Genomic DNA, 56,382 nt, shown 5'->3' with positions numbered 1-56,382 from the left:
CCCGCTCCAGGTGGCGTTGAAACCCACTCCGCCGAGGGTCTGTCCGGCATTCAGGGTGCCGTTCCAGGTGGCGTTCGTGACGGGTACCCGGGCCCCGTCCTGAGCGACGACTCCGTTCCAGAGCTGGGTGATCTGCTGCCCGTTGGGGAAGACGAAGCGCAGCGTCCAGCCGTCCGGGATCGGCGTGGAGCCGGTGTTCGTGATGGACATCGTCACCTGGAACCCGGTGCTCCACTGGCTCTCCACCCGGTACGTGACCCGGCAGCTCGCCGGTGGCACGTCACCCTCGGCGAAGAACACGTTGCGCGGCAGCTCGGCGCGGGGTACGTCGCTGTTGAGCGCGATGAGGTCGCCGAGGTTGCGCCGGAAGTCGATGCCGTACGTGTTCTGGATGTACGACAGCGCCGGGTCGTTGGCGTAGAAGAACCGGTCGCCGTCGCGCAGCCGCTGGAACTCGCGGGTCCAGATGGCCCGCTGTAGCTCTCCGAACTCGGTGCCCGGCACGTGCGGCTCGGCGAGCGCGCCGGTAAACGCGTCGACGTTGTTCACGTTGCCGTAGACGCCCTGAAGCCGGGCGGCGAGCGGGCTGGCCCGGTTGAACCGGGTCGGCGTGCCCTCCACCGCGTCCTCGTCGGCTTGGTCGACCTCGGCGTCGAAGACGTCGAAGAGCCGCGGGAAGTTCAGGCTCGCCGGGTTGTCGAGGCCGGTGCCGGGCGGGAACGCGGCGCTGGACTCGCCGGTGATCTGGGCGAACGACGTCCGGGCCGGCAGCCCGTACGCCTGGCGCATCTGGTTGTACGTCGGCATGCCGTGGTCGCGACCCCGCTCGACGTCGATCGCGCCGAGGTCGAGGACCGCGTCGAAGCACTCCGGCAGCCCTTCGCCGTCCAGGCACTCCGGGTTGCCGGAGACCGGGATCTGGAAGAGCACGCTGCGCAGCTGGTTGTCGATCATTTCCTCGTTGTTGTACTGCGGCTCGCCGCCGATCGCGTGCAGCAGCGGCCCGAGCCCGATCGACGGGACCAGGTTGGGGTTGAAGAACCCGCGGTTGAGCGGGATAACCAGCTCGACCTCGCCGTCCTCCTGGACGATCTCGATGCCCTGCGCCTCGAACGCGGCCAGCTGGGCGGGCGTGTACCGGTCCGCGTCCGCGGCCACCTCCATCTCACCGTGGATCTGGCTGTGCACCCGGTACCCCACGGTCGCGAACTCGTTGCTCAGCGCGGTGTTGATGCCCGGGTTGTAGCCGCCGTACGCGGGCAGCCTGATGCCCATCGCCGGCAGCCACTCGGTGTAGGTGATGTACTGCTGCTCGGCCATGACCACGCGCCGGGCGATCTGGAACTTGTCCTCTTCGGACAGTGACGCCGGCAGCAGGCCGACGATCCGGTTGTGCTCCCGCGCCATGAGGGTGTGCGTCGCGGTGAGGAAGAGGTTTTCGTTGGCCCGCACGTCACCGGCGACCATCGCGTTGGCCGGGTTGGCGCGCAGGATGCCGTCGATCTCCATCGGCGGCGCGGTCGACGCGTTGCCCCGCGCGTTGGCCCGCGGCAGGTAGTCGCTCTGGAGCAGCAGGCGGGCGTTGTTGTTGGCCGGGTTTCCGTCGGTCGAGCCTTCCCGGAGCCAGTCCAGGCGGGTGTTGGTGCCGCCGTAGACCGGGAAGCCGTTGATGTACGACGGGTTCGTGTTCACCTGCTGGCGCGGGTTGGTCACGCCGGTACCGGGAGCCGGATCGGAGCGCGCGAACGGAATGAACCCGAGTGTGTTCTCGAACTCCTCCATCGGGTCATCGGCATTGAAGGGAATGTTCGCGGTCTCGCCGGCCGGATCACCCGGTGCTCGACCCAACCGGAGCCCAAACGTGTGGTCGAGGAACTGACCCCAGGTCCACCCCCACGCCGTTACCTGGCGCTCGGAAAAGATGTTCTGGGCCACGTCGTTGAATATCCGATTGCTGATGTAACGGGAGTTGGGACCGCTCACGGGCTGGCTCCGCCCGTCGGCGTAGCGGGCGGCGGCGACCCGGGAGTAGGGCTGGTTCGCCTGGCCCCAGGCGGGGTTGGCCGCGTTGTTTCCGGTGCCGTCCAGGCTTTGCACCGCGAACGGAACAGCCAATGTGGACACATCAGCGGCGGCGAACGAGGTCGCGGACGAGCCCGCGACGGTGGCGAGGACGACGAGCCCGACGAGAATGTGCTTTCTTTTCCGCATCGTTCCTCCCGAGCAAGTGGTTGGATAAACAAGGGCGCGCGATTTGGCGCCCCGCATGAAACCGCTCGCCTGGTTCGGAAGAGTGATCCCCTTCAATTTCGAAGTCAATAGCTTCAAATAAACGCGAAACCCTTGGGGGTGCTGGTTGTCGAAAATGATTCGACAGGCCGGAAACGGAGACGGGTGGGCGGCGGTAGGGTTGACCGGCGTGACTGCCACGACGCCCCGCGCCCTGCTCGGCGCGGCGATCCCCGCACCGTCGGCCGCCCGCTTCCGCCCCGACGAGCTGGCCGCACTGGCCGCTCTGGACGACCTGCTCGACCACGACATCGCGCCCGCGGCGGCGGAGGCCGATGCCGCCGGCCGCTACCCGACCGCCTCGGTCGCGGCGCTCAAGCGCAGCGGCATCCTCCAGAGTGGACTCCCGGCGGAGTGGGGCGGGCTCGGCGCCTCCCACCGGGTGTCGCTGGAGGCGCAGGTGCGCATCGCGGCCGCCGACTCGTCCGTCGCACAGATATTCAAGGTGCACGACGAGCTGACCCGGGAGATCTTCGTGTATTGCCCAGACGAGCTGCGTCCCCTTCTCTCGGCCCGGATCCTGGACGGGGCGATCCTCGGGCTGGCCGTCGCCGAGCGCGGCCGCAAGGTGGACGACCCGTGGCGTACGGTCGCGACGCCGCACCCCGATGGCGGGTTCACCGTGGACGGCGAAAAGATCTACACCACCGGTGCGGCCGAGGCCGACCTGATCGCCGTGTGGGCGTTCAATCCGGCGGCCGAGGGGGCGGCGGACAACTTCCTCCTCGGTCTCCAGCTCAACCTCGTGCCCCGCGACGCCGAGGGGGTCACGGTCCACCGCGACTGGGACATGCTCGGCCAGCGCGCCACCGACTCGGGCACGGTGACGTTTCGGCAGGTGCGCACCGACCCGGCGCTGCGGGCGAGCGTGCCCGGCCGCGCCCCGCTGCCGCAAAACTCGCTGCGCTACCAGGCCGGCTTCGCGGCGGTACTCGTCGGGATCGGGATCGGCGCGCTGAGTGCGGCGGCGCCGTTCGTGTCGTCGCGGGCGCGGCCGTGGCCGTCTGCCGGCGTCGACAGCGCGGCCGACGACCCGGTCGTGAAGCGGCTGGCCGGCGAGCTCGCGTCCGGCCTCGCGGCGGCGTACGCGCTGACGATGCAGACCGGCGACCTGCTGGACGCGTTCGAGCGGGGCCTGCTGAGCCGCACCGAGCTGGCGGTGCCGATCTTCGCCGCGAAGTCGGCGGCCACCAAGGCCGCGCTGGCGGCGACGACGGACGTGTTCGCCCTGATGGGGGCCAGTGCCACCCGCACCGGCACCGGGTTCGACAGGTACTGGCGGGACGCCCGGACCCTGGCCCTGCACGACCCGGTCGACTGGAAGCACATCGAGGTGGGCGCAAACGTTTTGTCCGGCTGGGATCCCCCTCCCGGGATCTATACCTGACGAGGATTGATCCGATATTGTCCTCGCCGCGTATTGGACCTGTGGGGGACCAGACGAGGTGCGATGACTGCGGATCGCGAACGTGAGGGTATCGACCGGCTGCGGGTCGGTGGGTGGTTGTCGCCTGCCCGTAGCCGGTTCGAGCGTGGGGACGCGCCGGACGGGCCGGCGCACGCCGCGCCGGACGACGACGAGCCGGACCGGCAGGGACCGGAGTGGCGGCAACTGCCCGCGGCGTACGAGGCGCCGCCGGTCGACTTCGACGCGCCGGTGTCAGCGGTGCCGCACCGCCGGGCCGCACCGGAGCGGAGCCGCACCTTCGACGCCCGCCCCGGCGTGGCACAGAGCGTCGGGCGGTACGTCTACCAGGGCCGACGCCACCTCAGCGAGATGATGGCGAACACTCCGCGCCGGCAGCGGGCCCGGTTCGCGCTGGCCGGCGTCGCGCTCGTCGTGGTGGCGATCGCGGCGGTGGCGATGCTCTCCCCGGACCGCGGCACGGGCCCGGGCCCGGGGCTCGCCCTGCCCACCGGCCCGCCGCAGCTCCCGCCACCTAGCGCCGACCAGGGCATCGGCTCGGCCAGCCCGGAGCCGCCGTCGCCCAGCCCGTCGCGTACCACCCCGCCGTCCAAGTCACCGCCCGCGCGGCCGCCGTCCTCCCGGCCCGGGCCGCTGACCATCTCGTACGAGGCGGAGGGCGCGACACTCGTCGGGGGCGCCCAGGTGGCCCCGCTCTCCGACGCCTCCGGCGGCCGGATCGTGCACAACATCGGCAGTGCGCCGGGCCGGCAGGGCGGGCTGGTCTCGTTCACCGACGTGGTCGTGCCGACGACGAACCGGTACGCGCTGACGGTCGACTACGTGACGGCCGAGGAGCGCACCGCGGTCCTGATCATCAACGGTGACACGAGCCTGCGGCTGAGGTTTCCGTCCAGCGGGGGCTGGGAGAAGGTCGCCTCGCGGACCTTCACGATCCAGCTGGTCGGCGGCCGCAACAACCTGACCTTCGGCAACCCCGACGGCTGGGCGCCGAGGATGGACCGGATAAGCCTGCTCGGCTGAGGTTTAGCAGTGGTACCACCCGGGTATAGACTGCCATCGTGGCGATGAAAGCGCTTTCAAAGCGGCGCACTGGAGTCACCATTTACGAGGTCGCGCGGAGGGCCGGTGTGTCCATCGCGACCGTTTCGCGCACTATGCGCGACCCCGATCTCGTCACGCCCGAGACCCGGGCGCGGGTGCTCGCCGCCGTCGACGAGCTCGGTTTCACGCCGAGCCGGCTGGGGCGTTCGCTGGCCGAGGGCCAGCACGCCGCCAACGGCATCGTGTTCCCCGATCTCATCGGGCCGTACTACGCCGAGGTGGTCCTCGGCTACGAGGAGGTCGCCGCCGACCTGGGCCGCAGCGTGCTGATCCTGGCCACGCACGGCCGGCGCGACGCGGCGGCGCAGGTGCTGGAGCTCGCCAACCGGGTCGACGGCATGGTCGTCATGGGCCGCACCGTCGGCGACGACATCGTGGAGCGGATCGCCGCGAGCGGGCCGCCACTCGTGCTGGTCGCCCGCGACCCCGTCTCCACAGTGGACACCATTCGCACCGACAACGAGCGCAGCGCGCGCGAGTTGGCCGAGCACCTGCTGGCGCACGGCCACCGGCGGTTCGCCTTCGTCGGCGACCCGGACGACTCCCCCGACGTCGCCGGGCGCTACGCGGGCTTCGCCGCCGGGCTGCGCGCCGCGGGCATACCCGTGCCGGCCCCGGTGCGCTGCTCCTTCGACATCGAGGCCGGCCGGGCGGCGGCAGAGGCCCTGCTGCGGCGGCGCACCCGGCCCCAGGCGGTGGTGTGCGCCAACGACGAGGTGGCCCTCGGCGTGCACACGGCGGCGACCGACGCCGGCCTCTCCGTGCCGGACGACCTCGCGGTCACCGGCTGGGACGACGTGATGGCGGCCCGGTTCGCCGGGCTGACCACCGTCCGCCAACCGATGCGGGAGCTGGGCGCCACCGCGGCGCACTGGCTGCACGACCGCATCACCGAACGAAGCTCCGACCGGTCGCGCCAGCGGGTCGCGCGGCGCAGCCAGGTCCTTCCCACGCAGCTCACGGTCCGGCGCAGCTGCGGCACCCACCACCCCCGGGAGGTAATTAGATGAGAACGCACAGGCGGTTGGGCACCGCCGCGGTGCTCGTCGCGGCCCTGGCGCTCGGCGCCTGCGGCCGCGACTCCGGCGGCGGTGACGACGCCGCGCAGCCGGTCGCCGAGGGCAAGGCCAGCGGCGACATCACGGTGTGGGCGATGGGGACCGAGGGTGAAAAGCTCGGCGCGTTCGCCCAGGAGTTCATGGCGGAAAACCCGGACGCGAAGGTCAACGTGACCGCCGTGCCGTGGGACGCCGCGCACCAGAAGATCGCGAGCGCGATCGCCGGCAAGCAGACACCGGACGTGTCGATGCTGGGCACGACGTGGATGGGCGAGTTCGCCAAGACCGGCGCGCTCGACCCGACGCCGGACGGCAGCGTCGAGAAGGGCGCGTTCTTCCCCGGCGCCTGGGACACCACCGTCGTCGACGGCACCTCGTACGGCGTTCCGTGGTACGTCGAGACCCGGCTCATCTACTACCGCAAGGACCTGGCCGCGAAGGCGGGCGTCGGCGCGCCGACGACCTGGGACGAGCTGAAGTCCTTCGCCATCGCCATGCGCGACAAGGGCGGCGCCAAGTGGGGCATGAACCTCCAGCCCGGCGGCACCGGCAGCTGGCAGAGCCTCATGCCGTTCGCCTGGTCCAACGGCGCCAACCTCGCGGACGGCGGCACGTTCACTCTGGACAGTCCACAGATGACCGAGGCGCTGGCGTACTACCAGTCCTTCTTCACGGAGAAGCTGTCACCGCCGACCGATCTGTCGCTCCAGGGCGCGCTGGAGCAGAACTTCATCAACGGCACGTTGGCCGCGTTCATCTCCGGGCCGTGGCACGTCGGCCTGCTGACCGAGCAGGGCGGTGCCGGTTTCAAGGACAAGTTCGCGGTGGCGCAGATGCCGCGCAAGCAGTCCGCCACGTCGTTCGTCGGCGGCAGCAACCTCGCCGTCTTCAAGGACGCCAAGAACCGCGACGGCGCCTGGAAGTTCGTGCAGTGGCTGAGCCGGCCCGAGGTGCAGATCAAGTGGTACAAGGCGGTCGCCGACCTGCCGGCCGTGCAGGGCGCGTGGAGCGACCAGAGCCTCTCCGGCGACCCGTTCCTGTCCACGTTCGGCGAGCAGCTCAAGGACGCCAAGTCGCCGCCGGCGATTCCCACCTGGGAGCAGGTGGCCGCGGTGATCGACGGCGAGGTGGAGAAGGTGGCCAAGTCCGGTGAGGACCCGGCCGCGGCCGCGAAGGCGATGCAACAGCGCGCCAGCGGCATCGGGACCGGGACCTGACAATGGCCACCGTCACGGCCACGCCACCGGCCGAGGCGACCGCCTCGGCCGGTGACCGCCGGCCCTACCGGATCCGCCAAGGTCTGGCCGGTTGGATTTTCGCCACCCCGTTCACGGTCCTCTTCCTGCTCTTCATGGCGGTGCCGGTGCTGGCGTCGCTGGTGATGAGCGTGACCGACCTGCGCTCGACCGACCTGCGGACCCCGTTGGCGGTGGAGTTCGTCGGGTTGGACAACTACACCCGGCTGCTCGAAGACGCGCAGTTTCGCCGGGCCGCCCTCAACACCGCCGTCTTCGTGGTCATCGGTGTGCCGCTGACCATGGCGGTCGGGCTAGCCGCGGCGAGCGCGCTCAACTCCGGCCTGGTCAAGTTCCGCACGCTCTTCCGGGTCGGCTTCTACCTGCCCGTCGTGACAAGCATCGTGGCGCTCGCCGTGGTGTGGCGCTTTCTGCTCGACCCGGAGGCCGGGCTCGTCAACAACGCGCTGCGCCTGGTCGGCGTCGAAGGGCCCAACTGGTTGGGCGACTCGCAGCTCGCCCTGCCGTCGATCATCGCGATGGCGGTCTGGCGCAACTTCGGCTTCCTGATGGTGATTTTCCTGGCCGGGCTCCAGGCGATCCCGGCCGAGCTCTACGAGTCGTCCAAGCTGGACGGTGCCGGGCGGTGGGCCCAGTTTCGGCACATCACGGTGCCGCTGCTGCGCCCCACGCTCCTCTTCGGCGGCGTGGTCACCAGCGTCGGATACCTCCAGCTCTTCGAGGAGCCGCTGGTGATGACCCGGGGCGGCCCGCTCGACTCGACGCTGTCCGTCTCGTACCACATCTACAACCAGTTCGGCTTCGGCAACTACGGATACGCGGCGGCGGTCAGCTACGTGCTCTTCGCCGCGATCGTCGGCCTGTCGATTTTGCAGTTCCGCCTCCTCGGATCGAGGGACTGAGATGCGCCGCCGGGATCTCGTCGCGCGCGCCGTGCTGTACACCATCCTCGGCGCCGGTCTGCTGGTGGTCGTCGGCCCGTTTCTGTGGGCCGCGCTGTCGTCGCTCAAGCCGGAGGCGGAGATCCGCCGCATCCCGGGCACGTGGTGGCCGCAGACGATCACGCTCGACAACTACGACGAGCTGCTGTCCAGGTTGGACTTTCCGCAGGCGTTCGCCAACTCGGCGATCGTCGCGGTGCTCACCACCGTGGGCAACCTCGTCTTCTGCTCGCTGCTCGGATACGCGCTCGCCAAGCTGCGCTTTCCGGGCCGGCGGGCGCTCTTCCTCGTCGTGCTCGGCACGCTGATGGTGCCGAGCATGGTGACGTTCGTGCCGCAGTTCGTGATGGTCAGCAACCTCGGGCTGGTCAACTCGTACGGCGGCCTGATCCTACCGTTTCTCGCCACGCCGTTCGGCGTCTTCCTGATGCGGCAGTACCTGCTGTCGATCCCGGACGAGCTGATCGAGGCGGCCAGAGTGGACGGTGCCGGCGAGCTGCGCATCTTCGCGCGGATCGTGCTGCCGCTGTGTGGCCCGGCGCTCGCCACGCTCACCATCCTCACGTTTCTCGCCTCGTGGAACAACTTTCTGTGGCCGCTCGTGGTGGCCACCACCGAGGACAAGTACACGCTGCCCGTCGCGCTCGCGCTCTACAGCGTGGGCCAGAACCGCATCGACTTCGGTCTCGTGCTCGCCGGTGCGGTCGCCGTCCTGTTGCCCGTGGTCATCGTGTTCGTCCTGCTCCAGCGGCATTTCCTGCGGGGCATCGCGACGACCGGACTCAAGTGAGGGTTTCCATGCGACGTCTCCTCTCGGTTGTCCTGGCTATCGTTCTCCTACCCGCCGCCCCCGCTTCCGCCTCAGGCGATCCCCTGCGCACCTACGCGAAAGACACGTGGCGGTCGATGGTCGCCATGGTGGATCCGGCCACCGGCCTACCGGCCGACAACATCGGTGGCGACCTCGCGCCGGGCAGCCGCTCGGCGTACACGTCACCGACCAACATCGGCGGTCTCATGTGGTCGGCCGTCGCCGCCCGTGACATCGGCACCGTCTCCCGCCGCGAGGCGTCGCGCGTGGTCGGTGCGGCGCTCGACGGGCTCGCCGGGCTCGACCGGCACGACGACTCGGGCATGTTCTACAACTGGTACGACCCGCACACCGGCACGGTGATCACCACGTGGCCGGAGGACGGCACGCCGCGCACCCCGTTCCTGTCCAGCGTGGACAACGGCTGGCTGGCGGCCGCGCTCGTGGTGGTGCGCAACACGTTCCCCGAGCACCGGGCCCAGGCACAGGCGCTGCTCGCACCGATGGACTTCGGCTTCTACTACAACCCCGAGGCGCGCGGGCCCGACTTCCCGGCCGGCCTTATCCGCGGCGGTTTCTGGGACACCCAGCCGAACGAGTGCTTCGTCATCGGCAACTACCGCGACCGCGGGCCGGACGTCTGGTACACCTGCAACCACTACGACATCGCGGTGACCGAGCCGCGGATCGCCAGCTACCTCGGCATCGCGTTCGGCCAGATCCCGCCGGCGCACTACTTCGCCACCCAGCGCACCTTCCCGGCGACCTGTGACTGGGACTGGCTCGAGCAGCAGCCGACCGGCTTCACGGCCACGCACATGGGCATCCAGGTCTTCGAGGGCTCGTACACGTACCGGGGCATCCAGTTCGTGCCGAGCTGGGGCGGCGACATGTTCGAGGCGCTGATGCCGGACCTGTTCGTGCCCGAGGCGAAGTGGGGTCCGCGCAGCTGGGGCCGCAACCACCCGGCCACCGTGGCGGGGCAGATCGAGCACGGGCTGCGCGACGCGAAGTACGGCTACTGGGGCTTCTCCCCCGCCTCCGACCCGTTCGGCGGCTACCGGGTGTGGGGCGTCGACGCGATGGGCATGGACCCGCTCGGCTATCCCTCAGATGTGGAGTCGACGAACTACGACGGTGGCTTCGGCGACTGCCGCCCCGCCGCTCCGGCACCGACCTATGGGGACGGTGTGGTGACACCGCACGCCGCGTTCCTCGCGCTGCCGTACGCCAAGCGCGCGGTCGTCGACAACCTCGCCAAGATGAAGGCCAACCTCGGCGCCTACGGGCCGGGCGGCTTCTACGACGCGATCGCGGTGCGCAGCGGCACGGTGGCCAAGCGCTACCTGGCGCTCGACCAGGCGATGATCCTTGGCGCGCTCGGCAACGAGCTGGGCAACGGCTCGATCCACCGGGCGTTCGTGACGCCCCAGATCGAGCGCGCGCTGCGCCCGCTGATGGCGCAGGAGACGTTCAACGTGAGGGCTCTATGACTGTGGAAGACGTCGCCCGCGAGCGGTGGGCGGAGCTGATGGGGGCGGGCGGTGCCCAGGACCGGGCGCCCGGCGAGATCGTGCCGGCCGACCTGCCCGCCCCGGAGCGGCTCACCGCGACGGGCGGCCGCGGCCACGTCACGCTCAGCTGGGAGCCGGTGCCGGGCGCGATCGGGTACGCCGTGCACCGCGCGGCCGCGCCGTCCGGCCCGTACGAGCCGGTGGACCACGGCGGCGGTGACGTGCTCGCGGTGCCGCACGGCCCGTACGCGGACACCACCGGCGAGCCGTTCCGCGAGTACTGGTACGCGGTGGCGCCGCTCGGCACGGTCACGTCGATGGGCCCGCTGAGCGTGCCCGCGGCGGCGTCCGCGCACACCGGAGGCCCCGCCACGGTGCGGCTGGAGGTGGCCGCCGGCGGCGACGCCGGTCCACTGCACCGGCCGTGGCGGGCCGTGGTCGGCTCCGAGCACCTGAGCCACATGCTGTGCGCGGACACGAGCGGCGGCCGGCCGATCGGCGCGGAGCTGACCGAGGCGCTGCGCCGCACCCACGACGAGCTCGGCGTCGAGCAGGTGCGGGCACACGCGATCCTCTGCGACGACCTCGGGGTGTACAAGCTCGTCGACGGGGAGCCCCGGCTCGACTTCAGCGGCGTCGACCGGGTCTACGACACCGTGCTGGAGCTGGGCATGCGCCCGGTGGTCGAGCTCTCGTTCATGCCCCGCGACCTGGCCAGCGACCCTTCGCGGACCGTGTTCGCGTACCAGGCCGGCATCTCGCCGCCGCGCGACTGGGAGCGGTGGGCGTGGCTGGTCCGCGAGCTGACCGCGCACCTCGTCGAGCGGTACGGGCGGGACGAGGTGCGCGACAACTGGTGGTTCGAGGTGTGGAACGAGGCGAACCTGTCGGTCTTCTGGTCCGGCACGCCCGACGAGTTCTGGCGCCTGTACGACGAGACCGCCCGCGCCGTGAAGTCCGTCGACCCGGGGCTGCGCGTCGGCGGCCCCGCGTCGGCGGCGGTCGGGTGGATCGAAGACCAGCTGGCCCGCGAGTCCCCTGTGGACTTCGTCTCCACGCACACCTACGGCAGCCCGCCGCTCGACCTCCGCCCGCTGGCCGGCGACCGGCCTCTACTGTGGACGGAGTGGGGGGTGACCGCCACGCACGGCGGCGAGGTGAACGACACGGTGTTCGCGGCGGCGTTCCTGCTCCGCGGCATGCGGTCGGCGTCCCGGCGGGTCGAGGGGCTGGCGCCGTGGGTGGCCTCCGACCACTTCGAGGAGCTGGGGCGCCCGCCCCGGCTGACGCACGGCGGGTTCGGGCTGCTGACGGTTGGCAACCTGGCCAAGCCGAAGTACTGGGCGCTTACCCTCGCCCAGCGCCTCGGTGACACCGAGCTGCCGGTCACGCTCTCCGGCGACGGCGCGGGCGGGCTGGTCGAGGCGTGGGCGGCGCGCGCGGCCGACGGCACGGTCACGGTGCTGCTCTGGAACACCACCCTCGACCACGCCAAGGCCGGCGGCGACCCCGAGCTCGACCGGACGGTGACGGTCGACGTCACCGGCCTGCCCGCGGCGGCGTACCGGATGACGCATTGGCGCGTCGACGCCACCCACTCGAACATCGCCGCCGTGTGGCACACGATCGGCGAGGGCCGCGACTGGCCGGACGAACGGCAGTGGGCGGCCCTGCGCGAGGCCGACAAGCTCACCGAAGCCGAACCGTCGCGGGTGCTGGCGGCGGAGGCCGGCGCGGCGACGGTCACCTTCGACCTCCCGATGCCCGCGATCTCCTGCGTGGAGCTGACGCCCATCCCGTGAAAGGGCAGGGCTTCTGACTCTCACATTCGAAACAGAGATATGGGCTACCGCGGTGTCCGCTGTGGTCCAGACCGTCGCTCCCGCGGCCTCGCCCGTCCGCCGTTGGTCGCGCTCACCCCGGACGGCCCTGCCGGGCCGTGCGGACTCCCGGCTGGAAACGGGGTGCGCGCTGACCACATTTGCTCTGCTCCCTTATAGGGGGCACCCATGCCTAGGCAGGCCAACCGCCGACCGCCTCCTATACGGGTGCAGAGCAAATGCGGTCAGCGGACGCCTACTCATCCCCCGGGCCGCCGGCCCGGGGATGGCTGTCGACCTGGACGCACAGACGGGGCAGCTCCACAGCAAGCCGTGAGCGTGACCAGCGGCGGACGGGCGAGGCCGCGGGAGCAGCGGTCTGGACCACGACGGACGTCGCGGTAGCTCGAATTTTTGGAAAGGTCCTGCTACGGCTCGCGGTCGTAGTCGTGGAGGATGCGCTCGAGCAGCGCCAGTGTGCGGTCGGGCGGCAGGGCCTCGACGCAGAGCCGCTCCATGGCCGCCGCGTAGGAGTCGACGTCGTCGCGCTTGTCGAGGTAGAGCGCGGTGGTGAGCTGCTCCATATAGATCACGTCGGGCAGCTCGGCGTCGGGGAAGCGGAGGATCGAGAAGGCGCCGCCGGCCGCCGCGTGGCCGCCGGCGCTGAACGGGACGATCTGGATCGTCACGTTGGGCAGCTTGGTGGCGTCGATCAGGGCGGCGATCTGGGTGCGCATCACGGTGGCGCCGCCGATCGGGCGGCGCAGCACGGCCTCGTCGAGCACGGCCCACAGGTGGGGCGCGCCCGGACGGGTCAGCAGCTGCTGGCGGGCCATGCGGACGTCGACGCGGCGGTCGATCTCGTCGAGGCCGGCGGCGCCGTGGCCGATCATCACGACGGCCCGTGCGTACTCGCGGCTCTGGAGCAGGCCGGGGACGAACTGCACCTCGTAGGTGCGGATCATGCCGGCGCTGGACTCGAGGCCCAGGTAAGCCTGGAACCAGGATGGGAGCACGTCGCTGAAGCGCTGCCACCACCCCTGTGTATTGGCCTGCCGGGCAAGGGCCAGGAGGGCTTCGCGCTCGGTCTTGTCATGCACCCCGTAAAGCGTCAGGAGGTCGGCCACATCCCGCTCCTTGAACCCGACCCGGCCGAGCTCCATCCGGCTGATCTTGGACTCGGATGCCCGGATTTCCCACCCGGCGGCTTCGCGGGTGACCCCATTGGCCTCGCGGAGCTTGCGGAGCTGTGAGCCGAGCAGAATCCGCAGCACGGTCGGCCCGCCGGCCCCGGCCTCCGGCCCTGTCGTCACACTGCCCTCCAGGCTGGTCGCAAGCCGCCGAGGCTGACGCCCACTGTGCTCGCTCACTAGCTGCCAGGGGTAAGCATGCCATGACCGTCTGGCGAGGAGGATCCCCGTTTCGTTCATGATTGGCGCGGCTGTGCCAGGGGGTTGGCCGTGGCGCCGGCCACCCCGATGGTCATGGAAACGCTCCCGCCTCAGGTCAAGAGGTGATCGAAGTCTCCGTCCCTGGCCCCCAAGATGAACGCGGCGATTTCTTCCGTGGTGTAGATCAGTGCGGGGCCTTCGGGATCGCGCGAGTTGCGGATCGCGATCCCGGCCCCGCCGGGCAGCTCGGCGACCTCCACACAGTTTCCGCTGGGGTTGCTGCGGCGACTTTTCCGCCACGCGACCGCCGGAAGCTTGCCGGCGGGCGTGCCGTTGACAATCTGGCTCATCGACGTCTTTCTCATCGGCCTGCGTACGGGCTTGGTACCCGGCCGCCAGGGTTCGATCAGATCATCTGCACGTGCATCAGCCCTTGCGTCTGCAAGGGCCAGCTAGCATGATAACTCTGTGCTACTAGTGCAAGGTCGTTCACGTTTTGTGACGGAAGCGCGGGCCGCGACCGGCCCGCGGGGCACACCCCTCTGTCCCAATCCTCATCACGAAGCCAAAACCACCTGCTGGGAGTAGATCATGCCTGCGCCGACCATCGATCCGACCCAGCGCGACCCCCAGGCCGTAGCCCCTACGGACAGTTACCGCCCGGCGGACCGCGTGTGGGTCTACCGCGGCGGCACGTGGCGCGCGGGCGTCGTCGAGACGGTCTCCCCCCGGGCCGCCACGGTGACGTACCGGCCGAACAGCGCCCGCGGCACCGGGGTCGACACGCTGACCGCCCTGTACATGTGTCCCCGTGCGGACGTCGACCCACTGCTCGACCGCGTCCCGCAACGGCTGTAGGTGCCGCCAGTCGTTACCGGACACTAACGCCACCGAAATAGAGTGTTGCGAATGTTTCCTTGCTGATCTTGAGGCCTTCGGTCCGAGGGCCTCCGATCGAGAGGAGACATGGTGGCGATACCACAAACCCGCCGGCGGTTCCTCCAGGCGGTCGGGATGACCGGTGGAGCGGGCGTCCTCTACAGCACGATGGGGGCGCTCGGTCTGGCGCCGGCCGCGCAGGCGGCACCGCCGTTCCGCGCGCCGCGCGAGTCCGACTTCACGCTGACCGGCCGCTCACACAAGTCGGTGCTAATCCTCGGCGCCGGCATCGCGGGCCTCGCGACCGCGTACGAGCTGCGCAAGGCTGGCTACCGGGTACGCATCCTGGAGGCGCGCGACCGGCCCGGCGGTCGCAACTGGACGGTGCGCGGCGGCACCGTCGAGACCGACCTGGACGGCCACACCCAGCGTGCCCGGTACGCCAAGGGGCAGTACCTCAACGCCGGCCCGGCCCGCATCGCCCAGCACATGGTCACGCTCGACTATTGCCGCGAGCTGGGCGTGCCGATCGAGATGTTCGGCAACCAGAACGCCGACGGCTACTACTACAACGAGGGCGCGGGCGCGCTCTCCGGCACACCGGTCCGCCACCGCACCGCCAAGTCCGACGTCTACGGCTACGTCTCCGAGCTGCTCGCGAAGGCCACCGACCAGGGCGCGCTGGACGGCCAGCTCACCGCCGACGACAAGGAACGTCTGCTCGCGTTCCTGCGCAACTTCGGCTCGATCGGCGGGCGGGCGGACGGCTGGAAGTACACCGGCAGCAGCCGCCGCGGGTACCTCGTGGACCCGGGTGCCGGCTTCGAGGCGGGCACGCCAAACCTGCCACCGTACGCCCTCTCCGACGTGCTCGCGAGCGGCGTGGGGCAGTACTTCTCCTTCGAATTCGGCTGGGATCAGGCGATGCTCATGTTCCAGCCGGTCGGTGGCATGGACCGCATCGCGTACGCGCTGGAGGAGGCGGTCGGCGGCCACCGCGTCACGTACGGGGCGGAGGTCCGCTCCATCACCAACAAGGGCTCGGGCGTCGAGGTCGTCTACACCGGAGCGGGCGGGCGGACCAGCGTCGCCTCGGCCGACTTCTGCGTCTGCACGATCCCGCCGCAGGTGCTCACGAAGATCCCCTCCAACCTCACCCCGGCGGTCAAGGAGGCGCTCGCCTACGCGCAGCCGGTGAGCACCGGGAAGATCGGTCTCCAGTACGGGCGGCGGTGGTGGGAGGAGGACGACAAGATCTACTCCGGCATCACCAACACCAACCTCGACCTCTCCACCATCTGGTACCCCTCGTACGGCTACCACGGGGCGAAGGGCATCGTCGTCGGCTACTACAACTTCGGCGCCAACGCGGACCTCTACGCCTCGCTCACACCGGCCGAGCGGCAGGCGCGGGCCGTCGAGCAGGGCGTGAAAATCCACGGCGAGAAGTACCGCACCGAGCTGGAGGCGGCGTTTTCGGTGGCGTGGCAGCGCACCCGGTACAGCGAGGGCGGTTGGGTCTCCTGGCCGTCCCGCACCAGTGGCCACTATGGACGGTTGCTGGAGCCGGACGGCAGGGTCTACTTCGCCGGCGACCACCTCAGCTATTACATCGCCTGGCAGGCAGGCGCGTTCGAGTCCGCCCGCAAGGTCGTCACCGATCTGCACGCCCGCGTGCTGTCCAGTTAGGAGGCTTACCATGCGCCTGTCCCGCCGGCTCCTCGCCCTGGCCCTGCCGACCGCCGCGGTCTCGGCCACGATGGCGACACCCGCCGCCGCGCACTCGCGGCTGCGCCCGACCGAGGTCAAACCCAACCTGCCCGCCGGCCAAAGCAACCCCCTCATCGCGAACGGGGTGAGCGTCGGCGGCCTGGTGGCGCTGTACCGCAGCAGCGGCACCGGTCCGGCGGCCCGCAACACGAGCGCGCCGGCGGGCACGCCGGAGGCGTACGTCGACCCGGCCCAGTTTCCCGGCGCCGCCCTGCCCGCGGGCGTCACGCTGACCGAGGCGCAGAGCTGGAACGCGTTGGCCCGCATCGGGGAAAACCTGGCCGCGGTCAAGCTCCGCTACGCCGACGTCATCTCGATGCGCGTCTTCCTCGACAACCCGCCCGGCGCGGCGACCGCGGACTACGCGGGGTGGAACCGCGCGTACCGCCAGTTCTTCGCCAACGTCGACCTGGTCAGCGGAGCGGTGGTGCCGGTGCCGCTGGGCAGCGCGCCGCCCGCCCCGCCCCAGGTGGCAAACCGCGCCAGACCGTCGCGCACGACCATCGAGGTAGCCAGCCTGCCGGTCCCGGGCTGGCTCGTGGAAGTGGAGGTGGAGGCGGTTCTCCGCTAGGCGTCTCGCACCCCCGCGGAGAGAGCGTGAGGCTTCGGAGCCGCGCTGGTTACTCTACGCCACCAGATCTTGGTATTTAGTGGCCCCTATAGGGGCCAATCCGTACCACGATCTGCTCGCGTCCCAAACAGCGGACGGGACAGACCGCGAAAGCTAGATCCGACCGCGGGCACCCGTTCCGCCCCGCGGGCTTGCACCGCGGATTTGGCAGCGCGGGTCGGGGATCTCGGCTGCGTCACCCTGACCCCGAAGGCTTTCTAGATCAGGTCGGTCAGCTGAGCGGCAAGGTCGGCGGGGGCGGGGAGCTCGGCCATCCGCGTGGCCGCCGCCCGCGCGGCCGCCGTGACAGCGGTGTCGGTCAGGAGCTTCGACACCGTGGCGGCGTCCACATCGGCCGGCGGGCACCAGGCGCCGACGCCCAGGCCGGCGACCGCGGTCGCGTTGATGAACTGGTCGGCGCCGTGCGGCAGGATCAGCTGCGGCACGGCGGCGGCCAGGGCGGCCATGGTCGTGCCGGAGCCGCCATGGTGAGCCACCGCCGCGCTGCCGTCCAGCAGGTGGTGCAGCGGCACCCAGCCGACCGGGCGCACGTTGGGCGGGAGGGGCCCGAGCGGGGCCAGGTCGGCGTCGCCGCCCAGCGCGAGCACGAAGTCGGCGTCGACGTCGCGGGCGGCGGCGAGCATCCGGGCCAGGCCGCCCACGCCCTGTAGGCGCGGCACGACCGTGCCCATCGTGATGAGCACGCGCGGACGCTCCGGTGGCCGCCACAGCCACTCCGGCAGCTCGCCGCCCGCGTTGTACGGCACGTAACGCATCGACAGGGCGGCGTCGCTCGGGCCCAGCATCATCTCCGGCGGGGCCACGTGGATGACCACCCGGCGTCGTGGCAGGGCCGGTGGGGCGCCGGCCCGCTCGTAGGCCTCCGCCAGGTGGGGCAGGAAGCGGGCGGCCAGGTCGTCTTCGCTCTGGAGGTTGAAGCCGTGCTCGACGGCGGGCACGCCCAGCGCGCTCGCCGCCGCCAGGCCCGCGCCCTGAAGCCGGGAGTGCACCACGAGGTCGGGCCGCCAGCGCCGGGCCACCTCGGCGGTGGCCGCCGCGGTGACCGCCGAGATCTGGCCGAACGTGCGCAGCAGCAGCTCGTGCACCTCGTGGCCGGCCTCGGCGATCCGCTTGCCGCGCTCGCTCATCCGCCGGGCGCGCTCGTCGGGCGGGCCGGTGGCGGTGCCGAAGATGGCGGCGATCGCGCTGGCCGGGGCCGTCTCGACGGCCGGCAGCCCGGCGTGGACCGCCGCCTCGACGCTCTCGGCCGCCGTGGCCACCAGCACCTCGTGGCCGGCCGCGCGGAGCGCCCAGGCCAGCGGCACGGTCGGGAAGAGGTGGCCGATCCCTGGGGACACCGCGAAGAGCACGCGCACCGGCCCAACGGTAGCATTGATCGAGGTGCCTGATTATCCACTATGGAGGATCCAGTGTCCGACATCCCGTTCACCGTCGACCTCCACATGCGACTGCTGCTCAGCCTCGACCGCGGCCACGCCGTGCAGCGGGCGGTGGCCGCCGCGGTGCGGCCGGGTGCGCGGGTGCTCGACGCCGGCACGGGCAGCGGGCTGCTCTCCTTTGTGGCGCTGGCCGCGGGCGCCGGTGAGGCCGTCGCGGTCGACCGCCACCACGTGGAGATGGCGCGCACGCTGGCCGCGCACAACGGGTTGGCCGACCGGATGACGGTGGTCCAGGGCGACCTCTCCCAGCTCCACCTGTCCGGCGTCGACCTGGGGCGCCGCTTCGACCTGCTGCTCGCGTTCATCCACGTCAACAACCCGCTGGTCGACGAGGAACGCGCCCGGATGGTCCACGAGGTGCGCGACCGCTTCTGCGCCGACGACTGCGTGGTGCTGCCGGAGGCCGTGCGCTACCGGGCGGTGGGCTGCGACCGCCTCGACTGGGACCTCCCCACCGAGCTCGCCGACCTCGACGACGCGGCCGGCATGCTGCGCGGTGCGTACGGGCTCGACTTCCAGCCGCTGGTCGACGCGGCCAAGCGGGGCGTCGCGCGGTCGGCCAGCCGGCCGGAGAGCGCGGTGCGTCCACAGTGGCGCTCCCCCACGACGATGGGCTCGCTCCGCTTTCCCCGCGAAGACGTGCGGGTGCTGACGGCGAGCCACGACTTCGCCACGTTCGACTACACCGGGCCGGCGTTCACCGGCTTTCCGCCCGAGGTGCGGCTGACGATCGCCACGCCCGGGCGGCTGAGCGGCGTCATCTGGACACAGGAGCTGCTCTGCGGCGGTCAGTCGGTGTGGACCACCGAGGCGTACAGTCCACTCGCGACACCGTGGGCGGTCTCGGCGGGCGACGAGGTCACGCTGGCGACCGGCGACGAGTGGCGGGCCACCAACGTGCTACGCACGGCGTGAGCTTTCACCAGTAGCCGATGTAGTCCTCCAGGAAGGCCGCGCCGTACGACGGGGAGGCGATGATCCGCTCCAGCCGGGCCATCTGCACCTGGTGCAGAAACGGCGCGGTCGGCGTGCCCAAGCCGGGCGTGTTGACCAGGTCCATCATCCAGTGCACGAACTCCTGGACGCGCCAGATGCGGGCGAGCCGCGTCGCCGAGTACGCGTCGAGCCGTTCGTGGTCGTGGCGGACGAAGCGGTCGACCAGGCCGAGCGCCAGCTCCTCGGCGTCGGCCAACGCGAGGTTGAAGCCCTTGCCTCCCACCGGCGGCACGACGTGCGCCGCGTCGCCGGCCAGGAAGAGCGAGCCGTGCCGCATCGGCGTACAGACCAGGCTGCGCATGCGCACCATGCCGGTGGAGAGGATCGGTCCTTCGTGGAGGGTCCACGGCTCGTCGAGCGCCAGGCGCAGCCGGATCTCCTTCCAGATGCGCTCCTCCGGCCAGTCGTCCGTGGTGTCGTCGCGCGCGCACTGGAGGTAGAAGCGGCTCACCTCGGGGGTACGCCGCACGTGCACGCACGAGCCCGACTCGTGGATGGAGTTGATGACGCAGTCGCTGGAGGGCGGGGCCTGGGCGAGCACGGCCAGCCACGCGTATTCGTACTGGTGCTCGTAGCTGCGCAGGGCGCCCGGCGGCACGGTGCGACGGGACACGCCGTACTCGCCGTCGGCGCCGACCACCACGTCGCACTCGATCACCTCGGCGCCGCCGTCCGGGCTCTCCACCTCGATCCGCGGGTGGTCGCCCTCGATGCCGGTGATCACCCGGGCCGGCGTCTCGAAGCGCAGGTCGCCGCCGTCGCCCAGGTAGGCCTCGACAAGGTCGCGCACGAGGAACTGCTGCGGGTAGATGTAGTGGCTGCGCCCCTGCGCGATCGGGTCGTACCGGAGCGGGTAGCGCCGGCCGCCCATCCGAAACTCGATCTTGTTTTCCACCTGGCCGGTGCCGAGCAGCCCGCCGGCCAGGTCGTGGCGGCGCAGCAGGTCGACCACGCGGTGCTCGACGGTGCCGCCGCGGGAGCGCTGCTCCACGTACGCCCGGTCGCGGTGCTCGACCACCACGCACTCGACGCCGGCCCGGCGCAGCAGGGTGGCGGCGAGCATCCCGGCGGGGCCGGCTCCGACGATCCCGACCTGGGTGGTGGTCATCAGCATTCACTCCGCTCGCTGGTGAGGGTCGACGTCGGGACCGCGGCTCGCGCCAGGGTGCCCTCGGGGGTCAGCGCGAAAAGCCGCGCCCGCATGAGCTGGCGGAGCGCGGTAAGGCCGGCCTGCGTGCTGCGCCCGCGGGAGGCGGCGGCCATCCGCAGGCTGGGCAGCACGTCGCCGCCGAAGCGGGCGCAGATGAACTTGTGCGCCTCGTACGCCGTGACCGTCGCCTCGACGAACTGCTCGAACGCCTCACCCGCCGGGCCCCGCCCGTGCGCCGCCGCGGTGGCCCGCAGCCGCCCGAAGAGGCCGACCAGGTAGGAGTGGTCGCGGGTCTGAAGCCCACTGAAGCCCTCGCGCACGGCGGGCGGGCTCATCGCCGGCCGGATGCGCTCCTCGTAGTCGACCGGGCCGAAGTCGGAGGTGAACTTGATGGCCGCCGCCGAGCTGCGCATGAACGCGGCCGCGACCCGCACGGCGGCGTCCGCGTCGGCGGCCGCTTCGCCGTCCCGATCCTCCGCGCTCGCCTCGAGGTAGCAGTTGATACCGACGATCACGCCTTGCAGCAGCGCGAAGAAGAGCTGGTGGCCGATCAGCCAGCGCCGCTCCGGGTCGTAGCCGGCCGGAGTGTGCCGCGGGGCGGGGCGCAGGACGACGGGGACGCCCTCCTTGAGCCCGTCGCCCGCCGCGTATCGCAGGAGCGCGTCGAGCCCGGCGAACAGTTCCTGCCACTCCACCGGGTCGACAATCGAAAGGCCCATGGCCAGGCCGTTTTCGTGTACCGAGGAATGGCTTTGAAGGAGGCCGCGCACAAACGCGAATGCAGGCCTATGTTTCGCACGGGTGACCTGGAAATAACGGTCATGTTCGACGTGCTCGGGGTCGTCGTCATCAACGGGCACAATGTCCGACCACTGCTCATCCCATAGACCGGGATCGAAGACCGTTTCAATTACCCCGGAGTAAGACAGGTCGCGCGTCACGCCCGCGACCTGCTCTCTTGTTTTGGGCAATAGTGCAGGATACGGCAAGCACAATAAGCCACTATGCACGGCGTCCCCGCCCTTCGGAGAAGGTTTCAGGCGACGAGAAATTGACGACTCAGGCCAAACTCGAATCGCATTTCGGCCGCGGCGCTGCAGTCCCCCAAGATTCTCGGCGAGGTCCTTAACCCTGTCAATCCCTCGATCCGATCTTCTACGTATTCCCAGCTAGCGGCCGTGCAGAATCATTTATCAAGTGTGGGGTGTACGAAATCGGGGTATCCGCAATGACATGAGCACACAACCCGGACAGCCGCGTGGCCGGCGCGGGACGGTTGGACACGCGTACAGCGCCCTCAACCTGCGGCTCCTGCTCGCCTCGATCGGTCTCGTGTTCATGGTGGTGTTGGCGGTGCTGCTCGCCGTCGCCGACCAGCCGGTGCTGGCGATCATCGCGAGCGCGCTGGCGGCCGTGGCCGCGATCGACATCGCGGTCGTCGTCCGGCGCATCCGCACCCGCCACCGCGCGGACCCCAACCGCCACTACTCCCTCTTCGAGTGAAGCCGCGCCCCGCCTTCACCGGCTCGCGATGAAGGCAGGCAGCGGAGATCGGGGTTTCGGCGAGCCCAAGCCAGCCGCCGGAGCGTGCGAATCCGCTTGAGGAGCGACGTAGTGTTTCTCTCGTGCGGATGCGCCCCTACCGTGACGCCGACATGCCGGCCCTCCAGGAGACGTTTTCGGGGTGGATCGCGGAGGCGGGCCGGTGCGGATACGACCACATCGGCGAGCTGCCGCACCGGGTCTACGAAAACCTGCGCGGCCGCCGGCCGGTCGGTGAGCTGGTCCAGGTGTGGGAAGACGGGCCGGAGCTGGTGGGGCTGGGCATCAACCTGCGGTTCGGCGAGGCGTTCGACGTCTTCACCGCGCCGGCGTTGCGGGGCTCGTCCGCCGAGGAGGAGATGTTACGCGTCGCGGCCGCGACGACCGGCGGGCTGATCACCGGGGCGTACGTGGGCACCGACGTCTTCGACTGTGACACCGCGCGGATCGACCTGCTTACCCGGCTCGGGTTCGCGCGCTTTCGCACCTGGGACGACGTGCGTGAGCGGCCGCTCGGTGAGCTGCCGGCGGAGGAGCCGCCGGCAGGGTTCACGATCCGGGCCGCCACGTTCGACGACGCGGACGGGCTTGCCGAGGCGCGCAACACGTCGTTCGCGGACGACTGGACCGGCGGGCAGTACCGCGACGAGGTGATGGCGAAGCCCGGCTACGACCCGGCGCGCGAGATCGTGGCGGTGGCGGACGACGGGCGGATCGCGGCGTTCACGGTGTGCTGGATGGACAGTCGCAATAGGACCGGTCACTTCGAGCCGGTGGGCACGCACTCCGCGTTTCAGCGCCGGGGGCTGGCCCGCGCGGTGATGGTGGCCGGCATGGCCCGCATGGCGGAGGCCGGCATGGCGACCGCGACCGTCAACCACAACGCGGAAAACGTGGCGGCGCGGCGGTTGTACGAGTCGCTGGGCTTCGCGAAGGGGCACGAGACGTACGGCTACCGCCGAGCGGTGTGAGGCGGGGCGGTCAGAGGCCGAGGTGGGCGTTGGCCGCCCGCGCCAGATGGGCGAACTCGGGCAGCTCCACCACCGCCACGCCGGCCGCCATCAGCATCGCCACGCCCTCGCACGCGGCGAAGAGGGCCGGCTCGCGCCAGGCGAACACCACCTCGGGGATGCCGGCGGCGATGATCAGACTGGTGCAGGTGGCGTGCGGCCGGCTACGCCGCGTGGTGCACGGTTCCAGCGTGCTGTAGAGGGTCGCCGTGGTGAGCCGGCGGTCGCCGGCGGCCTTGAGCAGGGCGGATTCCTCGGCGTGAACGTGGGGATCGTCGTCCCGGGAGTAGCCGTAGGCGATCTCCCGCCCGCTGTCGGACACGATCACCGCACCGACCGCGAAGGCGGCGGCGGAGTGCGGCGAGCGGCGGGCCAGGTCGACCGCGCGGCTCATCCACCGGTGGTGGTGGTCCACGCGGCTGCCGTCCGTCACGCTCACATCCTCAACCTCCGGGCGGCACTGCTGGCTCGTCAACCCGTGGAAACAGGGGACGTGGCTCGGGAAGGCGGCCGTCGACCGGGGCGCACTGGGCCGTGACGCGCGCGGCCGCCTCCGGCAGAAACGGCGCCAGCAGCTCGCCCACCGCCTGGCACGCGGCCAGCAACACGCCGAGCGCCTGGTCCAGCGCCGCCGCGTCGCTCCGCGCGAGCTGCCACGGGCGGGCCTCCTCCACGTACCGGTTGGCCTCCTCCACCACCTGCCACACGGCCGCCGTCGCCAGGCGAAAATCGAAATCCGCCAGCGCCGCGTCCACCCGCCCGGGCGCCGCGCGCCACGCGGCCACCAGTGGGTCACCCTCATTCATCTGGTACCGGCGGGGAGTCCCGCCCCGGTAACGGTGGACCATGCTGACCACTCGGTGCACGAGGTTGCCCAGGTCGTTGGCCAGGTCCCGTTCGTAGCGGGCGGTCAGCCGCGCCACCGTGAAGTCGGCGTCGCCGACGCGGGGCACCTCGCGCAGCAGCCACCACCGCACCGCGTCCACGCCGAAGCGGTCGACGAGCGCGACCGGGTCGACCACCGCCCCCGACGACTTGCTGATCTTCTGGCCCTCGGCGGTGAGGTAGTCGTGCACCAGCACGTCCGTGGGCAGCGGCGCACCGGCCGACAGCAGCATCGCCGGCCAGTACACGGCGTGGAAGCGCAACACTCCCTTGCCGACCAGGTGGACCCGGCGGTCGCCGCGCACCCACCAGCGGTCGTACGCCGCGCCGCCGGTGCCGTAGTCGAGCGACGTGACGTAGTTGCCGAGCGCGTCCCACCAGACGTAGATGACCTGGCCCTCGTCGCCCGGCACGGGGATGCCCCAGCCCCGCGCGCGGGTGTGCGAGCGGGAGATGCTGAAGTCTTCCAACCCGGCCGCGACGAACGCGAGCACCTCGTTGCGCCGCGCGGCCGGCTCGATCCGCAGCCGTCCACTGTGGATCACGTCGAGGAGGCGGTCCTGGTAGCGGGAGAGGCGGAAGAACCAGTTTTCCTCGGCGACCCGCTGCGGCTCGGTGCCGTGCTCGGGACAGCGCCCACCGGCCAGCTCCGCCGGCGTGTAGAACTGCTCGCAGCCGACGCAGTACAAGCCTTCGTAGTGCTTGCGGTAGAGGTCGCCGGACTCGGCGCAGGCCCGCCACAGCCGCTCCACGCCGGGGCGATGCCGAGGGTCGCGGCTGGTCCGGATGAAGTCGTCGAACGAGAGGCCGAGCGGCCCGCGCAGCGCTTCGAACGCGCCCGCGTTGCGGTCGACGAGCTCCTGTGTGGACACTCCTTCGGCCGCGGCGGCGAGCACGTTCTTGAGCGAGTTGTCGTCGGTGCCGGAGAGGAAGCGCACCGCGTCGCCGCGCTGCCTCCGGTGCCGCGCGAGCACGTCGGCCTGCACCAGCTCCAGCGCGAAGCCGAGGTGCGGGCTGGCGTTGACGTACGGGATCGTGGTGGTCACGTAGTAGGTCATCGTTAGCGATCCTCGCGGGTAGGAGCGGGGCCCCGCGGACATGAAGAGAGGCCCCGTCTCGGGGGCCTCGTGCGTGCAGCTCGGAGTGTCCCCGCTAGCGGGGCATCATCACCTGGGCTGTCGACGCGTTCACCCGGCCAGGATATCACCGGGGGTACGGGCCGGCCGCGTACCGCTTGGGGACGGCCGCCGCCACCGACCGGGTGAACGCCGTGAACGGGGTCGCCGCCACCTCGCGCCGCCCCGCCTTGCCGGCCGCCCGCCAGGTGCCGACGACCTGGCCGGCGCTCACCACGGTGGGCTGGAAGACGCCGTTGCCGCCGGGGACGATGCGGTCGGCGTGCTCGGCGGGGAGGGCCGCGGAGCGGTCGGCGTAGCCCAGCATGTACTCGTCGAAGCCGGGCAGCAGCAGCACCTCGCGGGCCGCCTTGCGGTGGGCGGCGAGCAGGTCGGGGGTGGCCGGGTCCATCAGGTACTCGACGCCGCCTGCCTGGATCGTGGCCAGTAGGGGCCGCGCGACCGCCAGGCCGGCCTTGACCTCGGTGGCGGTGAGGCCGGCCCAGCGCGTGTAGTCCTTGACCGTGGCCGGACCGTGACCGCGGAAGTAGCGCAGCGCCAGCTCGCCCAGCGCCTCGTCCCGCTCGGGCCGGCGTGGCTGGGGGATCCACTCCTCGACGAGCACGACGAGCTGCTCGCCGGCGCGTACCGGGCCGAAGCACACCACGCCGGTCATCGCCAAGTGCCGCAGGATGTGGTAGCCGCGCTGCCCGGCCGGGGTGACACCGGCCTCGTCCCACACGCCGATGAGCTCGTCGCGGCGCATCGAACGACCGCCGCCCAACGCCTCCTGGGTGAGTTGCCGCGCGTACTCGAGGGTCTTGTCGTCGAGCGCGAGCTCGGCCTGGCGCACGACCGCCTTGGCCATCACCCGCGGCACCCCGAGGGTGAGGATCCACGGCAGGTCTTCGGCCGCGACGAGGTGGAGCGTGCCGCGCATCGGCCACGACTTGACGATCTCGCCCGCGTCGAAGGCCGCCTCGACCGCGGCGCGCGTGCCCCCGGCGGTGCGGAGCGCGACGGACGTGACCGCGCCGGCGTGGTCCTGCGCCTGGGCGGCGGTCAGCCACCGTACGGCGCCCGCCGCGGTGTCATGGCCCGGACCGGCGAGCCGCTGCGCGACGAGGCGCAGCAAGGCGATGTCCCCCATGGTGGTCATCCGCGCATCATCGCCGCCGGTGCCGGGTGGGAGCAACCGAGAGCCGTCGCACGCCGTAGATACGTCGGGTCGGCATCGCGACTGGAGCACGGGCGACCGGCGCGTCGACGCCGATAGTGTGTGCGTGGCGCCTTCTCGCTGTCTCCTGCTCGTCGCCGCCGCCGGATACGGCAAGACGACGGCGCTGGAGAGTGCGTGCGCGGTGGTGCCCGCCTTCGCGGAGCCGCCGCTCGCGCTCGACGCCGGCGTCGACGACGTGTGCCGCCTCGGCGACGCGGACCAGGTGCGGCTGGCCCACTGGGCGGCAGGCCTGCACGACGTACGCCTGTCCCTGGCGGCGCGCCGCCCGCTCCACCCGGATGCGCTGGCCGTGCTGGCCGGGCTGCCCGCACCGCCCGTCACCCGCGGCCCCGCCGACCTCGCGCTCACCCCCGACCAGGTGATCCGTACGCTCCGCGACGAGCACGGCGTGGGCGACACCGATCTGGCCTACCTGACGTACGAGCTGACCGCCGGCTGGCCCGCGCTGGTGCAGCTGGCCGGCGCGGCCCTGGACCGGCAGGGCGTGGGCCGGCGAGACCTGCTGGCCGCGCTCGCCGAGCCGGGCACGGCGGGCGCGTGCTGGGTGCGCGACCAGGTGCTCGCCGACCTGCCCGCCCCGGCGGCGCGGCTGCTGGAGGCGGTCACCGACCTGGACCCCGTCTCGAAGGCCCTCTGCACGACGCTCACACCGTCCACCGGTGACAGTCCGGATGGGACGGTGGAGGCGCTGCGCTGGTTGGCCGCGACCGGCCTGATGGTGGCCGCCCCCGTCCGCCGGCCGGGAACGCTGCGGCTGGTCCCGATGCTCCGGGCGGTGCTGACCCGCCGCGCGGGCCGGGCAACGCGGTCCGCGGACACCCGGATCGCGGCCGCCGAGTGGTACGCGGACAACGGCTACCCGCTGGCGGCGGCCCGTACCCTCGCGGCGGCCGGCGCGGCCTCGCGGGCGGCGGCGCTGCTGGCGGCGCACGGCGACGAGATGCTGGCGGCCGGCGGGGCGGTCGAGGTGGCCCGGCTGGTGGAGTCGCTCCCGGCGGGCGCGCGCACCGCGCCGCTGCGCCTGGTGCGGGCCGACGCGCTGCGGATGGCCGGCGACGTGGCGGGCGCGGCGACGGCGTTCGCGCCGCTGCTCGCGGAGGCCGAGCGGACCGGGCGGTGGCCGGCCGCGCTGGCCTGGCGGGCGGCGATGCTGCACTACATGCGCGGCGACTACCGCGGCGCACTCGACCTGCTGGACCGGAGCGACAGCGCCACCGACCGCGACGGCGTACAGGTGCTGGCCTCCCGGGCCACGGTGCTCGTCGTGCTCGGTGAGACCGAGCGGGCCTGTGCGGCCGCCGCCGAGGCGCTCGCCGCGGCCGCCGTCGCGGGCGACGACCAGGGCTGGGCGGCCGCACACCTGGCCGCGGCGCACATCGCCGTGGGGGTGCGGCGGGACGAACACCTCGCGCGCGCGTTGGCCGCGGCCGAGCGGGCGGGCGACCTGGTGCGGCAGGCGCGGATCCTGGCCAACCAGGCGGACTGCCTGCTCCGCGACGCGCGCTACCCGCAGGCGTTGCGGGTCGCCGCGCGCGCCGTGCGGGCGGCCGAGGTCGGCGGCCCGCCGGGGGTGCTGGTGACCGCCCTGCACAACGCGGGTGAGGCGCTGACCCGGCTGGGCCGCTACGACGAGGCAACCCTCCACTTCGAACGGTCCATCCAGGTCTCGCACCGGGCGGGGTTGAGCCGCACCGCACCGGGCGTGTACGGCATCGGCGAGGTCAACCGGATCCTCGGGCGGCGGCAGCAGGCGCGGATCGCGTTCGAGGAGGCCGCGGAGCTGGCGCGGGCGCACGCGGAGCTCCAGATCCTGGTACCGGCGCTGGTCGGGCTGGCCCGGCTGCTGGTGGAGAGCGGCGAGCCGGACGCCGCCGTCGCCGCGGCCACGGCGGCCGCGGACGCCGCCGAGAGCGGCGCGCTTTGCTTCGCCGCGCAGGCGCACATGGCACGCGGCTGGGTGGCCCTCGCGGCAGGCGAACCGGTACGCGCACAGGCGTGTGCGGAGCAAGCCGTCGCGACGGCCCGCGCCTGCCGCCAGGCCGACGTACTCGCCGAGGCGCTCGAGCTCGCCGCCGCCGTCACAGGTGAGGCGAGCCTCGCTCGCGCGGCGCTCGCCGAGGCGGAGGCGATCTGGTGCCGTGCGGGCGCGGAGCCGGCGGCCGACCGCGTGCGGGTACTCCTCGGAAGGCTGCCCGGGGCGGACGGCCCGCAGCGGTGGGCGGCGCGGGAGGCGACGCGGCGCCTCGTGGCCCTCGGTGTGCCGGCCGTGGAGGGTGCGTCGCTGCCGCCGGTGGAGGCGGCGCCGGTGCGGGTCCGCGTGCTGGGGCGCTTCGACGTGGTAGTCGGCGGGCAGGCCGTGCCGCTGCCGGCGTGGCGTTCCCGGCAGGCGCGCACGCTGCTGAAGATCCTCATCGCCCGCCGTGGACGGCCGGTGCCGCGCGGCGAGCTGTGCGAGCTGCTGTGGCCCGACGACGAGCCGTCCCGGACGGCGCACCGGCTGTCGGTACTCCTGTCGGCGGTCCGGAATGTGCTGGACCCGAGCCGGCAGCGGCCGGCGGACCACTACCTGCGCGCGGATCCCGCCGGGGTCTGCTTCGACATCGGCCGGGTGGCGCTGGACGTGGAAGACCTGCTCCGCGACGCCGCGCACGGGCTGCGCCTGGCCCGCGAAGGCCACCCCGAACGGGCCCGGGAGATCCTCGCCGAGGTCGACGCGGCGTACCGGGGCGACGCGTTCGACGACGAGCCGTACGAGGAGTGGGCCGACGGGCTGCGCGAAGAGGCGCGCGCGGTGTGGCTGCGCGCACTGCGCGAGCTGGCCGAGCTGTGCCGGCGGGCGGGCGACCTCGACCAGGCGGCGACCACGCTGGTGCGGCTGCTGGTCACCGACGCCTACGACGAGCCGGCGCACCGGGCGCTGGTCGAGGTGTTGCGGGTGGCGGGGCGGCACGGCGAGGCGCAGCGGGCGTTCGAGCGGTGGGCCGGCGCCATGCGTTCGATCGACGCGCCGGTGCCTACGGTCGCGGCGCTGCACGCTCCGCGCGCCGGCGGCTATTGATCACGCCGCGCCGTGGTAGAAGAGGTCGCCGAATCCGATCGTGAAGGCCAGGACGCCGTAGAGGGCGTGCTCGACCGAGACCGTCAGCAGCGAGCGGGTCTTCTGGTACCGCCGGGCGAAGATCCAGCCGCCGGCGAGCGTGAGCACCACCGACAGCACGTTTCCGAAGATCACGTGGGCGAAGCCGAACGCGGCGGCGCTCGCGGCGGCCGCCCCGGCGCCGGTGCCGAGGAGCGGCGCGTACCGGTGCAGGAGGAACGCGCGGTAGATCAGCTCCTGCGGGTACACCGAGAGCAGCGGGTAGAAGACCACCACGATCGCCCAGATCAGCGGCTCCTCGCGGGGCAGTTCGAAGAGCTGCTCCGGCTGGGCCAGCGCCAGCACCACCACGCCCACGACGGCCGCCACCGCCCACCCGGCCAGGATCGCGGGCAGCGCCGCGGGCACGGCGGCAGCCCGGGTCAGGTCGCGCCGCTCGAAACCCCGCTGGCGGCGCAGGTAGACGTACGCGGCGATCGCACCGACCACCAGAAACGGGATCGGGCTGCCGGGGCTGCCGGCCAGCGTGTACACGCCCACGACGCCGAAGAACAGGGCCAGGAACTCCACGGCCAGCCACACCCCGGTGGCCGGCCGTGGAGGCGCGGTCGCGGTCTCGTCCACGACCGCAACGGTACGGCGGTCAGCGTGCCGCCAAACGGGACGCCGGATGAACGTCAGGGGTGATGTTGTGGCCCGCCCGGAACACGTTGTCCGGGTCGTAGGCGGCCTTCACACCCCGCAGGCGGCGCAGGTTCTCCGCGGTGTACGCGCTCGCGGTGCGCCCCGGGTCGGCGAGGAAGTTGAGGAACGAGCCGCCGCTGCCGTACGGGCGCAGGGCCGCGTTGAGCGCCGGCACCGAGGCGTCGACGATCACCGAGAACGGCATGTCGCGGTGCCCGACCGGGCCGGCGTCGGTGCCGGGGGCCGCCATCGCGCCACCCCAGTGGCGGATCTCCACGGTGGACGCGAGGCCGTCTTCGTGCGCGCCGGCCAGCACGCGGAGCACCGGGTCCGGCAGCGACGGGAACAGGTCGAGGTAGCGGGCCGGGGTGCCGCCCATCGCCGCGTCGGCGTAGCGCATCGAGCGCATGTCGTCGTGCAGCACCGGGCCGGCCGCGTTCCACAGTGGACGCAGCAGGCACCGGGCCTGGTCGGCGCCGCCCGCGTACATCGCCTTGATCATGACCACCCGCCGGCCGCGGACCGCCTCGGGCACCTCGGGCGAGTCCGGCATGCGGCGCAGCAGCGCGGCGGTGCTCAGCTCGTCGGGCGCGGTGGCGGCCCAGTCGCGGTACCAGGCGAGGGTCTCGGCGGCGTTGTCGGCGGCGAAGTACGCGGCGCCGGCGAACACCTCGGCGACCGGGTAAAGGCGGAACTCCAGCGCGGTCACCACGCCGAAGTTGCCACCGCCGCCGCGCAACGCCCAGAAGAGGTCGGCGTTGCGGTCGGCGCTGGCGGTCACCACGCGGCCGTCCGCGGTCACGACCTCGGCGCGGACCACGCTGTCGGCCGCGAAGCCGTACCGGCGGCCGAGCCAGCCCACGCCGCCGCCGAGCGTGTACCCGGTGACGCCCACGTCGGGCGACGAGCCGGAGAGCGGGGCGAGGCCGAACGGCGCGGCCGCGGCGAGCACCGCGCCCCACCGGGTGCCGGCGCCGACCCGGGCGATCCGCCGGTCCGGGTCGACCAGCGCGGTGGCCAGGCCGGAGGTGCGGAGCAGGATCCCGCCGTCGTTGGCGGTGTGGGTGCCGTGGCCGGTCGCCTGCACCGAGAACGGCACGTCGAGGGCGCGGGCCGTGACGACCGCGGTGCGCACGTCGGCGGCGCTCGCGGCCTCGACGACGGCGACCGGGTGGGCGTCGACGGTGGGGTTCAGGGAGCGGCGGTTCTCGTCGTATCCGGGCTCGCCAGGCAGGTGCACCTGACCGGCGAACCGCTGCCGAAGGGCCTGCGGGTTCATGGCGTTCCCCCTTGATCGTGATCGCTCTTGTCGAGGGTTCAGACGCCTGGAGCCGCTCGAACTAATCGCACGCAGCGCGATGACTTTCCGCTCGCCGGGTGGTCTCATTCCGTGTACCCGCAACCCGGCGAGTGGAGGTCGGCATGAGCGCGCCCGTGTTTGTGGTGGGCCCGTCGGCCCGCCGCGCGGACGTACCGGTGCTGTCCGAGCACCTCGCCGCGATCGTGCGGGACTCTCCCGCGGACGTCGTGATCTGCGACGTCCGGGCGATCACCAGCCCGGACGCGCACACGATCGACGTACTCGCCCGCCTACAGCTGATGGCGCGGCGGCTCGGGTGCGGCATCCGCCTCTACGGCGCGCACCCGCGGCTGCGCGACCTGCTCCTGCTCACCGGCCTGAGCGACGCGCTGCCGCTGGTGGGCTCAGCTGAAGTCGTCGAGCCGGCTGGGGAGCCCGAAGAGCGGGAAGACCGCCTCGACGTCGAGGAACGAGTTGATCCCCGCGATCTTGCCTCCTGAGATCTCCAGGACGATCAGCGCCCACGGCTCGTGACGGCCGTTGGGGCCGCTCGGCCGGTACTGACCGAAGGCGGGCAGCCCGTTGGCCACCGTGGGGACGAGCCGCGAACCCGCGCACGGCGCACCGGGGCCGACCATGAAGTCGCGGATGTCCTCGTGGCCGCGGAACCAGAACTTGAGCGGCGGCATCGAGAGCGTGGCGTCTTCGTGCAAAAGCGAGGCGAGCGAGGCCATGTCATACGCCTCGAAGGCCTTCACGTAGCGGGCGAGCAGGTCGCTCTGCTCCTTGTCGAGCGGCTCGAGCCGGTCGCCGGTCAGGTCGACCGAGGAGATCGTGGCCCGGGCCCGCTGGAGCGCGCTATTGACCGAGGCGACGGTGAGGCCGAGCAGCTCGGCGGTCTCCTGAGCCGACCAGGCCAGCACCTCGCGCAGGATCAGCACCGCGCGCTGCTTGGGCGGCAGGTGCTGGAGGGCGGCGACGAACGCCAGCCGGATCGAGTCGCGGGCCACCGCCACGTCAGCCGGGTCGCTGCGGTCGGGCACCACGCGGCTGTCCGGCACCGGCCCCACCCACACCTGCTCGGGCAGCGGCACCACCTCGGTGACCTCGCGCGCCTTCCACGCCGGGCCGAGCTCCATCGGCCGGGCCCGGCGCTGGGCGCTGCCGAGCATGTCCATGCAGACATTCGTCGCGATCCGGTACAACCAGGAGCGGAGCGCCGAACGCCCCTCGAACCGGTCGTACGCCTTCCAGGCGCGCACCATCGTCTCCTGCACCGCGTCTTCGGCCTCGAAGGCCGAGCCGAGCATCCGGTAGCAGTAGCCATTGAGCTCAGTGCGGTATTCGTCCAGGCGCAACTCCACGCCCACCACGCTCGTGGCCTCACCCATGGTGAACCCCCCATCGGCCCTAGATGCCCCACAACCTACCCGAGACCTCTGACAAGCGGCTTCTCCAAAATCGACGTCCGCCGGGCGATGAGTCCGGCCCGCGCCACCCGTCTGAGCCTGCATCCGACCTCCTGAAGGGAACGAACGATGGCTCAGATCGCCGCCACCCCCACCGCCGTGGCCCGCCCCAGCCGCACGACCGCCCTGCTCACCGCCGGTGTGCTGGCCGGGCCCATCTTCGTCGTCAGCGTGCTCGCGCAGGCGTTCACCCGCGACGGCTTCGACCCCAGACGGCACCCGCTCAGCCTGCTCGCCCTCGGCGACCTGGGCTGGATCCAGACCACGAACTTCGTCGCCTGCGGCGTGCTGGCCTTCGCCTCCGCGTTCGGCCTCCGGCGCGTGCTGCGCGGCGGCCGGGCCGGCACGTGGGGCCCGATCCTGATCGGCACGTACGGCGTGGGCCTGGTCTGGGGCGGCGTCTTCAGCGCCGACCCGGCGTACGGCTTTCCGGTCGGCACCCCCGACGGCGCGCCCGAGCAGCTGAGCTGGCACGGCATCCTGCACGGCATCGCACCGGCCGTGGCCGCGGTCGCGCTCGTCGCCGCCGCGTTCGTGTTCGCCCGCCGGTTCGCCGCCGAGGGCCGGCGCGGCTGGGTGGCGTACTCGGTCGCCGCCGTCGTCGCGGACCTCGGCCTGACCAGCGTCACCTTCGCCACCGACGACTACCGCTGGATGCTGGCCGGCGGCATCGTGATCTGGACCTGGGCCGCGGCGGTCACCGCCCAGGTGGCGCGCACCCGCGCCTGAGCGGCGGCCCGCCGACGTCCACCGTTGTTCACGGTGGACGTCGGCGTGTGTTGAGCCGGGATTCATCGAGCGACCTTAACGTCACGCTCCGTGCGTGCCCTATTTCTCGTCGCGTTGCTCCTGGCCCCGGCCCAGCCGGCCGTGGCCGCCGAACCCACCGCCTACGCCTCCTTCCGGGTGGTCCGGGCCGCGCCCGGCGAGCCGGCCGCCCCCGAGATCACGCTGCCATCCGGGTACACGCCGGTGGCCGGCACGAACTACCAGGTGGCCAGCCGCGCCGAGTACTACACGTTCGTGAGCGGGCCGCGCAGCACGGGCATCGAGGTCGCGGTGCGGTGGCCCGGCGAGCGCGTGGCGGCCGTCGTCACCGGCGACACCCGGCTCGCGCTCACCCAGGACCCGGCCGACCCGGAGCGGGTCACGTTCACGCTGCCGGTGACCGCCGCCTCGGCGAACGCCGCGCAACCCACGCTCCAGGTGTTCAGCTACCCGAGCGGCGCCACGTCCAGCGGCGTGTACTGGCGCATCGAGCACAACGACCCGGACCGCGCCGCCGGCTACTGGGCCGGCGTGCCCTGGCCCGCCGGAGAGGCGAAAGCCGCGATCAACTACCTGGTGGCGACCGAGGCGATCCTGCGGGACTCGGGGCTGGCCGCCGAGGCGCGCCGGCGCGGGCACTTCTTCGCGCTGATGGGCTTCGAGACCAACAACCTGCTGCACCTCGACAACCCGCCGCACTGGCACCTGTCGTACTACCCGGGGCTGACGTTCGGGGCACCCAAGGCGCACGTGCCACACCTGTGGATGGACGCGCAGGGGCGCACGTTCTACAACGGCATGGACATCCAGGGCCAGGGGCGCAGCAAGTTCTACGTCGGCGACCCGGCGCGGATCCACGACGCCCAGGGCAACCTGATCGTCACACTGACCATCCGTGCCGACGGCGGCCTCGACATCGACCCGCCGGCCGGCCCGCGCTACTCGATCACCGCGGACGGCGGCCGGTTCGACCGGTCGGTGCGCATACTCCGCGACGGCCAGCGGTGGCGCTGGCTGACCAGCTACGACGACGTACACCAGGGGGCGCTGGTGACGACCGTCCTGGCCGAGACGTGGCAGGCGACGGTGTACCGCTACGACCGCCTGACCGGCGTCATCACTGCTGTCGACCGCCAGCCCACCTAGCAAGGATCAGGAGGGCTACCGCAGCGTCCGTCGTGCGAGCCGCCTTTAGACGCTTTGTCGCCTTTCCCTTATTTGAACAGAGATTTGAGCTACCGCGACGTCCGTCGTGGTCCAGACCGCTGCTCCCGCGGCCTCACCCGTCCGCCGTTGGTCGCGCTCACCCCCTACGCGCAACCGGCGGGGGATTGAGGTCGCGCCAGGCGGTGGTCGACGAAGTCTCGACCCATGAGCTGGTGACGCTGCGTCAGGATGGCGCAGGTGGGGCCGCGTAGAGAACTACGACGGAGGCGATCCCAGCTCCTTGACTTGTGGGGCGAGCTTCGTGCCGAGTAGGTCGTCCGCCCGACCCAGCTCGCGCCTGAGGGCGGTGTACTGCTCGTCGCCGTCGAACGGGATGCGCGTCGTGTAGCCGAACGACGGCCCGGCCACGGTGACCTCCACCGTGCCGGCGTAACGGCGTTCGAGCGCGAACAGCAGGTACAGCAGGTTGAGCGGAAACATGCACATGAAGGCCAGCACCAGGACGATCATCGCCGAGTCCAGGCGGGGGCGGACGGCGCCGGTGTGGCTCACGTTCCAGCGCGCCTGCGACCGGCGCAGCGTGCCCGCGGGGGTGACCACCTCGCCGCCGAAGACGGCGATGCCGCCCAGGCGGAGGTCCGGGTGCCGCTCGGGCGGCGGGATGGGTGGGCTGTCGAGGGCCGCCGCCGCGGCGGCGTGCGCGGCCGGCGCCGCTTGGCCGGTCCAGATCGCGGCGAGCGTGCGGGTCGCGACGGGTGCGCTGCCCAGCGCGGCGGCGTAGGCGAGGTATCTGCCCCAGAGGGTGACGGCGGCCGGCGGCAGCGCCTGGAGCTGCGGCGTGGCGTCGAGGTAGGCCTTGACGCCGAGCCAGCGCGACAGTGAGCCGCGCCCGTCCGGGGTGCTCCAGTCGCGCAGGGCGATCGGCGCGCCCGTCGGCACGATCAGCAGGATGAACAGCGCGAAGAACGCGATCGGCGCGACGAGCCACCACCGCCAGTCGGGCAGCAGCAGATAGGTGCCGGGCAGCACGATCGTGGCGGCCGAGACCATCGCGAAGAGGAAGAGGGAAAACTCCACCATCTCGCGGGGCTTGCGGGTCGACAGGCCACGCTCCTCGGCTTCCGCGCGGACCATCCGGGCGTACCGGCGGCGGAAAGCCCTCGCCTCGGCGGCGTTCGCCGGCCGCAGCGCGGCCATCCCGACGCCCCGGTTGGCCACGGTGCGGGAGGTGAACCAGCTCAGCACCGCACGCTCCGATGTGGTCAGCTGCCCGGATGCGGCGTCGCGCGGCCGGAAGACCGTCTCGCCGCCCACCTGGTCCAGCTCCACGAAGCGGCGCGCCGCGAGGTCGAGCAGCGTCGCCACGATGGCGGTGTCGCCGACCCGCCAGCGGTTGTACATCATCGCGACGAGGGCGGGCGGCTCCGGTCCGAGCTCCGGTGTCGCGGCGGACGGGCGAGGCAGCCACGGCCGGCCGGCGACGAACCAACCGAGCATGACCAGGTATCCGAGCGGGGCGACGCCGAGCAGCGCCAGCTTGAGCTGCCCGACCCAGGCGAGGTCTTCCATCAGGTTTGTCAGTGTGCTGGGCACACGCAAACACCGGCCCGCTCGACGTTGAGCGGGCCGGTGTCCACCTGGGAGGGGTCAGCCGCGCGTCTCGACCCAGACGTTCTCGATGGTGTGCGGCGGGTAGCCGGTGATCGAGATGCCGCCCACCGGCGCCCAGTTGCCCTCGACCGGGATGCGGCCTACCTCGGGCAGGAAGTGGCGCAGCACCATGCGGATGCGGTGCTCGCCGGTGCCGCTCGCGCAGTAGCTCTGCACGGTGCGGTTGGGACCGAACGAGATCGTGCAGTCGGTGGGTGCGGCCAACGCGCTGGTCGGCGTGACCGCGACGAGGCCGGTGGTGGTCAGGACGGTGGCGATGAGCATCGGGCCGAGCTTGCGCATTTTCATAAACGCTCCAAGAGGGCAGGCCGCATCACAACTAAAAGGAAACTTTACTAAGAAAGGAAGTGAGACGCCAGCAGTTCCTCGGTAAAGCGCCACAACAGCGACGAGTCGTGCGTGTGGAACGCGGCTCCGGTGTAGAAGGTGCCGTTTCGGCCTTGCAACCCGTACAGCCGTCGGTAGAAACCGCCCGCGATGTCGCCGGGCCGCACCACCATCTCGAACGGGACGTGCGCTTTGAAGATCTCCAAGCCGTCGAGCTCCACCGGGTACGAGCCCGCCGTGCGCAGCCGCCGGATGTCGGCGACGATGGCCGCCCGCACCGCGCCGTCGCTCAGCGGGCCGGTGCTGCCGTACTTGACGCCCCACAGGTTGGGCACGCCGGTGACGGTGAGGCCGTAGAGCCCGGGCAGCGGCGCCAGGTGGTACGGGGTGTCCGCGCCGACGTTGACGAGCGAGACGCCGGCGGGCATACCGGTGAGGCGGGCCACGGCCGTCCAGTACCGGTGGTGGCGGAAGCGGCCGAAGACCGCCCGCTCGGTCCCGTCGAGGTCGAAACCGTCGAAAGTGGACAGCAGCGGCGGCGCGGTGACGAGCAGCCTGCGGCAGTGGATCACGCGCGGCCCGTGCGGGGTGGCCACCAGCACCTGGATGCCCTGCGGGCCGCGGTGCACCCTGGTCACGTGGGCGCCGAGCAACGCGTCCGCGCCGAGAAACGCGGTGGCTTTCTCGTAGAGCTCGCTGTTGTTCCGCCGTTCGGTGATCAGGAGCGAGCCGGTGAGCACGCTGTTCAGCACGCTGAGGCCGACGTTCTTCAGCACGTAGATGGCCGGGATCCGGAGGATGTCGCCGAGGCCCTGCGCGTACCCGAAGATCAGCGGCAGGATCGACTCGAGCCCGTGCCGCACCGCGAACTCGCCGAACGGCAGCAGCAGGTCGGCCGGCACCGGGTCGGGCAGCTCGAAGCCCTGGTCGAGGTACGGGTACCGCTGGAGCAGCGCGATGTACGCGGGCAACGCGGCGGGCGCCGGCGGCGTGTACCCGGGCACCACCAGCCCGGTGCGGAAGTCGACGTAGTGGTTGGTCGTGCCGCCCTGGCCGGTGTACCGCACCAGCGGCACGTCGAAGCGGCCGAAGAAGTCCCTCACCAGCGGCATGTCGTGGTAGATGAGCACACCGACGTCGGTGGTGCCGCCCGTCACCGGGTCGTGGAACGTCTCGGTGTGCCCGCCCAGCCGCCCGGCCCGCTCCACCACCGCGACGCTGTGGCCGAGGTCGCGCAGGCGCACCGCGGCGTACGTGCCGGTGGCCCCGCCGCCGATCACGCACACGTCGCGGCGGATGACCCCGCTGGCCGAGGCGGCGGCGCCAGGGGCCAGCGCACCGGCGGCCGCGGCCACCCCCGTGCCGGCGAGAATTCGCAACGCATCCTTGCGGGTGACACCCATCGGGGTTCCTCTCTACAGTGGACGGTTCGCGATCAAGATCCGGGACATGATATTTCCTCGCACTCCCGGTGGGGATCGGCGTTAAGGTGGCGGCGTGGGTGATCTCCGGGTGCTCTTCGTCGGCGGCAGCGGCATCATCAGCTCCGCCTCCTCCCGCCTCGCCGTGGCGAGCGGCATCGACCTGTACGTCCTGAATCGCGGCACCACCACCCACCGGCCGCTGCCGCCGGAGGCCACCGTGCTCCGCGCGGACGTGCGCGACCCCGAGTCGGTGGCCGCCGCGCTGGGCGACCTCGAGTTCGACGCGGTGGTCAACTGGGTGGCGTTCACGCCCGCGCACGTCCAGGCCGACCTCGACGTGTTCGCCGGCCGCACCCGGCAGTACGTCTTCATCAGCTCGGCCTCGGCCTACCAGACCCCGCCGGCCCGCGTGCCGGTGGTGGAGTCGACGCCGCTGCGCAACCCGTTCTGGCGCTACTCCCGCGACAAGATCGCCTGTGAGGACCTGCTCGTCGCGGCGTACCGGGACAGCGGCTTCCCGGCCACGATCGTGCGCCCCTCGCACACGTACGACCGCACTCTCGTCCCGTTCGACGGCGGCTGGACCGTCGTGGAACGGATGCGGCAGGGCAAGCCCGTCGTCGTGCACGGCGACGGCACCTCACTGTGGACACTCACACACACGCGCGACTTCGCGCGCGGCTTCGTGCCGCTGCTCGGCCACCCGCGCGCGATCGGCGAGGCCGTGCACATCACCTCGGACGACGTGCTCACCTGGGACCAGATCGCGCTGGCGCTGGGCGCCGCCGCGGGCGCAGAGCCGCGGATCGTGCACGTGCCCTCGGACGCGATCGCCGCGGCCGACCCCGAGTGGGGCGCCGGGCTGCTCGGCGACAAGGCCCACTCGATGGTGTTCGACAACGCGAAGCTCCGCTCGCTCGTGCCGGGCTTCGTGGCCACGATCCCCTTCCACCAGGGCGCCCGCGAGATCGTCGCCTGGTACGACGAAGACCCGGCCCGCCGCAAGGTCGACCCCCGCTTCGACGCCACGATGGACAAGCTCGCCGCGGCCTACTCGCCGTGAAGCTTCGCGAGTACGCCGCGCTCGACGGGGTCGGCCTGCGCGCGCTGATCCGGTCCGGCGAGGTGAGCGCCGCCGAGGTCGAGGAGGTGGCACGCGAGGCCCTGGAGACCGCCGGCGCCGAGCTCAACGCGCTCACCCTCCCGCTCTTCGCGCCCGCGCTGGAGCACGAGGCGGACGGCCCGTTCGGCGGCGTGCCGTTCGTCGTCAAGGACAGCGGCCCGTTCGCGCGCGGGGTGCCGTTCGCGCTGGGCAGCCGGAGCATCCGCGGCGCCACCGCACTGGTCGACCACGACCTGATGGCCCGATTCCGCGCCGCCGGGCTCGCCACGCTCGGCCAGACCACCGCGCCCGAGCTGGGACTCAGCTTCGCCACCGAGTCGGCACTGCACGGCGCCACCCGCAACCCGTGGGACCTCGCGCGCGGCGTGGGAGGCTCGAGCGGCGGCGCGGCCGCACTCGTCGCCGCCGGCGCGGTGCCACTGGCACACGGCAACGACGGCGGCGGCTCGATCCGCATCCCGGCCGCCTGCTGCGGGCTCGTCGGCCTCAAACCCAGCCGCGGCCGCACCCCCTCGGGACCGTACGCCGGCGAGGTCGGCTTCGGCCTGATCGTCGAGTTCGGCCTGGCCCGCACCGTGCGCGACGCCGCCCACCTGCTCGACGCGGTGAGCGCGCCGCCGATCGCCGACAAGTACTTCGCTCCCCCGCCGGCCCGCCCGTACGCCGAGGAGGTGGGCGCCGACCCGGGCCGCCTGCGGGTGGCGCTGACGACCGCCGCCTGGTCCGGCGTGGCGGTGGACCCACAGGTCGCCGAGGTCACCGAGACGGCCGCCAAGGTGCTGGAGCTGCTCGGACACCAGGTCACCCCGTCGAGCCCGCCCCTCGACGCGGACGACCTGGTCGAGGCCGCGATGCTCGGCGTGTACGGCACCGGCGGCGCCATCCTGCGCGCGCCCCGACGCCCCGACGCCTCGCTGATGGAGGCGGTGGCCCGGCGGGTGGTGGCCGAGACCGAGGCGGCGAGCGCGCTCGACCTGCTGGCCGCGGTCGACGCCCAGCACCGGGTGACCCGCCCGGTCGGCCTCTTCCTCGGCCGGTACGACCTGCTCGTCACGCCCACGCTCGCCCAGCTGCCCGCACCGCACGGCACGCTCGACTACAACAACCCGGACCACACCGCCCGCTCGTGGCTGCGGCGGATCTTCGAGTACGGGCCGTTCACCGCCGCGTTCAACATCTCCGGCCACCCCGCGATCAGCCTGCCGATCGGTCAGAGCCGGGAGGGCCTGCCGATCGGCGTCCAGTTGGTGGCCGGCTACGGCCGCGAGGACCTGCTCATCCGCGTCGCGGCGGCACTGGAGGAAGCGGCGCCCTGGCAGACCCGCGTGCCGTCCTTCTTCGTCGGTCGCTAGAAAGAGATTCGAGCTACCGCGACGTCCGTCGTGGTCCCGACCGCTGCTCCCGCGGCCTCACCCGTCCGCCGCTGGTCACGGGTTACCCCTTTGAGTACTCCGACCATGCCGTGCGCGGCGCGCGCTCTCTTCCTCTTCCGCCGCGCTCGACGTTTTGTCCGCAATGCCGCTTGCAGGGATCGCCGGCTCGGTCTTTCGTCGCGTGCGCGGCGAGGCGGCGCGTGCGCGGTGAGCGCGCGGTGACCGTTGCCAGACGCGGAGGGTGAGGCCGCGGGAGCAGCGGTCCGGACCACCGCGGACATCGCGGTAGCCCAAATCTTTCTCTAGGTGTCGAAAACCGTGCGGCGGCTTCTACGTCCCGGGTGGAAGGCAACCTGAGAGGAGAGAAACCATGAACACGTTGCTGAGCGGTCTCGTGATGGGTGAGTCGCCGCGCTGGCACGACGGGCGGCTGTGGCTGTCCGACATGGGCGGCAACGAGGTGGTGCGGGCCGACCTCGACGGCAAGAGCGAGATCGTCACGAGCGTCCCGGGCATGCCGATGGGGCTTGGCTGGCTGCCGGACGGGCGCTTCCTCGTCGTCTCGTCGCGGGATGGCAAGCTGCTGCGCCGGGAGCCGGACGGGTCGTGGGTGACGCACGCCGACCTGGCGCCGCTGTCTGCTTACCCGTGGAGCGACATGGTCGTCGACGGGCGGGGCAACGCGTACGTCGGCAACATCGGCTTCGACTTCGGTGTCGGCGATCCGGCGCCGGGGACGGTCGCGCTGGTCACCGCCGACGGGGTCGTGCGGGAGGTGGCCGGCGACTTCGGGTTTCCCAACGGGATGGCCGTGACGCCGGACAACCGCACGCTGATCGTCGCCGAGTCGTACGGCAACCGGCTGACCGCGTTCGACATCGAGGAGGACGGGAGCCTCGCCAACCGGCGGGTGTGGGCCGATCTGCCCGGCGCGTTTCCGGACGGGATCTGCCTCGACGCCGAGGGCGCGGTCTGGTTCGCGGAGGTGCCCGGCCAGCGGTGCGTGCGGGTGCGCGAGGGCGGCGAGGTGCTCCAGACGGTGGGCTTCGACCAGGGTGCCTTCGCCTGTGTGCTCGGCGGGCCGGAGGGGACCACGCTGTTCGTCACCACGGCACCCTGGCCGCCGGACGGTTCGCGCGGCGGCGAGGTGGTCACGGTCGAGGCGCCGGCACGCGCTGTCGGATATCCGTAAGTCGCGTCACACGGCTCGTCACACGGTCGGCCGGTCTCCTGTGGTGGATAGATCACACGAGGAGGAGCATCGTGACGAGCACGACCATCGACTTCGAGACGATCAAGAAGAACCAGCGGGCGGGCTGGGAGACCGGCGACTACCCGCGGGTTGGCAACACCCTCCAGATCATCGCCGAGCTGCTGGTGGAGGCGGCCGACGTGCGCGCCGGCCAGAAGGTCCTGGACGTCGCCTGCGGCCAGGGCAACGCGGCGATGGCCGCCGCCCGCCGGTTCGCCGAGGCCACCGGCGTCGACTACGCGGCCAACCTGCTGGAGCAGGGGCGGGAGCGGGCGGCGGCCGAGCATTTGGACGTGACGTTCCGGGAGGGCGACGCCGAGGCGCTGCCCGTGCCGGACCGCGCGTTCGACCTGGTGGTGAGCACGGTCGGCGTGATGTTCGCGCCGGACCACCAGCGGGCGGCCGACGAGCTGGTACGGGTTACCAAGCCGGGCGGCCGGATCGCACTGGCCTGCTGGACGCCGACCGGCATGATCGGCGACCTCTTCAAGACCGTCGCGAAGTGGGCACCGCCGCCGGCCGGCGTCCGCCCGCCCACTCTGTGGGGCACCGCCGAGCACCTCGCCGCCCTCTTCGGCGACCGGGTGGAGTGGACGGCGCTCACCGGCCGCACCTACACCTTCCGTTACCACTCCCCCGTGCACTTCTCGGAGTGGTTCAGGCAGTTCTACGGCCCGATCACCCGGCTGGCCGGCGCGCTGCCGGAGGCGGACCGCGAGCGGTTCGCGATCGATCTGGCCGAGGTGGCCGTCCGCTTCAACCGGGCCAGCGACGGCACGGTGGCGGCTCCGGCCGACTACCTCGAATCCGTCGGCGTGGTGCGCGGATAATCCGGTCGTGTACACCATCCGGCTGCTCGGACCGCCAGCCATCGAGCTGGACGGCCAGCCGGTGCGCTCGCCGCGCGGCCGGAAAGCCTGGGCGCTCCTGACCTACCTGCTGCTCGCCGAGCGGCCGCCGAGCCGGCGGCACCTGGCCGAGCTGCTCTTCGCCGACGCCGACGACCCGCTGGGCGCCCTGCGATGGACGCTCGCCGAGCTGCGCCGCGCGTTGGGGGGCGCCGGCGCGTTCAGCGGCGATCCGGTGGCCACCGCGCTGGGCGACGGGATCGCGGTGGACGTACGCCTGCTGGACGACCCGGACGGCGACCCGGCACCGCTGCTCGCCCTCGGCGGCGACCTGCTCGACGGGGTGAGCCTGCCGGCCTGCCTGGAGTTCGAGTCGTGGCTGCTGGTGGCGCGGCACCGGGTGTCGGCGGCGGTCGAGGCGCGGCTGCGGCAGGCGGCCGTCGCGCTGCTGGCGAGCGGGTCGGCGGGCGAGGCGGTCGGATACGCGGCCCGCGCCGTCGCCCGCAACCCGCTCGAAGAGGGCAACCACGAGCTGCTGGTACGCAGCCTCGCGGTGGCCGGCGACCGGGCGGCAGCCCTGCGGCAGATCGCGGTCGGTGAGGACCTGCTGCGGCGCGAGCTGGGACACGAGGCGTCGGCGGCGCTCCGCGAGGCGGCCGACGTGGGCCCGGAGTCGGCGATGGTCTCACCGCTGAGCGGCCGGGCCGCCGCACTCAGCCAGCTGGAGGCCGGCCGGGCCGCGATCGCCGCCGGTGCCGTCGACGCGGGCCTCCAGTGCCTGCGCCGCGCGGTCACCGAGGCGGCGCGGGCCGGCGACGACGCGGTGCAGGGGCAGGCGCTGTGCGCGCTGGGGGGCGCACTGGTGCACGCCGTACGGGGGCGGGACAACGAGGGGGCCGTCGTCCTGGAGGAGGCCATCCAGCTGGCGAGCCGGGCCGGTGACCGCGCCACCGCGGTCACCGCACACCGGCAGCTCGGCTTCGTCGAGGTGCAGGCCGGCCGGCGGGGCACCGGCGAGGCGTGGCTGGCCAAGGCGGCGGCGCTCGCCGAGACCGACGCCGAGCTGGCCGCGATCCTCGGCGTACGCGGCATGAACGCCTCCGACCGCGGCGACTACCCCACCGCGCTCGCCCAGCTCGGCGAGTCGGCGGAACGGGCGGCGAGCGGCGGCGACCCGCGGCAGCAGGCCTGGTCGCTGTCCGTGCTGGCCCGCGCCCACCTCCTGCGCGGCGAACGCAGCCAGGCGGGCGCCGCCCTCGACACGTCACTGGCGCTGATCCACGAGCAGCGGTGGATGGCGTTCTTGCCGTGGCCGCAGTCGCTCCGCGCCGAGCTCGACCTGTCCGCCGGCGACACCGACACCGCCGCCGACACCCTTGAACGCGCCTGGACGCTGGCCCTCCAGCTCGACGACCCGTGCTGGGAGGGCATGGCCGCCCGCGGCCTGGGCCGCCTGCACGCCGCCCGCGGCGACCGCGCCGGTGCCACGCGGTGGCTTGTCGAGGCCCGGCGCCGCTGCTCCGTCGCACCGGACCGCTACCAGTGGGTGCACGGCTACGTGCTGGACGCCGCCGCCAGCACCGCCATCGAACACGGCGACCACGAACGGGCCGCCGCCCTCGCCGGCACGCTGGCGTCGCTGGCCGCGCGGTGCGACCTCGGCGAGCTCGTGGTGCGCGCACACCTGCACCGCCACCGCCTCGGCGACCCGACCGCGCTCGGCGCCGCCCGCCTGCTGGCCGCCGGCATCGACAACCCCGCCCTGGCAGCGTTGCTGTGAGACGTCGGCTCAGGCGGCGGGGAAAGCCGAACAAAGAGATTTGAGCTACCGCGATGTCCGCGGTGGTCCAGACCGCTGCTCCCGCGGCCTCACCCTCCGCGTCTGGCAGCGGTCACCGCGCGCTCACCGCGCACGCGCCGCCTCACCGCGCACGCGCCGCCTCACCGCGGACGCGGGCACCGCGCGGATCCGCGGGCACGGCGCGATGCGCGGGCACGGCGCGGATGCGCAGGCACGGCGCGGAGGTAACGCAGGGTAGGCGGCCGGGGCGGGCACTTTCCAGATCTAGGACAGTTAGGGTTGAAATAGCGCCCTAACTCTCCAAGATCTCGAAAACCGGGGCCGGTCACATCATCGCGCCGACTACCCACGGCAACAAAGCTCACCGCTGCCGGGCCCAGTGCGGACATTGCGGACAAAGGCCAAGCCGCCGCATCGAAAGAGTGCGGCACCGCGCAGAGAGCGACCCGCGCACACCACCCGCTGTGCCATCCCGACGGGCATCGACCCGTCCGCTTTGGCGCATGCCAAGGTCCGGGGCGCCGCGCCCCAGGCGACCGCACCGATCAGCACTCAACGATGGCGCCCCGGGCGTTGGCATGCTCAGCTCTTGACGGTTTGTGGGTGTCGGGATGGCACTTCCCCCCATCCTGATGGTCGGAGCGCTCCTGGCGGAGGCAAAGGGGTGAGCGCGACCAACAGCGAATGGGTGAGGCGCGGGAGCAACGGACAGCGACCACGACGGGCGCCGCGGTAGCTCAAATCTCGTAGGGTTGGCGCATGCGCCAGCCGCTGACCATCGCCGTCGCCCAGCCGCCCGTCGTGTCGCACGATCTGGGCGCCAACGTCGCCACCCACACCGAGGTGGTCCGGGCGGCGGGCACGCGGGTGGTGGTCTTCCCGGAGATGTCCCTCACCGGCTACGAGCTTGAAGCCTCCACTGTGGACATCGATGACCCGCGGCTCGCCCCGCTCGTCGAGGCGTGTGCCGCGCGGGGATCCGTGGCGCTGGTGGGCGCGCCGATCGAGGGCCCGCACATCGCGATGCTGGCCGTGGACGGCGGCGGGGTGACGGTCGCCTACCGCAAGCTCAACCTGGCCGGCGGGGAGCCGGCCCGCTTCGTGCCCGGCGCCAAGCCGGAAGTGTACGAAGTGGACGGTTGGCGCCTGGGCCTGGCGATCTGCAAGGACACGGGGGTGCCCCAGCACGCGGCGGACACGGTGGCGCTGGGCATCGACGCGTACGTGGCGGGCGTGGCCGAGGACCGCCCCGACGTGCTGGAGGAGCGCGCCCGCCGCATCGCCACCACGCATGGCGTGTGGGTGGCGGTGGCCAGCTTCGCCGGACCGACCGGCGGCGACTTCGCCACGACGGCGGGCCGGTCGAGCGTCCGCACTCCGACCGGCGAGGTCGTCGCCCAGGCCGGGGCGGCGCCGGGCGAGCTCGTCCGCGCGACCCTCAGCTGAGCTCGCGCGCCAGCCGGGCCAACGCCGCCGCCAAACTCCTCGTGCGCGCGACCCTCAGCTGAGCTCGCGCGCCAGCCGGGCCAGCGCCGCCGCCAGCTCCTCGTCCACCGCCGGCGTCGGCGTGACCTCGGGGGCCAGGGCGACGATCCAGACCAGCGTGCCGGCGCCGGGCTGGCGGCGGGCCGCGACGCGCGCCGGGTGGCCGCCGATCGGGACGCGGGTAGTGAGCAGCGTGGTCCAGGCGATCCGCTCGCGGGCCAGTGCCAGCAGCGGCGTGGCGGGCTCGGCGGCGACGACCGTGCGGGGCGGCAGGTCGGGGGCCCAGGCGGTGAGGAGCAGGCCGCGCTCGTGCCGCTCGACGCGGGTGACCTGCTCCCAGCCGAGCCGCGTCCAGTCCGGCCCGTCGCAGAAGATGGCACGGTCGGTGGCGACCACGCCGTGGAGAGTGAGGAGCACGCGCTCGCCGCGTGCCAGGAAGAGGGCGGGCAGGGCCGGAAAGGCCCGGGCGCGAGCCGTGCGGCGGCGTGGCCGGGTCGCCGGCCACCCCGACAGCCAGGGCATGGTGGTGGCCATCCCAGACCCTAGCATTGACATAGCTCGATGTATAGGTGTGCCGGGCGCTACGCCCGCATCCGCTGAAGGTCTTCGATGATGCCGATCGCCACCAGCGCGTCACGCGGGTCGACCGGCACCGGGGCGGAGGACCGGAGCGCGGCCGCGAGCTGGGCGTAGAACTCGCGATATCCGCCCCGCTCGGTCGCCACCGGCACGGCGTCTCCCTCGCGCCCGAGCTTGCCCCACGCCTCCACCGGCTCCACGCCGAACCCGTCGTCCAGCGGCGACATCCCGCCGGCCAGCTGCGACTCCTGCGGGTCGAGCCCCCACTTCGTGAAGCCGGACTCCGATCCCAGCACCCGGAAACGGAAACCGCGCTGCGCCACCATGCTGCTCATCGCCAGGTGCGAGCGCACGCCCGAGGTGTGGGTGAGCGCGATGAAGCTGTCGTCGTCGTTGACCGCGCCGTCGCGGTGGCGGTCGAGCTCGCCGTAGTACGAGGCGATCGGCCCGAAGAGGCGCACCGCCTGGTCGATGAGGTGCGCGCCCAGGTCGTACGCCACGCCGCCGCCCTCGACACCGGGAGTCTCCTGCTTCCACTGTGGACGAGGGCGGGTGCTGTGCCACTCGAACCGGGACTCGAAGCGCCACACGTCGCCGAGCGCACCCGCCTCGACGAGCTTGCGCACGGTCAGGAAGTCGCCGTCCCACCGCCGGTTTTGGAAAACGGTCAGCGGGACGCCGCGAAGCGAGGCCAGCTCGATGAGCTCGGCCGCCTCCACACTCCGCACCGCCAAAGGCTTGTCGACGACGGTGGCGAGCCCGCGCTCCACCGTCCGGGTCGCGATGGCCGCGTGGTCCGGCGTCGGCGCACCGACCACGACCAGCTCGATGTCGCCGGCCGCGAGCAGATCGTCCACAGTGGAGAATATGCGCGCGGAAGGGTAGAGCGAGGCCGCCGCGGCCGATCGGTCGGGATTGGCGGTCACGATGCCGGCCAGCTCGAATGCCGGATCGGCGCTGATCAGGGGCGCGTGGAAGACACGGCCCGCGAGCCCGTAACCGATGATGGCGGTGCGGATGGGATCACTCACCCGCCCAGCTTACGAGTCGACCGGCCGCCCCGCGGGCGCGGCGTCGGGATCCGGCCGGGCCAGCGGATCGTTGGCGCCGTCGTTGTGCACACCCTCGTCTTCGTCGTCGATCGCGTCCTGCACCGCGGCGGAGATGGCCGGCAGCCGCTCGTCGATGGCCGCCCGCACCGCCTCCTTGAGGGCCTCCGGGTTGGTACCCGTGCCGGCGGCGACCACCTCGGCGAGGTGCTGCACGGCCGCGGTGAGGCCGACGATCTCGGTCCGGGCGGCCTGGATCTCGTTGAGCGCGCGCTGCGGGAAGGCCAGGTGGGGCTGGATGAAGATGCCGCCGCCCGCGGTCACCGCCTTGCCCTCGCCACGGAAGCCCGCGAGCACCTTGATCATTTCTTCGAGCGTCACGTCGTCTTCGTCCTCTCCGGTCAGCAGCATCCGCAGCTCCGCGAACGTGCCGCGAAACGCGTTGATGTCCGTGCCGCGATCGATGTCCTTGCCGTTGGCGTCGTGCTTGCGGTGCGGATAGTCGTTGACACCCGGTACGAGCGCCCGGGAGCCGAACTGCCACAGCGCCGGAGTCTTGCCGCCGTATGCTTTCCAGCCGTTGCCGTCGTCGCCGCCGCGGTGGTCGTAGAGGCGCGCCGTCGGGAGCGTCTGGTTGTCTCCGTAGTTCGAGGAGACCAGTGGGCCGCGCAGCTGGGTCAGCGAAGGGGCGCCGAGGTGCCCGTCCCAGACCCAGTGCGGGAGGTAAATCGCCAGCACCCGGCTCTCCACGGCGGCCCACCGGTCGTCGAACCGGCGGACGTCGTCGAATCTGGGCTCGGTGTGGTGGGCGAGGAGCTCCTCGTAGCGCTCGACGTCGAGCATGGCCCAGTTGGCGTCGTGCCGGTCGAGCTCCGACCGGAAGAAGTCGACCTGCCGGTTGATCGAGCTCTGGTCGCCGCGCACGAGGTTGTGGTAGCCCCCGCGAAGCGCGAAGCCGGCACTCTTGGCGCCCTGCGCGAAGTCGCCGAAGTGCCGGGTGTCGTAGAACGTACCCTGCGCGCCGCTGCCCTGCGGATCGCCGTACGTCGCGCGGGCACACATCGCCTGGATGCCGGCGGCGCTTGCCTTCGCCCAGCCGATCTGGCCGGGAAGGCCGTGCTCGACCCGGCCGGCCCAGTCGTGATGGGAAACATCGATGGTGAACACGGGCATGGCGACCTCCCGCTTCAGCGTTGCCCCGGCGACCACGCCGGGCAATCAGGTAACCGACACGCGCGGGTTACGCGGACCGCACGATGATCACGCGAAAGTCGGTGATGGTGAGTCCGATGCTTTCGTCGATCGCCCGGCGGCGGGCCTGCATGGTCATCGTGATCGGAAACGGCGGCAGCGGCGGGAAGGGCGGCTCTCCCACCATCGCCGGGTTGAAGTCACTGGTGAAGCATTCGAGCCGGAAGTCGGCGTCGCTTATGGACACCTCGCGGCTGTCTCCGCTCGGCGCCCCGGCGATGGATTCGAGCGGCCACTCGACGCCCCGGGCACCGTGACCGATCGCGCAGGAGACGACGGCTTGGGTGCCCGGCGTCCGCTCGACGTGACCGCTGACCACCAGCAGGAAGCCGATCAGGTCCAGCTCCTCCGGAAGGCTCACCGCCAGCTGGCCCGCCATCCCGAGCGCGGCGGCGAACGGGCGGTCCTGGTCGCCCTGGAGCAGCATCGTGAGCCGGTCGAGCGTGAAGTTGACGCTCGAACCGTCTTCGGCGACGCTCCGCGTCATGCTCGCCGCCTGGCCCGCCGGGTCGTAGTCGGCCGCGAACGCGCTCCAGGTCGAAACATCCGTCGCCATCGCCGGCCTCCAGGTGGTCTCCGCTCCCCGCTCTGGGCTCAAGCTAGACCGGCCACCGCGGACCGGCGCCGTACCGTCGGGAAGCCGCCACACCACGCACGGGTGAAACGCGGCGGGCACCGGGCGGGGCGCCCACCGCGCGTTCTGCCAGGACAGTTAACTAATCTGGTCTCAGCCCGTCAATAGGCATCCAGAAACTGGCACGCCTTCTACATTCCTGTCGCGATCATCCACATACATGGAACCTATCTTTGGATGCGGATCGACACTATGCTATGGCTTCTGTGACGTGGGGGTGGCCGGGCGCCCGGCCGCTCGACTGGGCAGCCATTCATGGGGAGGCACGATGGCGCACGACCGCATCCTGATCACCGGTGGGGCGGGCAAGGTCGCCACGCTCCTCCGCCCGCGCCTGGCCCGGCCGGGCCGCGTGCTGCGCCTGCTGGACGTGCGCGAGCCGGCCCCGGTCGAGGGCGCCGGCGACGAGGAGGTGCTGATCTCCTCGATCGACGACCTCGACGCGGTGGTCGGCGCCACCACCGGGGTCGACGCGGTCGTGCACATGGGCGGACAGTCTCGCGAGTCCGACGCCGAGGAGGTGTTGCGGCTCAACGCCTACGGCACGTACTGCGTGCTCGAGGCCGCCCGCCGGGCCGGCGTGCGCCGGGTGATCCTGGCGTCCTCCAACCACGCGGCCGGCTTCCACACCCGCGACGAGATGCCTCTTCCGGCCGGCGTGTCCGGACGACCCGACACGCTGTACGGCTGGAGCAAGGTCGCCGCCGAGGCGGCCGGCCGGCTCTACGCGGACCGGTTCGGCATGGACGTGATCTGCCTGCGGATCGGCCTGTGGTTTCCGACGCCGCCGGGGCCGCGCGGGCTGGCGATGTGGCTCTCCCCCGACGACGGCGCGCGGCTTGTCGAGGCCGCGCTGAGCGTGGAGAGCCCCGGCTACCGGCTCGTCTGGGGCATCAGCCGCAACACGCGCCGCTGGTGGTCGCTGGCCGAAGGCGAGGCGATCGGCTACCACCCCAAGGACGACGCCGAGGTGTACGCGGAGCAGCTGGTCGCCGAGCACGGCGAGCCCGACTTCGCGGCCGACCCGGTGCTGACGCGGGTCGGCGGCCAGTGGTGCGACGTCCCCCTGGGCCGCCACTACTAGCCGACGACGGATTGGATCGCGAGGCTGCTCCTCAGGTCGCGGCGATGACCTCGATCTCGACGAGCCAGTCGTCGGCGAGCGTCTGCGTGACGATCGCAGTGGTGGGCACCGCGCGGCCGAGGGCGGCCACCCGCGCCCGCGCGTTCTCCTCCGCGTACGCGACGTCGCGCAGGTAGCTCGTCACGCGTACCACGTCGTCGAGCGTCATGCCCGCGGCCGCGAGGATCGCCCGGATGTTGTCCCAGACGAGCGTCAGCTGCTCCTCCAGCGACGCGCCGGCGGCGCCCGCCCGGTCGAGGCCCATCGTGCCCGCGACGAAGACGAGCCGCCGCGGATCGCGAATCTCCACAGCGTGCGCGTAGTCGTCGGTCGCCGGGTAGACGCCGCTGTCCGGGCGCAGCAGGCGGATCTCCGCGCCCGGCGGTGCCGAGTCGAGCCGCGCGAGGTCGAACGTGGACAGCGCGATCGCGCTCACGCTCGCGAACGCGGTCGCCAGCGCGAGGAACGCGGCCAGCGTGAGGTCTTCCCGGCCCGGCCGCAGGCCGCCGAGGATCCACGGCAACGCGACGATCGCGACCACGCCAACGGTCCCGGCGATCTCGTTGAGCAGCAACGTCCGCGACTGGGTGACGCGCGTGGCCCGCACCTTGACGGCGGTCTCCACATTGGCCACCACGAGCACCACGCTCAGCCCGACGAAGAGCGCCCGCGCCCAGGCCAGCTCGAACGCGACGAGCGCGAGCGACAGCAGCAGCGCCATCGCGAAAAGCAGCATGACGATGCGGGTGCCCGAGCGCATGTAGCGCCACAGCTCCACCCGGCTCTCCCGCGCCGGCCCGCGCATGCCGCCCTCGACGAAGAACAGCACGCCGACCAGGAAGAGGCCGATCACCGTCGCGGACACACCGGCGATACCGAGAAGCAGCTCGTCGCTCACCTGTCGCACGACCGATGATCGTAATCGGGATGCGCGGCATCGGCCGCCCGATTACGGTGGCGCGGTGCTGATCAGACGCGAAACCCCCGAGGACGCCGCCGACCTCTGACGCATAGATCGCCCTCAAGTGGGTAGCCAAAGGCAATGACGACGTCAGAAGAGACCGGCCAAGTCACCGGCACCAAGGACAAGAACTACAACATCATCTGGTTTACCGAGTCGTGCCTGAGCAACGCTCTGCGCCTGGAGACCTACATCCAGGACGCCCAGCGCGACGGCGACACCGAGCTCGCCGACTTCTTCCGGCGGGCGCAGGGCGAGAGCCGCAAGGGCGCCGAGCAGGGCAAGCAGCTGCTCCGCTCGCGCCTGGGCTGACCACAGCCCCGCGGGGGCGGGCCCGCCGACTCAGGACGGCGGCGGGCCCACGCTCGCCGCGATCGCGGTGACCAACAGCGCGGACACCGTGCGGGTCATCGCGCGCCGCGCCGCCTCCGCGTCCAGCTCGAGCCCGTCGCGGAGCATCGACCACGCCGGCCACATGCTCGCCGCGACGAGCGCGTCGACGAGCTCGCCCGCCGCCGGCCCGGCCAGCTCCAGCTCCGGCGCGAAGAGTTCCTCCACCTCCTGGCGTACCCGCACGATGTGCTTGACCCTGTTGCGGTGCAGCTGCGGGGAGGTCGGCTCGCGCATCGCCGCGGCCCGGAAGATCGGCGCGAACATTTGCATCAGGTCGGCCCGCTGCCGGCAGAAGGCGTCGACCCGCTGGCGCAGCGGCAGGTCGCGCGGCACCGGCCGGTAAGCCGAGTCCTGACGCTCCAGCACGGTGGACCCGCTCGCCTCGAAGAGCGTCTCCATGTCCTTGAAGTTGATCCACAGGGTGCGCAGCGAGATGCCAGCCCGCTCGGCGATCTTCTCGCCGGTCGGCCGCATGTCGCCCTCGGCGATGAGGGCGAGGTGGGCCTCCACGATCGCCCGGCGGGTGCGCTCCGCGCGCGCGGTCCGGCCGTCCACCCGCCCCGCAGCCTCCACCTCGCTCACCCCGCGAAGTCTAGAACCCTTTTTGATCAGATGACTCCAGGGAACGCTGGATGCCGTTCATCGCGCCCAGCCAGCGGTCCGGATCGGTGGCCCGGCGGCGGTAGTGCTCGGCTACCTCAGGGTGCGGCAGCACCAGGAAGCGGTCGCCGGCCAGCGCCTCCTCGACCCGGTCGGCCACCTCGTCCGGCGTTATCGCGTCGGGGGCCAGCAACACCTCTCCCGCCGGGCCGGCCTGGTCGAGCATCGGCGTGCGCACCCCCTGCGGGCAGAGCGCCTGCACGACGATGCCGCGGTGGTGGTAGGTCACCCGCAGCCACTCCGCGTAACCGACCGCCGCGTGTTTGGTAACCGCGTAGGGCGCCCCGCCGAGCATCGTCAGCAGCCCGGCCGCCGAGGCGGTGACGAGGAGCCGCCCGCGCCCGGCGGGCAGCCAGCGCGGCAGCAGCGCGCGGGCGGCGTACACGTGGGCCATCACGTTGACCCGCCACGACAGCTCCCACGCGGCGTCGGGGTCGCCGGAGCGGTCGTCGGCCGCCACGCCCGCGTTGGCGCAGAAGAGGTCGAGGGCGCCGTACCGCTCCCACACGGTCTCGACGAGCTGGCGCACCGCCGCCGGGTCGCCCGCGTCGCAGGGGAGCGCGAGGCCGCCCACCCGCTCGGCGACCGACTTGGCGGCGTCCGCGTCGAGGTCGTTGACCACGACCACCGCGCCACGCTCGGCGAAGCGCCCGGCCAGGGCCGCGCCGATGCCCGAACCACCGCCGGTCACCACCGTGACCGCACCCGCGAGCCGCAGCCCGCCGCCGGCTCCGTCCACTCCGGACTCCTCTCCGGTCGGCGGGCGCGGCCCGCTCACTCGCTCACGCCGCTGGGATGCCGTTTTGCGGTGGCGCGGGCGGCTGCTCGGCGTACTCCTTGACCGGCCCGTCCGCCTCGTCCGTCTCGTAGGTCGGGCCGAAGTACTCCTGTGTGCTCCCGGTGACCTTGGTCATCCGCTGCCCACCGTACCCGGAGTGGTCGTCGCCGGAGTAGCGCAGCGGCGCCAGACCGGGCCCGCGGAAGCCGCCCTTCTCCACGGCCGCGATGATGCCCTCGCGGGTCAGGTCTTTGCCGGCGGCTTGGAGGGCCTGGACGAAGAGGTACCCGACCGCCATGCCGTACACGATGTTGCCGTCGAACGGGGCGGCCGCGTTGTACTGGTCGTTGACCCGCTTGAAGAGCGCCGTCCACGGGTCGTCCAGGTCGAACTGCGACGGCAGGTAGCCGACCGCGAGCATGCCCTCCAGCAGCGCCTTGTTCTCACCGAGGAGGCCGGAGAGCGTGAGGTAGTCCGCGCCGACATTCGACACCACCCACTGTGGACGGAAGCCGAGCCGCGCGGCCGTGCCGATCGCGAGCGCGGTGAAGGGCGGCACGGTGGCCATCATGACGACCTGGCAGCCGGCCGCCTTGAACGCGCCGATCTGCGGGCCCACGTTGGCGTTGCTGGTGACGTACTTCTGCTTCGCTGTCACCCCGGTCGGCCCGAGGATCTTCTCCACGCCGAGCAGGCTGTCCCGCCCGAAGTCGTCGTCCTGGCCGAGGAAGCACACCTTCTGGCCGGCGAAGTTCTTCTGGATGTAGGTAGCCAGGATCTTGCCCTCGACCGTGTAGTCGGGGTTGAAGCCGAACGTGCCCGGATACTTGTCCGGCTGGTCCCAGCTGCGGCTGCCGGAGGCGACGAAGAGGTCGGGCACCCGGTTGCTGGCGAGGAAGTCGAGCACGCCGGTGTGCGTGCCGGTGCCGAGGCCGTTGAGGATCGCGAAAACCTTGTCCTGCAACACGAGCTGGCGTACGACCTGCTGGGTGTTCGCCGGGTTGTACCCGTCGTCCATGACCTTGTATGTGATCTTGCGGCCGTGCACGCCGCCGTTGGCGTTGACGAGGTCGAAGTAGGCCTTCGTGGCCGGGGCGATCTTCGAGTAGCCGGCCGAGGCCGGCCCGGTGAGCGGCATGTGCGTGCCGACGACGACCTCCGTGTCGGTCACGCCGGGGACGTTCGCCCCACCGCCGCCGTTGTCGCCGCCGCACGCCGCGACGGCCAGCACGAGCGCGACGGCCACGCCGCCGGCGATGCTCTTTCTCATGGGGTACCCACCTCTCTGTGGTCACGTCTGGGGCGGAGTCGCCGGGCGGCGCGGGCCAGCAGGCCCTGCACGCCGCCGGGCGCGAGGAGCATGACGGCGACCAGGGTGATGCCGAAGATCGCCAGTGGCAGGTTGCCGTCGAGCCGCTGGGCGGCGGCCGGCGACAGGGAGAGCGCCTCGGTCAGCGAGTGGCTCGTCTCGGGGAGCAGGACCAGCAGGATCGCGCCCCAGACCGCGCCGGCGAGCCGCCCGAGGCCGCCGATCACGACGGCCATGACGAGAAACAGGGAGAGGGTCAGCGAGAACGCGCCGGGCGACACGCTCTGCGCCAGCACGGCCAGCAGCCCGCCGCCGAGACCGGCGCACGCCGCGCTGACCACGAACGCGAGCACCTGGGTCCGCGCCACGTTGATGCCGGCCAGTCGGGCGGCCACCTCGTCGTCCCGGACCGCCCGGAAGTGCCGCCCGTAGCGGCTGCGGACGAGATTGGCGAGCAGAAACATGGTGAGCAGCGCGCCGGTCAGCGCGATCCAGGCCTGCCACCGCTCGTAGGGGAAGGTGGCGCCCAGCGAGAGCGGCGGCGGTTCGATGTAGACGGACAGGCCCTGGTCGCCGTTGAAGACGCTGTCGAACGCGGTGGTGAGCGCGGGCACGATGACCGCGACGGCGAGCGTGACGCCGGCCAGGTACGGCCCGCGCAGCCGCGCAGCCGCGAGCCCGACGACGAGCCCGGCGACGAGCGCGGTGGCCACGCCGATCGCCAACGACACCGGCAGCACCCAGCCGCCGCTGACGTCGCGGTCGCGAAACTCGTTCTGTGCCAAGGCGACCGGGTAGGCGCCGGTGGCCATAAGCGCCCCGTGGCCGAGCGACAGCTGCCCGCTCAGTCCGGTGAGGACGGTCAGCCCAGCGGTCGCGCACAGGTACGCCGCGACGGTGGCGAGCTGGTAGTTGCGAAACGGCGCCAGCCCGTACGTGAGCGCGAGCAGCGCGACCGCCGCCGCGAGCGTCAGCGCCAGGTGGCGCACCGCCGTGGACCTCATACCCGCCTCGCCGCGACGCCGGAGAAGAGGCCGGAGGGGCGCACCAGCAGCACCGCCAGCAGGAGCACGAGCACCGCCACGGGCGTCATCTCCGCGCCCGCGTACCCGCTGACGTAGGAGAGCAGCAGCCCGACGGCGAGCCCGCCGGCGACGGCGCCCAGCGGGCTGTCGAGGCCGCCCACGACCGCCGCGGTGAACGCGGTGACGAACACGATGTCCATCGACGTCGGATGCAGGCCGAGCCCGGTCGGGATGACGAGCATCGCGGCGAGGGCGCCGACCGCCGAGGCGAGCGCCCACGCGAGCGTGCGCATCCCGGCCACGTCGACGCCGAGGAGCCGGGAGACCTCCGGGGCGAACGCGGCGGCCCGCAGGCGCAGCCCGACCGCCGTGCGGGTGAACAGCAGGGCCAGCCCGACCATCAGCGCCACCACGGCGGCGAAGACGAACACGTCGTACCGGGAGAGGAAGGCGAGCCCGCCGACGGTGAACGCGGTGCGGCTGAACGGCGCCTCCGCGGGGCGGAACTCGTTGCCGTACACCATGCCGAGCACCGCCTGGATCACCAGCACGAGTCCCAGCGCG

General features: G+C 72.2%; 51 protein-coding genes (2 of these 51 cut by a window edge). 26 read left to right on the top strand and 25 right to left on the bottom strand.

Translation table 11 applies throughout. The features are described 5' to 3' along the window. A protein-coding gene (locus ACTMTJ_RS17935) for a peroxidase family protein (protein WP_441217914.1) crosses the window boundary here: on the bottom strand, nt 1-2,211 show its 5' portion. The gene continues 57 nt to the left of window position 1, outside the view; 2,211 of the gene's 2,268 nt are visible here — the first part of the coding sequence; the start codon lies at nt 2,209-2,211; the stop codon falls past the left edge of the window. A 208-nt stretch (nt 2,212-2,419) separates the two neighbouring features. Here ACTMTJ_RS17935 and ACTMTJ_RS17930 point away from each other — a divergent pair, with 208 nt between their 5' ends. From ACTMTJ_RS17930 to ACTMTJ_RS17895, 8 genes are all read left to right on the top strand, one after another. Further along, the gene (locus ACTMTJ_RS17930; protein WP_441217912.1) at nt 2,420-3,676 is read left to right on the top strand and encodes an acyl-CoA dehydrogenase family protein; all 1,257 of its coding nucleotides are present in this window, start codon (nt 2,420-2,422) and stop codon (nt 3,674-3,676) included. Nucleotides 3,677-3,739: 63 nt separating this feature from the next. Then, the gene (locus ACTMTJ_RS17925) at nt 3,740-4,738 is read left to right on the top strand and encodes a hypothetical protein (protein ID WP_441217909.1); all 999 of its coding nucleotides are present in this window, start codon (nt 3,740-3,742) and stop codon (nt 4,736-4,738) included. 44 nt (nt 4,739-4,782) lie between these two features. Next, nucleotides 4,783-5,829 (top strand): LacI family DNA-binding transcriptional regulator, encoded by a 1,047-nt coding sequence (locus ACTMTJ_RS17920; RefSeq protein WP_441217907.1) that lies wholly within the window; start codon nt 4,783-4,785, stop codon nt 5,827-5,829. Next, the gene (locus ACTMTJ_RS17915) at nt 5,826-7,094 is read left to right on the top strand and encodes a sugar ABC transporter substrate-binding protein (RefSeq protein ID WP_441217905.1); all 1,269 of its coding nucleotides are present in this window, start codon (nt 5,826-5,828) and stop codon (nt 7,092-7,094) included. The genes ACTMTJ_RS17920 and ACTMTJ_RS17915 overlap by 4 nt, the downstream gene beginning before the upstream one ends. Before the next feature lie 2 nt (nt 7,095-7,096). Next, nucleotides 7,097-8,035, top strand: coding sequence for a carbohydrate ABC transporter permease (locus tag ACTMTJ_RS17910; RefSeq protein WP_441217903.1), 939 nt, complete (start codon nt 7,097-7,099; stop codon nt 8,033-8,035). A 1-nt stretch (nt 8,036) separates the two neighbouring features. After that, on the top strand, nt 8,037-8,864 hold the full coding sequence (locus ACTMTJ_RS17905) for a carbohydrate ABC transporter permease (protein ID WP_441217901.1): 828 nt from the start codon (nt 8,037-8,039) through the stop codon (nt 8,862-8,864). Nucleotides 8,865-8,872: 8 nt separating this feature from the next. Next, nucleotides 8,873-10,378 carry a glucoamylase family protein gene (locus tag ACTMTJ_RS17900; protein WP_441217899.1) on the top strand — a complete coding sequence of 502 codons (1,506 nt, stop codon included), beginning with the start codon at nt 8,873-8,875 and terminating at the stop codon, nt 10,376-10,378. Continuing rightward, nucleotides 10,375-12,201: a GH39 family glycosyl hydrolase gene (locus tag ACTMTJ_RS17895; RefSeq protein ID WP_441217898.1), complete on the top strand. Its 1,827-nt coding sequence runs from the start codon at nt 10,375-10,377 to the stop codon at nt 12,199-12,201. The genes ACTMTJ_RS17900 and ACTMTJ_RS17895 overlap by 4 nt, the downstream gene beginning before the upstream one ends. Nucleotides 12,202-12,647: 446 nt before the next feature. Here the strand turns inward: ACTMTJ_RS17895 and ACTMTJ_RS17890 are convergent, their stop codons facing one another. After that, a complete protein-coding gene (locus ACTMTJ_RS17890) occupies nt 12,648-13,532 on the bottom strand; it encodes a helix-turn-helix domain-containing protein (protein ID WP_441217896.1) in 885 nt (294 codons plus the stop codon). 188 nt (nt 13,533-13,720) lie between these two features. Then, nucleotides 13,721-13,960: a DUF397 domain-containing protein gene (locus tag ACTMTJ_RS17885; protein ID WP_441217895.1), complete on the bottom strand. Its 240-nt coding sequence runs from the start codon at nt 13,958-13,960 to the stop codon at nt 13,721-13,723. Nucleotides 13,961-14,201: 241 nt separating this feature from the next. On the opposite strand from ACTMTJ_RS17885, the gene ACTMTJ_RS17880 reads away from it, so the two are divergent. The 3 genes from ACTMTJ_RS17880 (at nt 14,202) to ACTMTJ_RS17870 (ending at nt 16,830) form a co-directional block, all read left to right on the top strand. Then, complete coding sequence (locus ACTMTJ_RS17880) at nt 14,202-14,468, top strand: hypothetical protein (protein WP_441217893.1); 267 nt, start codon at nt 14,202-14,204, stop codon at nt 14,466-14,468. A 111-nt stretch (nt 14,469-14,579) separates the two neighbouring features. Further along, nucleotides 14,580-16,178 (top strand): flavin monoamine oxidase family protein, encoded by a 1,599-nt coding sequence (locus ACTMTJ_RS17875; RefSeq protein WP_441217891.1) that lies wholly within the window; start codon nt 14,580-14,582, stop codon nt 16,176-16,178. A gap of 10 nt (nt 16,179-16,188) precedes the next feature. Continuing rightward, nucleotides 16,189-16,830, top strand: coding sequence for a Rid family hydrolase (locus ACTMTJ_RS17870; protein WP_441217889.1), 642 nt, complete (start codon nt 16,189-16,191; stop codon nt 16,828-16,830). 257 nt (nt 16,831-17,087) lie between these two features. On the opposite strand, the gene ACTMTJ_RS17865 is transcribed toward ACTMTJ_RS17870, so the two are convergent. Further along, a complete protein-coding gene (locus tag ACTMTJ_RS17865) occupies nt 17,088-18,245 on the bottom strand; it encodes a nucleotide disphospho-sugar-binding domain-containing protein (protein ID WP_441217887.1) in 1,158 nt (385 codons plus the stop codon). Nucleotides 18,246-18,299: 54 nt separating this feature from the next. Between ACTMTJ_RS17865 and ACTMTJ_RS17860 the strand changes: the two genes are divergently transcribed. Beyond that, the gene (locus ACTMTJ_RS17860; RefSeq protein WP_441217885.1) at nt 18,300-19,244 is read left to right on the top strand and encodes a 50S ribosomal protein L11 methyltransferase; all 945 of its coding nucleotides are present in this window, start codon (nt 18,300-18,302) and stop codon (nt 19,242-19,244) included. A gap of 4 nt (nt 19,245-19,248) precedes the next feature. Here ACTMTJ_RS17860 and ACTMTJ_RS17855 read toward each other — a convergent pair whose 3' ends face one another. Then, nucleotides 19,249-20,433 carry a 4-hydroxybenzoate 3-monooxygenase gene (locus tag ACTMTJ_RS17855; RefSeq protein ID WP_441217883.1) on the bottom strand — a complete coding sequence of 395 codons (1,185 nt, stop codon included), beginning with the start codon at nt 20,431-20,433 and terminating at the stop codon, nt 19,249-19,251. Then, nucleotides 20,433-21,194, bottom strand: a complete 762-nt coding sequence (locus ACTMTJ_RS17850) for a hypothetical protein (protein WP_441217881.1) — start codon at nt 21,192-21,194, stop codon at nt 20,433-20,435. Before ACTMTJ_RS17850 ends, ACTMTJ_RS17855 begins: the two co-directional genes overlap by 1 nt. Nucleotides 21,195-21,708: 514 nt before the next feature. Between ACTMTJ_RS17850 and ACTMTJ_RS17845 the strand changes: the two genes are divergently transcribed. Together ACTMTJ_RS17845 and ACTMTJ_RS17840 are read left to right on the top strand one after the other, a co-directional pair. Beyond that, nucleotides 21,709-21,978, top strand: coding sequence for a DUF6343 family protein (locus ACTMTJ_RS17845; protein WP_441217879.1), 270 nt, complete (start codon nt 21,709-21,711; stop codon nt 21,976-21,978). A 128-nt stretch (nt 21,979-22,106) separates the two neighbouring features. After that, the gene (locus ACTMTJ_RS17840; RefSeq protein ID WP_441218234.1) at nt 22,107-22,988 is read left to right on the top strand and encodes a GNAT family N-acetyltransferase; all 882 of its coding nucleotides are present in this window, start codon (nt 22,107-22,109) and stop codon (nt 22,986-22,988) included. A 10-nt stretch (nt 22,989-22,998) separates the two neighbouring features. Here ACTMTJ_RS17840 and ACTMTJ_RS17835 read toward each other — a convergent pair whose 3' ends face one another. The 3 genes from ACTMTJ_RS17835 to ACTMTJ_RS17825 form a co-directional block, all read right to left on the bottom strand. Continuing rightward, nucleotides 22,999-23,460: a deaminase gene (locus tag ACTMTJ_RS17835; RefSeq protein ID WP_441217877.1), complete on the bottom strand. Its 462-nt coding sequence runs from the start codon at nt 23,458-23,460 to the stop codon at nt 22,999-23,001. 10 nt (nt 23,461-23,470) lie between these two features. Then, nucleotides 23,471-24,970, bottom strand: a complete 1,500-nt coding sequence (locus ACTMTJ_RS17830) for a methionine--tRNA ligase (protein WP_441217875.1) — start codon at nt 24,968-24,970, stop codon at nt 23,471-23,473. Between the two features lie 145 nt (nt 24,971-25,115). Further along, a complete protein-coding gene (locus ACTMTJ_RS17825) occupies nt 25,116-26,186 on the bottom strand; it encodes a winged helix DNA-binding domain-containing protein (protein WP_441217873.1) in 1,071 nt (356 codons plus the stop codon). Between the two features lie 124 nt (nt 26,187-26,310). Here ACTMTJ_RS17825 and ACTMTJ_RS17820 point away from each other — a divergent pair, with 124 nt between their 5' ends. Then, the gene (locus ACTMTJ_RS17820; protein ID WP_441217871.1) at nt 26,311-29,325 is read left to right on the top strand and encodes a tetratricopeptide repeat protein; all 3,015 of its coding nucleotides are present in this window, start codon (nt 26,311-26,313) and stop codon (nt 29,323-29,325) included. On the opposite strand, the gene ACTMTJ_RS17815 is transcribed toward ACTMTJ_RS17820, so the two are convergent. Beyond that, nucleotides 29,326-29,988 carry a CPBP family glutamic-type intramembrane protease gene (locus ACTMTJ_RS17815; RefSeq protein WP_441217869.1) on the bottom strand — a complete coding sequence of 221 codons (663 nt, stop codon included), beginning with the start codon at nt 29,986-29,988 and terminating at the stop codon, nt 29,326-29,328. It lies immediately after the preceding gene. A 19-nt stretch (nt 29,989-30,007) separates the two neighbouring features. Next, nucleotides 30,008-31,327: an FAD-binding oxidoreductase gene (locus tag ACTMTJ_RS17810; protein WP_441217867.1), complete on the bottom strand. Its 1,320-nt coding sequence runs from the start codon at nt 31,325-31,327 to the stop codon at nt 30,008-30,010. Nucleotides 31,328-31,470: 143 nt separating this feature from the next. On the opposite strand from ACTMTJ_RS17810, the gene ACTMTJ_RS17805 reads away from it, so the two are divergent. After that, nucleotides 31,471-31,848, top strand: coding sequence for an STAS domain-containing protein (locus ACTMTJ_RS17805; RefSeq protein WP_441217865.1), 378 nt, complete (start codon nt 31,471-31,473; stop codon nt 31,846-31,848). Here the strand turns inward: ACTMTJ_RS17805 and ACTMTJ_RS17800 are convergent. Further along, nucleotides 31,753-32,739, bottom strand: a complete 987-nt coding sequence (locus ACTMTJ_RS17800; RefSeq protein WP_441217863.1) for a sigma-70 family RNA polymerase sigma factor — start codon at nt 32,737-32,739, stop codon at nt 31,753-31,755. The genes ACTMTJ_RS17805 and ACTMTJ_RS17800 overlap by 96 nt on opposite strands. Before the next feature lie 147 nt (nt 32,740-32,886). Between ACTMTJ_RS17800 and ACTMTJ_RS17795 the strand changes: the two genes are divergently transcribed. Both ACTMTJ_RS17795 and ACTMTJ_RS17790 read left to right on the top strand, forming a co-directional pair. After that, nucleotides 32,887-33,546, top strand: coding sequence for a DUF998 domain-containing protein (locus ACTMTJ_RS17795; RefSeq protein WP_441217862.1), 660 nt, complete (start codon nt 32,887-32,889; stop codon nt 33,544-33,546). A 90-nt stretch (nt 33,547-33,636) separates the two neighbouring features. Continuing rightward, nucleotides 33,637-34,731: a hypothetical protein gene (locus ACTMTJ_RS17790; RefSeq protein WP_441217860.1), complete on the top strand. Its 1,095-nt coding sequence runs from the start codon at nt 33,637-33,639 to the stop codon at nt 34,729-34,731. 276 nt (nt 34,732-35,007) lie between these two features. Here ACTMTJ_RS17790 and ACTMTJ_RS17785 read toward each other — a convergent pair whose 3' ends face one another. The 3 genes from ACTMTJ_RS17785 to ACTMTJ_RS17775 are packed head-to-tail and all read right to left on the bottom strand — an operon-like array spanning nt 35,008 to nt 38,153. Next, on the bottom strand, nt 35,008-36,345 hold the full coding sequence (locus ACTMTJ_RS17785; protein WP_441217858.1) for a DUF2207 family protein: 1,338 nt from the start codon (nt 36,343-36,345) through the stop codon (nt 35,008-35,010). A 54-nt stretch (nt 36,346-36,399) separates the two neighbouring features. Then, complete coding sequence (locus tag ACTMTJ_RS17780) at nt 36,400-36,711, bottom strand: hypothetical protein (protein WP_441217857.1); 312 nt, start codon at nt 36,709-36,711, stop codon at nt 36,400-36,402. 47 nt (nt 36,712-36,758) lie between these two features. Beyond that, the gene (locus ACTMTJ_RS17775; RefSeq protein WP_441217855.1) at nt 36,759-38,153 is read right to left on the bottom strand and encodes an FAD-dependent oxidoreductase; all 1,395 of its coding nucleotides are present in this window, start codon (nt 38,151-38,153) and stop codon (nt 36,759-36,761) included. Between the two features lie 94 nt (nt 38,154-38,247). On the opposite strand from ACTMTJ_RS17775, the gene ACTMTJ_RS17770 reads away from it, so the two are divergent. The 6 genes from ACTMTJ_RS17770 to ACTMTJ_RS17745 all read left to right on the top strand — a co-directional run bounded on the left by ACTMTJ_RS17770 (nt 38,248) and on the right by ACTMTJ_RS17745 (nt 46,017). Next, nucleotides 38,248-39,237 (top strand): NAD-dependent epimerase/dehydratase family protein, encoded by a 990-nt coding sequence (locus ACTMTJ_RS17770; protein WP_441217853.1) that lies wholly within the window; start codon nt 38,248-38,250, stop codon nt 39,235-39,237. Then, the gene (locus tag ACTMTJ_RS17765; RefSeq protein ID WP_441217851.1) at nt 39,234-40,649 is read left to right on the top strand and encodes an amidase; all 1,416 of its coding nucleotides are present in this window, start codon (nt 39,234-39,236) and stop codon (nt 40,647-40,649) included. The genes ACTMTJ_RS17770 and ACTMTJ_RS17765 overlap by 4 nt, the downstream gene beginning before the upstream one ends. A 391-nt stretch (nt 40,650-41,040) precedes the next feature. After that, on the top strand, nt 41,041-41,862 hold the full coding sequence (locus ACTMTJ_RS17760; RefSeq protein ID WP_441217849.1) for an SMP-30/gluconolactonase/LRE family protein: 822 nt from the start codon (nt 41,041-41,043) through the stop codon (nt 41,860-41,862). A gap of 71 nt (nt 41,863-41,933) precedes the next feature. After that, nucleotides 41,934-42,752 (top strand): class I SAM-dependent methyltransferase, encoded by an 819-nt coding sequence (locus ACTMTJ_RS17755; protein ID WP_441217847.1) that lies wholly within the window; start codon nt 41,934-41,936, stop codon nt 42,750-42,752. Nucleotides 42,753-42,759: 7 nt separating this feature from the next. Then, the gene (locus tag ACTMTJ_RS17750; protein WP_441217845.1) at nt 42,760-44,550 is read left to right on the top strand and encodes a BTAD domain-containing putative transcriptional regulator; all 1,791 of its coding nucleotides are present in this window, start codon (nt 42,760-42,762) and stop codon (nt 44,548-44,550) included. Nucleotides 44,551-45,330: 780 nt separating this feature from the next. Continuing rightward, nucleotides 45,331-46,017, top strand: coding sequence for a carbon-nitrogen hydrolase family protein (locus tag ACTMTJ_RS17745; RefSeq protein WP_441217843.1), 687 nt, complete (start codon nt 45,331-45,333; stop codon nt 46,015-46,017). Between the two features lie 54 nt (nt 46,018-46,071). Here ACTMTJ_RS17745 and ACTMTJ_RS17740 read toward each other — a convergent pair whose 3' ends face one another. The 4 genes from ACTMTJ_RS17740 to ACTMTJ_RS17725 all read right to left on the bottom strand — a co-directional run bounded on the left by ACTMTJ_RS17740 (nt 46,072) and on the right by ACTMTJ_RS17725 (nt 49,491). Further along, complete coding sequence (locus tag ACTMTJ_RS17740; protein ID WP_441217841.1) at nt 46,072-46,590, bottom strand: hypothetical protein; 519 nt, start codon at nt 46,588-46,590, stop codon at nt 46,072-46,074. A gap of 47 nt (nt 46,591-46,637) precedes the next feature. After that, the gene (locus ACTMTJ_RS17735; RefSeq protein WP_441217840.1) at nt 46,638-47,666 is read right to left on the bottom strand and encodes a Gfo/Idh/MocA family protein; all 1,029 of its coding nucleotides are present in this window, start codon (nt 47,664-47,666) and stop codon (nt 46,638-46,640) included. Nucleotides 47,667-47,675: 9 nt separating this feature from the next. Then, nucleotides 47,676-48,857, bottom strand: coding sequence for a GH25 family lysozyme (locus ACTMTJ_RS17730; RefSeq protein ID WP_441217839.1), 1,182 nt, complete (start codon nt 48,855-48,857; stop codon nt 47,676-47,678). A gap of 67 nt (nt 48,858-48,924) precedes the next feature. Beyond that, on the bottom strand, nt 48,925-49,491 hold the full coding sequence (locus tag ACTMTJ_RS17725) for a hypothetical protein (RefSeq protein ID WP_441217838.1): 567 nt from the start codon (nt 49,489-49,491) through the stop codon (nt 48,925-48,927). A gap of 346 nt (nt 49,492-49,837) precedes the next feature. Between ACTMTJ_RS17725 and ACTMTJ_RS17720 the strand changes: the two genes are divergently transcribed. Further along, a complete protein-coding gene (locus ACTMTJ_RS17720; RefSeq protein WP_441217837.1) occupies nt 49,838-50,653 on the top strand; it encodes an NAD-dependent epimerase/dehydratase family protein in 816 nt (271 codons plus the stop codon). A gap of 31 nt (nt 50,654-50,684) precedes the next feature. Here ACTMTJ_RS17720 and ACTMTJ_RS17715 read toward each other — a convergent pair whose 3' ends face one another. Next, entirely contained in the window at nt 50,685-51,599 is a 915-nt protein-coding gene (locus tag ACTMTJ_RS17715; protein WP_441217835.1) for a RidA family protein, read from the bottom strand. Nucleotides 51,600-51,734: 135 nt separating this feature from the next. Here ACTMTJ_RS17715 and ACTMTJ_RS17710 point away from each other — a divergent pair, with 135 nt between their 5' ends. Further along, the gene (locus ACTMTJ_RS17710) at nt 51,735-51,965 is read left to right on the top strand and encodes a hypothetical protein (protein ID WP_441217834.1); all 231 of its coding nucleotides are present in this window, start codon (nt 51,735-51,737) and stop codon (nt 51,963-51,965) included. A gap of 30 nt (nt 51,966-51,995) precedes the next feature. Here the strand turns inward: ACTMTJ_RS17710 and ACTMTJ_RS17705 are convergent, their stop codons facing one another. From ACTMTJ_RS17705 to ACTMTJ_RS17685, 5 genes are all read right to left on the bottom strand, one after another. Next, entirely contained in the window at nt 51,996-52,628 is a 633-nt protein-coding gene (locus ACTMTJ_RS17705; protein ID WP_441217833.1) for a TetR/AcrR family transcriptional regulator, read from the bottom strand. Between the two features lie 10 nt (nt 52,629-52,638). Further along, nucleotides 52,639-53,424, bottom strand: coding sequence for an SDR family oxidoreductase (locus tag ACTMTJ_RS17700; protein ID WP_441218232.1), 786 nt, complete (start codon nt 53,422-53,424; stop codon nt 52,639-52,641). A gap of 64 nt (nt 53,425-53,488) precedes the next feature. Continuing rightward, nucleotides 53,489-54,754, bottom strand: coding sequence for an ABC transporter substrate-binding protein (locus tag ACTMTJ_RS17695; RefSeq protein WP_441217831.1), 1,266 nt, complete (start codon nt 54,752-54,754; stop codon nt 53,489-53,491). Next, nucleotides 54,751-55,797, bottom strand: coding sequence for a branched-chain amino acid ABC transporter permease (locus tag ACTMTJ_RS17690; RefSeq protein WP_441217829.1), 1,047 nt, complete (start codon nt 55,795-55,797; stop codon nt 54,751-54,753). Before ACTMTJ_RS17690 ends, ACTMTJ_RS17695 begins: the two co-directional genes overlap by 4 nt. Beyond that, a protein-coding gene (locus ACTMTJ_RS17685) for a branched-chain amino acid ABC transporter permease (RefSeq protein ID WP_441217827.1) crosses the window boundary here: on the bottom strand, nt 55,794-56,382 show its 3' portion. Its footprint extends 290 nt past the window's final position; 589 of the gene's 879 nt are visible here — the last part of the coding sequence; its start codon lies beyond the right edge, outside the window; it ends in the stop codon at nt 55,794-55,796. Before ACTMTJ_RS17685 ends, ACTMTJ_RS17690 begins: the two co-directional genes overlap by 4 nt.

Source organism: Phytohabitans sp. LJ34 (assembly GCF_052068095.1).
In the GTDB taxonomy this organism is placed as follows: domain Bacteria; phylum Actinomycetota; class Actinomycetes; order Mycobacteriales; family Micromonosporaceae; genus Phytohabitans.
Note: the sequence above shows the minus strand (reverse complement) of the source record. Positions and strands in the feature narration are given on the sequence as shown.

Bases quoted from the DNA above. Each gene is read 5' to 3' on its own strand.
- ACTMTJ_RS17885 (WP_441217895.1), bottom strand. From the start codon at position 13,960: ATGAGCCAGATTGTCAACGGCACGCCCGCCGGCAAGCTTCCGGCGGTC.
- ACTMTJ_RS17775 (WP_441217855.1), bottom strand. From the start codon at position 38,153: ATGGGTGTCACCCGCAAGGATGCGTTGCGAATTCTCGCCGGCACGGGG.
- ACTMTJ_RS17780 (WP_441217857.1), bottom strand. From the start codon at position 36,711: ATGAAAATGCGCAAGCTCGGCCCGATGCTCATCGCCACCGTCCTGACC.
- ACTMTJ_RS17905 (WP_441217901.1), top strand. From the start codon at position 8,037: ATGCGCCGCCGGGATCTCGTCGCGCGCGCCGTGCTGTACACCATCCTC.
- ACTMTJ_RS17740 (WP_441217841.1), bottom strand. From the start codon at position 46,590: ATGGCCACCACCATGCCCTGGCTGTCGGGGTGGCCGGCGACCCGGCCA.
- ACTMTJ_RS17725 (WP_441217838.1), bottom strand. From the start codon at position 49,491: ATGGCGACGGATGTTTCGACCTGGAGCGCGTTCGCGGCCGACTACGAC.
- ACTMTJ_RS17730 (WP_441217839.1), bottom strand. From the start codon at position 48,857: ATGCCCGTGTTCACCATCGATGTTTCCCATCACGACTGGGCCGGCCGG.
- ACTMTJ_RS17870 (WP_441217889.1), top strand. From the start codon at position 16,189: ATGCGCCTGTCCCGCCGGCTCCTCGCCCTGGCCCTGCCGACCGCCGCG.
- ACTMTJ_RS17745 (WP_441217843.1), top strand. From the start codon at position 45,331: ATGCGCCAGCCGCTGACCATCGCCGTCGCCCAGCCGCCCGTCGTGTCG.
- ACTMTJ_RS17845 (WP_441217879.1), top strand. From the start codon at position 21,709: ATGAGCACACAACCCGGACAGCCGCGTGGCCGGCGCGGGACGGTTGGA.
- ACTMTJ_RS17795 (WP_441217862.1), top strand. From the start codon at position 32,887: ATGGCTCAGATCGCCGCCACCCCCACCGCCGTGGCCCGCCCCAGCCGC.
- ACTMTJ_RS17710 (WP_441217834.1), top strand. From the start codon at position 51,735: ATGACGACGTCAGAAGAGACCGGCCAAGTCACCGGCACCAAGGACAAG.
- ACTMTJ_RS17895 (WP_441217898.1), top strand. From the start codon at position 10,375: ATGACTGTGGAAGACGTCGCCCGCGAGCGGTGGGCGGAGCTGATGGGG.
- ACTMTJ_RS17920 (WP_441217907.1), top strand. From the start codon at position 4,783: ATGAAAGCGCTTTCAAAGCGGCGCACTGGAGTCACCATTTACGAGGTC.
- ACTMTJ_RS17760 (WP_441217849.1), top strand. From the start codon at position 41,041: ATGAACACGTTGCTGAGCGGTCTCGTGATGGGTGAGTCGCCGCGCTGG.
- ACTMTJ_RS17695 (WP_441217831.1), bottom strand. From the start codon at position 54,754: ATGAGAAAGAGCATCGCCGGCGGCGTGGCCGTCGCGCTCGTGCTGGCC.
- ACTMTJ_RS17720 (WP_441217837.1), top strand. From the start codon at position 49,838: ATGGCGCACGACCGCATCCTGATCACCGGTGGGGCGGGCAAGGTCGCC.
- ACTMTJ_RS17915 (WP_441217905.1), top strand. From the start codon at position 5,826: ATGAGAACGCACAGGCGGTTGGGCACCGCCGCGGTGCTCGTCGCGGCC.
- ACTMTJ_RS17805 (WP_441217865.1), top strand. From the start codon at position 31,471: ATGAGCGCGCCCGTGTTTGTGGTGGGCCCGTCGGCCCGCCGCGCGGAC.
- ACTMTJ_RS17840 (WP_441218234.1), top strand. From the start codon at position 22,107: ATGCGCCCCTACCGTGACGCCGACATGCCGGCCCTCCAGGAGACGTTT.
- ACTMTJ_RS17900 (WP_441217899.1), top strand. From the start codon at position 8,873: ATGCGACGTCTCCTCTCGGTTGTCCTGGCTATCGTTCTCCTACCCGCC.
- ACTMTJ_RS17810 (WP_441217867.1), bottom strand. From the start codon at position 31,327: ATGAACCCGCAGGCCCTTCGGCAGCGGTTCGCCGGTCAGGTGCACCTG.
- ACTMTJ_RS17830 (WP_441217875.1), bottom strand. From the start codon at position 24,970: ATGACCTACTACGTGACCACCACGATCCCGTACGTCAACGCCAGCCCG.
- ACTMTJ_RS17880 (WP_441217893.1), top strand. From the start codon at position 14,202: ATGCCTGCGCCGACCATCGATCCGACCCAGCGCGACCCCCAGGCCGTA.
- ACTMTJ_RS17850 (WP_441217881.1), bottom strand. From the start codon at position 21,194: ATGGGCCTTTCGATTGTCGACCCGGTGGAGTGGCAGGAACTGTTCGCC.
- ACTMTJ_RS17800 (WP_441217863.1), bottom strand. From the start codon at position 32,739: ATGGGTGAGGCCACGAGCGTGGTGGGCGTGGAGTTGCGCCTGGACGAA.
- ACTMTJ_RS17925 (WP_441217909.1), top strand. From the start codon at position 3,740: ATGACTGCGGATCGCGAACGTGAGGGTATCGACCGGCTGCGGGTCGGT.
- ACTMTJ_RS17825 (WP_441217873.1), bottom strand. From the start codon at position 26,186: ATGACCACCATGGGGGACATCGCCTTGCTGCGCCTCGTCGCGCAGCGG.
- ACTMTJ_RS17910 (WP_441217903.1), top strand. From the start codon at position 7,097: ATGGCCACCGTCACGGCCACGCCACCGGCCGAGGCGACCGCCTCGGCC.
- ACTMTJ_RS17855 (WP_441217883.1), bottom strand. From the start codon at position 20,433: ATGACCACCACCCAGGTCGGGATCGTCGGAGCCGGCCCCGCCGGGATG.
- ACTMTJ_RS17690 (WP_441217829.1), bottom strand. From the start codon at position 55,797: ATGAGGTCCACGGCGGTGCGCCACCTGGCGCTGACGCTCGCGGCGGCG.